55 protein-coding genes and 2 pseudogenes (1 of these 57 cut by a window edge) are annotated in these 55645 nt (G+C 70.8%); 30 read left to right on the forward strand and 27 right to left on the reverse strand.

Going from position 1 to position 55645, the window contains the following annotated elements:
• Positions 1–314 precede the first annotated feature (314 nt).
• Entirely contained in the window at positions 315–932 is a 618-nt protein-coding gene (locus tag BIV24_RS05685; protein WP_071365042.1) for a TetR/AcrR family transcriptional regulator, read from the forward strand.
• Positions 933–966: 34 nt separating this feature from the next.
• Here the strand turns inward: BIV24_RS05685 and BIV24_RS05690 are convergent, their stop codons facing one another.
• A complete protein-coding gene (locus tag BIV24_RS05690) occupies positions 967–2061 on the reverse strand; it encodes a PP2C family protein-serine/threonine phosphatase (RefSeq protein ID WP_245766678.1) in 1095 nt (364 codons plus the stop codon).
• Between the two features lie 385 nt (positions 2062–2446).
• Between BIV24_RS05690 and BIV24_RS05695 the strand changes: the two genes are divergently transcribed.
• Both BIV24_RS05695 and BIV24_RS05700 read left to right on the forward strand, forming a co-directional pair.
• Positions 2447–3406 (forward strand): threonine/serine dehydratase family protein, encoded by a 960-nt coding sequence (locus BIV24_RS05695; RefSeq protein ID WP_071365044.1) that lies wholly within the window; start codon positions 2447–2449, stop codon positions 3404–3406.
• Between the two features lie 199 nt (positions 3407–3605).
• Positions 3606–3893, forward strand: coding sequence for a hypothetical protein (locus BIV24_RS05700; RefSeq protein WP_143064563.1), 288 nt, complete (start codon positions 3606–3608; stop codon positions 3891–3893).
• Between the two features lie 41 nt (positions 3894–3934).
• Here the strand turns inward: BIV24_RS05700 and BIV24_RS05705 are convergent, their stop codons facing one another.
• The 4 genes from BIV24_RS05705 to BIV24_RS05720 form a co-directional block, all read right to left on the reverse strand.
• Positions 3935–4918: an aldo/keto reductase gene (locus tag BIV24_RS05705; RefSeq protein WP_071365046.1), complete on the reverse strand. Its 984-nt coding sequence runs from the start codon at positions 4916–4918 to the stop codon at positions 3935–3937.
• A 210-nt stretch (positions 4919–5128) separates the two neighbouring features.
• Entirely contained in the window at positions 5129–5521 is a 393-nt protein-coding gene (locus BIV24_RS05710; RefSeq protein ID WP_071365047.1) for a hypothetical protein, read from the reverse strand.
• A gap of 295 nt (positions 5522–5816) precedes the next feature.
• On the reverse strand, positions 5817–8174 hold the full coding sequence (locus tag BIV24_RS05715; RefSeq protein ID WP_071365048.1) for a glycoside hydrolase family 65 protein: 2358 nt from the start codon (positions 8172–8174) through the stop codon (positions 5817–5819).
• Complete coding sequence (locus BIV24_RS05720) at positions 8171–8908, reverse strand: HAD family hydrolase (RefSeq protein ID WP_071365049.1); 738 nt, start codon at positions 8906–8908, stop codon at positions 8171–8173. The genes BIV24_RS05715 and BIV24_RS05720 overlap by 4 nt, the downstream gene beginning before the upstream one ends.
• Positions 8909–9154: 246 nt before the next feature.
• On the opposite strand from BIV24_RS05720, the gene BIV24_RS05725 reads away from it, so the two are divergent.
• From BIV24_RS05725 to BIV24_RS05740, 4 genes are all read left to right on the forward strand, one after another.
• On the forward strand, positions 9155–9808 hold the full coding sequence (locus BIV24_RS05725; RefSeq protein ID WP_071365050.1) for a nucleoside/nucleotide kinase family protein: 654 nt from the start codon (positions 9155–9157) through the stop codon (positions 9806–9808).
• A gap of 115 nt (positions 9809–9923) precedes the next feature.
• Positions 9924–11099: a permease gene (locus BIV24_RS05730; RefSeq protein WP_071365051.1), complete on the forward strand. Its 1176-nt coding sequence runs from the start codon at positions 9924–9926 to the stop codon at positions 11097–11099.
• A gap of 125 nt (positions 11100–11224) precedes the next feature.
• Positions 11225–11797 carry a MarR family winged helix-turn-helix transcriptional regulator gene (locus tag BIV24_RS05735; RefSeq protein WP_071365052.1) on the forward strand — a complete coding sequence of 191 codons (573 nt, stop codon included), beginning with the start codon at positions 11225–11227 and terminating at the stop codon, positions 11795–11797.
• A 288-nt stretch (positions 11798–12085) separates the two neighbouring features.
• The gene (locus BIV24_RS05740; protein WP_071365053.1) at positions 12086–13264 is read left to right on the forward strand and encodes a Cmx/CmrA family chloramphenicol efflux MFS transporter; all 1179 of its coding nucleotides are present in this window, start codon (positions 12086–12088) and stop codon (positions 13262–13264) included.
• A gap of 27 nt (positions 13265–13291) precedes the next feature.
• On the opposite strand, the gene BIV24_RS05745 is transcribed toward BIV24_RS05740, so the two are convergent.
• Complete coding sequence (locus tag BIV24_RS05745) at positions 13292–13477, reverse strand: hypothetical protein (RefSeq protein ID WP_071365054.1); 186 nt, start codon at positions 13475–13477, stop codon at positions 13292–13294.
• A 573-nt stretch (positions 13478–14050) separates the two neighbouring features.
• Here BIV24_RS05745 and BIV24_RS05750 point away from each other — a divergent pair.
• Complete coding sequence (locus BIV24_RS05750) at positions 14051–15250, forward strand: Gfo/Idh/MocA family protein (RefSeq protein WP_071365055.1); 1200 nt, start codon at positions 14051–14053, stop codon at positions 15248–15250.
• Between the two features lie 49 nt (positions 15251–15299).
• Here the strand turns inward: BIV24_RS05750 and BIV24_RS05755 are convergent, their stop codons facing one another.
• From BIV24_RS05755 to BIV24_RS05765, 3 genes are all read right to left on the reverse strand, one after another.
• Positions 15300–15995: a L,D-transpeptidase family protein gene (locus BIV24_RS05755; protein WP_071365056.1), complete on the reverse strand. Its 696-nt coding sequence runs from the start codon at positions 15993–15995 to the stop codon at positions 15300–15302.
• Between the two features lie 259 nt (positions 15996–16254).
• The gene (locus tag BIV24_RS05760) at positions 16255–17634 is read right to left on the reverse strand and encodes a sensor histidine kinase (RefSeq protein WP_071365057.1); all 1380 of its coding nucleotides are present in this window, start codon (positions 17632–17634) and stop codon (positions 16255–16257) included.
• Between the two features lie 4 nt (positions 17635–17638).
• Positions 17639–18316, reverse strand: a complete 678-nt coding sequence (locus tag BIV24_RS05765; RefSeq protein WP_071365058.1) for a response regulator transcription factor — start codon at positions 18314–18316, stop codon at positions 17639–17641.
• A 227-nt stretch (positions 18317–18543) separates the two neighbouring features.
• Between BIV24_RS05765 and BIV24_RS05770 the strand changes: the two genes are divergently transcribed.
• Positions 18544–18768 (forward strand): hypothetical protein, encoded by a 225-nt coding sequence (locus BIV24_RS05770; RefSeq protein ID WP_071365059.1) that lies wholly within the window; start codon positions 18544–18546, stop codon positions 18766–18768.
• A gap of 143 nt (positions 18769–18911) precedes the next feature.
• Here the strand turns inward: BIV24_RS05770 and BIV24_RS05775 are convergent, their stop codons facing one another.
• Together BIV24_RS05775 and BIV24_RS05780 are read right to left on the reverse strand one after the other, a co-directional pair.
• A complete protein-coding gene (locus BIV24_RS05775; protein ID WP_071365060.1) occupies positions 18912–20045 on the reverse strand; it encodes a glycosyltransferase family 4 protein in 1134 nt (377 codons plus the stop codon).
• Positions 20042–22942 carry a bifunctional glycosyltransferase/CDP-glycerol:glycerophosphate glycerophosphotransferase gene (locus tag BIV24_RS05780; RefSeq protein WP_079168035.1) on the reverse strand — a complete coding sequence of 967 codons (2901 nt, stop codon included), beginning with the start codon at positions 22940–22942 and terminating at the stop codon, positions 20042–20044. Before BIV24_RS05780 ends, BIV24_RS05775 begins: the two co-directional genes overlap by 4 nt.
• Positions 22943–23300: 358 nt before the next feature.
• Between BIV24_RS05780 and BIV24_RS05785 the strand changes: the two are divergent.
• Both BIV24_RS05785 and BIV24_RS05790 read left to right on the forward strand, forming a co-directional pair.
• Positions 23301–23974 (forward strand): annotated as a pseudogene (locus BIV24_RS05785) (maltokinase N-terminal cap-like domain-containing protein).
• Between the two features lie 222 nt (positions 23975–24196).
• Positions 24197–24673 carry a hypothetical protein gene (locus BIV24_RS05790; protein ID WP_071365062.1) on the forward strand — a complete coding sequence of 159 codons (477 nt, stop codon included), beginning with the start codon at positions 24197–24199 and terminating at the stop codon, positions 24671–24673.
• A 19-nt stretch (positions 24674–24692) separates the two neighbouring features.
• Here BIV24_RS05790 and BIV24_RS35055 read toward each other — a convergent pair whose 3' ends face one another.
• The 5 genes from BIV24_RS35055 to map form a co-directional block, all read right to left on the reverse strand.
• Entirely contained in the window at positions 24693–26234 is a 1542-nt protein-coding gene (locus BIV24_RS35055) for a site-specific integrase (RefSeq protein WP_071365063.1), read from the reverse strand.
• Positions 26231–26566, reverse strand: coding sequence for a helix-turn-helix domain-containing protein (locus tag BIV24_RS05800; RefSeq protein WP_071365064.1), 336 nt, complete (start codon positions 26564–26566; stop codon positions 26231–26233). Before BIV24_RS05800 ends, BIV24_RS35055 begins: the two co-directional genes overlap by 4 nt.
• Positions 26563–27687, reverse strand: coding sequence for a tyrosine-type recombinase/integrase (locus BIV24_RS05805; RefSeq protein ID WP_245766679.1), 1125 nt, complete (start codon positions 27685–27687; stop codon positions 26563–26565). The genes BIV24_RS05800 and BIV24_RS05805 overlap by 4 nt, the downstream gene beginning before the upstream one ends.
• Positions 27688–27851: 164 nt before the next feature.
• Positions 27852–28145 (reverse strand): hypothetical protein, encoded by a 294-nt coding sequence (locus BIV24_RS05810; RefSeq protein ID WP_071365066.1) that lies wholly within the window; start codon positions 28143–28145, stop codon positions 27852–27854.
• A gap of 84 nt (positions 28146–28229) precedes the next feature.
• Positions 28230–29012, reverse strand: a complete 783-nt coding sequence (map, locus tag BIV24_RS05815) for a type I methionyl aminopeptidase (protein ID WP_071365067.1) — start codon at positions 29010–29012, stop codon at positions 28230–28232.
• Between the two features lie 65 nt (positions 29013–29077).
• On the opposite strand from map, the gene BIV24_RS05820 reads away from it, so the two are divergent.
• The 5 genes from BIV24_RS05820 to BIV24_RS05840 all read left to right on the forward strand — a co-directional run bounded on the left by BIV24_RS05820 (position 29078) and on the right by BIV24_RS05840 (position 32953).
• Complete coding sequence (locus BIV24_RS05820; RefSeq protein ID WP_071365068.1) at positions 29078–29383, forward strand: helix-turn-helix transcriptional regulator; 306 nt, start codon at positions 29078–29080, stop codon at positions 29381–29383.
• 181 nt (positions 29384–29564) lie between these two features.
• The gene (locus BIV24_RS05825; protein WP_218149286.1) at positions 29565–29813 is read left to right on the forward strand and encodes a serine integrase family protein; all 249 of its coding nucleotides are present in this window, start codon (positions 29565–29567) and stop codon (positions 29811–29813) included.
• Positions 29814–29856: 43 nt separating this feature from the next.
• Positions 29857–30414, forward strand: a complete 558-nt coding sequence (locus tag BIV24_RS05830; protein ID WP_071365069.1) for a serine/threonine-protein kinase — start codon at positions 29857–29859, stop codon at positions 30412–30414.
• A gap of 40 nt (positions 30415–30454) precedes the next feature.
• Positions 30455–30664 (forward strand): hypothetical protein, encoded by a 210-nt coding sequence (locus tag BIV24_RS05835; protein ID WP_245766685.1) that lies wholly within the window; start codon positions 30455–30457, stop codon positions 30662–30664.
• A 303-nt stretch (positions 30665–30967) separates the two neighbouring features.
• Entirely contained in the window at positions 30968–32953 is a 1986-nt protein-coding gene (locus BIV24_RS05840; RefSeq protein ID WP_079168036.1) for a glycosyltransferase family 39 protein, read from the forward strand.
• A 6-nt stretch (positions 32954–32959) separates the two neighbouring features.
• On the opposite strand, the gene BIV24_RS05845 is transcribed toward BIV24_RS05840, so the two are convergent.
• The 5 genes and pseudogenes from BIV24_RS05845 to BIV24_RS05865 form a co-directional block, all read right to left on the reverse strand.
• Positions 32960–33769: an SDR family NAD(P)-dependent oxidoreductase gene (locus tag BIV24_RS05845; protein WP_071365152.1), complete on the reverse strand. Its 810-nt coding sequence runs from the start codon at positions 33767–33769 to the stop codon at positions 32960–32962.
• A gap of 354 nt (positions 33770–34123) precedes the next feature.
• Positions 34124–34852 carry a DUF4232 domain-containing protein gene (locus tag BIV24_RS05850; protein WP_071365071.1) on the reverse strand — a complete coding sequence of 243 codons (729 nt, stop codon included), beginning with the start codon at positions 34850–34852 and terminating at the stop codon, positions 34124–34126.
• Positions 34853–35009: 157 nt separating this feature from the next.
• Positions 35010–35486 (reverse strand): annotated as a pseudogene (locus BIV24_RS05855) (SDR family oxidoreductase).
• Positions 35487–35585: 99 nt separating this feature from the next.
• A complete protein-coding gene (locus tag BIV24_RS05860) occupies positions 35586–36215 on the reverse strand; it encodes an MBL fold metallo-hydrolase (RefSeq protein WP_071365072.1) in 630 nt (209 codons plus the stop codon).
• On the reverse strand, positions 36215–37303 hold the full coding sequence (locus tag BIV24_RS05865) for an S-(hydroxymethyl)mycothiol dehydrogenase (protein WP_071365073.1): 1089 nt from the start codon (positions 37301–37303) through the stop codon (positions 36215–36217). The genes BIV24_RS05860 and BIV24_RS05865 overlap by 1 nt, the downstream gene beginning before the upstream one ends.
• 210 nt (positions 37304–37513) lie before the next feature.
• Between BIV24_RS05865 and BIV24_RS33805 the strand changes: the two genes are divergently transcribed.
• Positions 37514–37786 (forward strand): hypothetical protein, encoded by a 273-nt coding sequence (locus BIV24_RS33805; RefSeq protein WP_143064564.1) that lies wholly within the window; start codon positions 37514–37516, stop codon positions 37784–37786.
• Here the strand turns inward: BIV24_RS33805 and BIV24_RS05870 are convergent.
• Entirely contained in the window at positions 37755–38024 is a 270-nt protein-coding gene (locus BIV24_RS05870; protein ID WP_071365074.1) for a hypothetical protein, read from the reverse strand. The genes BIV24_RS33805 and BIV24_RS05870 overlap by 32 nt on opposite strands.
• Before the next feature lie 356 nt (positions 38025–38380).
• Here BIV24_RS05870 and BIV24_RS05875 point away from each other — a divergent pair, with 356 nt between their 5' ends.
• Genes BIV24_RS05875 through BIV24_RS05905 form a run of 7 tightly spaced genes read left to right on the forward strand, consistent with a single transcriptional unit; the run spans position 38381 to position 45827 of the window.
• Positions 38381–38851, forward strand: coding sequence for a (2Fe-2S)-binding protein (locus BIV24_RS05875; RefSeq protein ID WP_071365075.1), 471 nt, complete (start codon positions 38381–38383; stop codon positions 38849–38851).
• Complete coding sequence (locus BIV24_RS05880; RefSeq protein ID WP_071365076.1) at positions 38848–41208, forward strand: xanthine dehydrogenase family protein molybdopterin-binding subunit; 2361 nt, start codon at positions 38848–38850, stop codon at positions 41206–41208. Before BIV24_RS05875 ends, BIV24_RS05880 begins: the two co-directional genes overlap by 4 nt.
• On the forward strand, positions 41205–42062 hold the full coding sequence (locus BIV24_RS05885) for an FAD binding domain-containing protein (protein WP_071365077.1): 858 nt from the start codon (positions 41205–41207) through the stop codon (positions 42060–42062). The genes BIV24_RS05880 and BIV24_RS05885 overlap by 4 nt, the downstream gene beginning before the upstream one ends.
• Before the next feature lie 4 nt (positions 42063–42066).
• A complete protein-coding gene (locus BIV24_RS05890; RefSeq protein ID WP_071365078.1) occupies positions 42067–42942 on the forward strand; it encodes an AAA family ATPase in 876 nt (291 codons plus the stop codon).
• Between the two features lies 1 nt (position 42943).
• Positions 42944–44059 carry a vWA domain-containing protein gene (locus BIV24_RS05895; protein WP_071365079.1) on the forward strand — a complete coding sequence of 372 codons (1116 nt, stop codon included), beginning with the start codon at positions 42944–42946 and terminating at the stop codon, positions 44057–44059.
• A 15-nt stretch (positions 44060–44074) separates the two neighbouring features.
• Positions 44075–45187 (forward strand): XdhC family protein, encoded by a 1113-nt coding sequence (locus BIV24_RS05900; RefSeq protein WP_071365080.1) that lies wholly within the window; start codon positions 44075–44077, stop codon positions 45185–45187.
• 10 nt (positions 45188–45197) lie between these two features.
• Entirely contained in the window at positions 45198–45827 is a 630-nt protein-coding gene (locus BIV24_RS05905) for an SRPBCC family protein (protein WP_071365081.1), read from the forward strand.
• A 67-nt stretch (positions 45828–45894) separates the two neighbouring features.
• Here BIV24_RS05905 and BIV24_RS05910 read toward each other — a convergent pair whose 3' ends face one another.
• A complete protein-coding gene (locus tag BIV24_RS05910) occupies positions 45895–48336 on the reverse strand; it encodes a SpoIIE family protein phosphatase (RefSeq protein ID WP_071365082.1) in 2442 nt (813 codons plus the stop codon).
• Positions 48337–48686: 350 nt separating this feature from the next.
• Entirely contained in the window at positions 48687–49169 is a 483-nt protein-coding gene (locus BIV24_RS05915) for a VOC family protein (protein ID WP_071365083.1), read from the reverse strand.
• Between the two features lie 120 nt (positions 49170–49289).
• Here BIV24_RS05915 and BIV24_RS05920 point away from each other — a divergent pair, with 120 nt between their 5' ends.
• The 3 genes from BIV24_RS05920 (at position 49290) to BIV24_RS05930 (ending at position 51841) form a co-directional block, all read left to right on the forward strand.
• Positions 49290–50489: an epoxide hydrolase family protein gene (locus BIV24_RS05920; RefSeq protein WP_071365084.1), complete on the forward strand. Its 1200-nt coding sequence runs from the start codon at positions 49290–49292 to the stop codon at positions 50487–50489.
• 109 nt (positions 50490–50598) lie between these two features.
• The gene (locus BIV24_RS05925; RefSeq protein WP_071365085.1) at positions 50599–51237 is read left to right on the forward strand and encodes a ClpP family protease; all 639 of its coding nucleotides are present in this window, start codon (positions 50599–50601) and stop codon (positions 51235–51237) included.
• Between the two features lies 1 nt (position 51238).
• A complete protein-coding gene (locus BIV24_RS05930; protein ID WP_071365086.1) occupies positions 51239–51841 on the forward strand; it encodes a ClpP family protease in 603 nt (200 codons plus the stop codon).
• 36 nt (positions 51842–51877) lie between these two features.
• Here BIV24_RS05930 and BIV24_RS05935 read toward each other — a convergent pair whose 3' ends face one another.
• The gene (locus BIV24_RS05935; protein WP_071365087.1) at positions 51878–52315 is read right to left on the reverse strand and encodes a helix-turn-helix domain-containing protein; all 438 of its coding nucleotides are present in this window, start codon (positions 52313–52315) and stop codon (positions 51878–51880) included.
• 277 nt (positions 52316–52592) lie between these two features.
• Between BIV24_RS05935 and BIV24_RS35955 the strand changes: the two genes are divergently transcribed.
• Positions 52593–52718: a hypothetical protein gene (locus BIV24_RS35955; protein WP_281247699.1), complete on the forward strand. Its 126-nt coding sequence runs from the start codon at positions 52593–52595 to the stop codon at positions 52716–52718.
• Here BIV24_RS35955 and BIV24_RS05940 read toward each other — a convergent pair.
• Positions 52712–53233: a DinB family protein gene (locus BIV24_RS05940; protein ID WP_079168037.1), complete on the reverse strand. Its 522-nt coding sequence runs from the start codon at positions 53231–53233 to the stop codon at positions 52712–52714. The genes BIV24_RS35955 and BIV24_RS05940 overlap by 7 nt on opposite strands.
• A 160-nt stretch (positions 53234–53393) precedes the next feature.
• Between BIV24_RS05940 and BIV24_RS05945 the strand changes: the two genes are divergently transcribed.
• Positions 53394–54737, forward strand: coding sequence for a streptophobe family protein (locus BIV24_RS05945; protein ID WP_071365088.1), 1344 nt, complete (start codon positions 53394–53396; stop codon positions 54735–54737).
• Here BIV24_RS05945 and BIV24_RS05950 read toward each other — a convergent pair.
• Positions 54709–55119: a hypothetical protein gene (locus BIV24_RS05950; RefSeq protein ID WP_071365089.1), complete on the reverse strand. Its 411-nt coding sequence runs from the start codon at positions 55117–55119 to the stop codon at positions 54709–54711. The genes BIV24_RS05945 and BIV24_RS05950 overlap by 29 nt on opposite strands.
• A gap of 379 nt (positions 55120–55498) precedes the next feature.
• On the opposite strand from BIV24_RS05950, the gene BIV24_RS05955 reads away from it, so the two are divergent.
• A protein-coding gene (locus BIV24_RS05955; RefSeq protein WP_071365090.1) for a nuclear transport factor 2 family protein crosses the window boundary here: on the forward strand, positions 55499–55645 show its beginning. 240 nt of this gene lie beyond the right edge of the window; the window shows 147 of its 387 coding nt (coding positions 1–147); its start codon is at positions 55499–55501; the stop codon falls past the right edge of the window.

A 55645-nucleotide genomic window follows, 5' to 3' on the forward strand; every position in this document is an offset into this window, starting at 1 on the left:
CTGGGGCTGGGGCTGGGGCTGGAACCAAGACTCGGACTCACGCGGCGCTGGGACCGGCGAGGGCTCCTGCCATCCGTACGCCTCAGCAGAATCCGGACCGTGCGGCGGCGGGGGATCCAACTGCCCGTCAGATCTCGGGGGTTCGGCTTCGTACGGCATCCTGCGGCCTCGTTCGTCGCTGTGCTGTGGCGGGAGAAATCTCACACATCCTGGCCGGACAGGACAGTCAAGTCCATGAGCAGTGTCATACCGGGTCTTCGAACTTGAGCGGTGCATCTCGTTAGGCGCGCTGACTGTTCGTCACTGCGTGTGATGTGCATGGCGGGACTGGCCCCTGGACGCAGGCGCCACGCCGCCGCCGGTCCGACGCCCGGCGCAGCATCGACGCCATCCTCAACGCGGCCCGGGTCGTGCTCGGCGAGCGGCCCGCCGCGAGCATGGAGGACATCGCCGCCACGGCCGGCGTCACGCGCCAGACCGTCTACGCGCACTTCCCTTCACGCGACGCCCTGGTCGCCGCCCTCGTCGAGGCCGCGGCCGCCGAATTCGCCGCCCTGCTTGACGACGCAGGCCTCGACACCGCCCCGCCCGCCGACGCGCTGGCCCAGTTCCTCGGCGCCGGCTGGCGATTCCTCGACCGCTATCCCATGCTGCTGAACGCCACCGCGGCCCGGATCCCGCGACCCGACAACGACCCCCATGACTTCGCGCCCCCACGGCTCGAACGGCTCATTCGGCGAGGCCAGCACACGGGCGACGTCGACCCGTCACTCCCCGCGGACTGGCTCGCCGCCGTCATTTTCGGGCTCCAGCACACGGCCGTGGCACAAGTCGCAACCGGGCGCCTCACCGCCCACGAGGCAGAGGCGCTGTGCCTGGAAAGCACACTGCGCCTCTGCGGCGGGGAGGCACGTCGCCCGAATCCGGCCTGATCCGAAAAAGACCCCTGGGGCGTACGGTCCCGGGCTACCCGTGGGTCTCGCCGGCGAGGCGGCACGCGGCGAGGGCGGCGGTGTCGTCGTCGAGGCTCCCGCCGCTGAAGGCGAGCAGGTCCTCGTGCAGGTGGTCGAGCAGTTCCCGGGGCGGGAGGGTGGCCCAACGCTGTACGCGGTCGATGAGCGGGTAGAAGACTCCGGCGCGGTCGCGTGTCTCTGTCACGCCGTCGGTGTAGAGCAGCAGTTGGTCGCCGGGATGGAAGGGCACCACGTCCACGTGGTAATGGTCCCCGACCAGAAAGCCGAGGTTGATCGGCGGGGAGGGATCGTCCGCATGCAGCTCGATGACCCCGCCGCGGCCGAGGAGCAGGGGCGGTGGATGGCCGCAGTTGACGAGGCGGGCCACGGGTTCCTCGTCGGAAATCTCGGCGAACACGGCGGTGACGAAGCGCTCCTCGCTCCCCGACAGTTGCTCGGCCCTGCGGCGCATGCTTCGCTCGACGCGGCGGGCCACCCCGGTCAGATCCGGCTCGTCGTGCGCGACCTCACGGAAGGCGCCGAGCATCGTCGCGGCCGTCTCCACCGCGACCAGGCCCTTGCCCCGGACGTCGCCGATGAGCAGGCGGACTCCGTGCGCGGTGGGCATCGCCTCGAACAGGTCGCCGCCGATGCGTGCCTCCGCGGCGGCGGCCAGGTAAAGGGTTTCGATGGAGACCTGGCCGAGGCGGTGGGGTACCGGGCGCAGCAGCACACGCTGCGCGGTCTCGGCCACGGAGCGCACGGTGGCGAGGGTGCGTTCCCGGCGTGTCCGGTGGGCGGCCAGGACCGTGCCGAGGACACCGACCAAGGCGGTGGCGATGTAGGAGGCCACGTAGTGGCGATCCCACAGGTACACCCCGGAGCGGCCCGCACAGCAGGTAGTGCCGGCCAGGACACCTTCGAGTACGACGGCGAAGACCGTGGTGGCGGCGACCATGGCGGGGCCGTGGGCGAAGGCGGCGATCACGGGGAGGGCGATGAGCAGATAACTCACCGGCCACTGCACGGGGGTGATCGGTTCGAGCACCAGAATCACCGCGGCATAAACGGCCGGCAGCCAGCGCATCCACAGGGGCGGGGCGGGCACGTGCAGGCCGCCTGTGCTGTCCGCCTGCGCCGGACGACGGCCTTCGGCTGTGCGGCGACCAGGCCACCTCACGGCTCGCTCCGGTGGTACTGACGCATCCGCTCACACGGCCTGAACACGAGAACTCCCGGCAGGGCTTGATCAAGACAACCGGCCTGATGCGGCTCACCCGCTCGACCCGACCACCACTCCGATCGGGCATGTCAGGATCTTCGGGATAAATCCTACGGCGCCGAGATCACCTGTGAGGAATCCGAGCCGCATGGGGCCGGACATCATCCGTGTCGGGTCGGGGACTCCCGTGACCGCCCGGCGCATGCCAGGGTGGGAGACAGCGCGACAGCGGCGTCGTGGCCGGATGGAACTGTCATGGGAGGCAGAGGCATTGATCGGGATCTCGGACGTACGCGCGGCCAGGGAGCAGATCGCCCCGCACATCGTGCGCACGCCCACGGTGGAAAGCCCCGGGCTCACCGCATTGCTCGGCGTTCCGGTGACCACCAAGCTGGAGTTGCTGCAGCGTACCGGGTCCTTCAAGGCACGCGGCGCGACGGCTCGGCTCCTCGCGCTCGACGAGGCGGAGCGGGCGGCGGGCGTGGTGGCCGTCAGCGGCGGCAACCATGGGATCGCGCTCGCGGTCATGGCCGCCGCGCTGGACGTGAAGGCGACGGTGGTGATGCCGCGGTCCGCACCCGCGCGGTCCATCGCGATCGTCGAGTCGACGGGCGCGTCTCTGCGGCTGACGGACGGGATGGGCGAGGCGTTCGCGCTGACGGAGCGGTTGCGGGACGAGGGGCTGACCCTGGTGCACCCGTTCGACGATCCGACGGTGATCGCCGGGCAGGGCACGGTCGGCCTCGAACTCGCCGAGGACGCGGGCGCACTGACGGACGTGCTGGTGAGCATCGGAGGCGGCGGACTGATCGCGGGCGTGGCGGCGGCGCTGCACGCCCAGCGGCCAGGGGTACGTGTCTGGGGCGTGGAGACAGAGGGTGCCGAGGCCATGTCCCGGGCGCTGGCGGCGGGTGGGCCGGTGCCCGTGGAGCTGTCGTCGGTCGTGACCACGCTCAGCGCGCCTACCGTCTCCCGGCTGACGTACGAGCATGTGTCGGCCCTGGTCACCGAGGTCCTGGTGGTGCCGGACGCGGAGGCGGTCCGGGGCAGCCTCGAACTCGCCGAGCACGCCAAGCTGTGGACCGAGCCGGCCGCGGGCTGTCTGCTGCCCGCAGCCCGGCAGGTACTGGAGCGGGTGGGCGACGGGGCCCGGCTGGGGCTGGTGGTATGTGGCGGCAACGCGTCCGTGGCGGACGTCATGGCGTGGGCCGAGCGGTACGGGCTGGGGTGAGCGAGGGTGGGACGCTGCCGGGGCCTTCCCTGTCCGCCATATCAGAGTGAAGGTCTCACCTGGTCAGCAGGTCTCTCCACAACGGCTTCAGCAGGTGGGATGCGCGGTGTCAGTGCGCTCGGCGAGAATGCGGGGTAAAGATCATCTAGTCCTCGCGGTGGATGACCGCCCACCCGTGTCCCGGAAAGGCCGACCGATCATGACGCGCCCTCGGCTCAGTGCCCGTGCTGCCGAAGTGCTGCGCCTGATCATGGATCAGCGTGTGCCGGTATTCCTCGTCGTGCATGCCAACGGGCGGCGTCGGTACGGCTATTGGCAGTCCGACGGCAGCCTCATGGCGCTGCCCTCCGACGAGTGCGACGCGTTGCACGCGGCCGGGCGGATCGTGCTCGGCGATCCCATGGTCGACCGGGCCAAGACAACCTACCGGGTGCGGGCCGCCACGCGCGGGACGTCCCGCGCGGCACGCTCCGCCCTGACGGCCTGACCGGTCGGAGACATCCCTCCGACCGGTCTCCCGACGAGTGCCTACCAGCGACCCTCTACCTGGTCCTTGATCTGCCGGTCGTACAGGTCCTGGATCGCGTCGAGCGTGTCCTGCGAGAGCCGGGGCAGCCTCGCGACCTCCGCGTTGGCGCGGGCCTGGTCCGCCGAGCGGGCGCCCGGGATCACCGCGGTCACGCCGGGCTGCTGGACGATCCAGGCGAGCGCCAGCTGGGCCGGGGTGAAGCCCTCCGGGGCGAGCTCGCCGAACTCGGCCGCCGCCTCCACGCCCGTCGCGAAGTCGACGCCGGAGAAGGTCTCACCCTGGTCGAAGGCCTCACCGTGACGGTTGAACGAGCGGTGGTCGTTCGCGGCGAAGACCGTGTCCTTGGTGTACTTGCCCGTCAGCAGGCCGGAGGCCAGCGGCACCCGGGCGATGATGCCCACGCCCGCCTCCCGCGCGGCCGGGAGGACGTGCCGCAGCGGCTTCATACGGAAGGGGTTGAGGATGATCTGCACGCTGGCCACGTTCGGGCGGGCGATCGCCGCCAGCGCCTCGTCGCACGTCTCGACGCTCACGCCGTACGCGGCGATCCGGTCCTCCTCGACCAGCGTGTCCAGGGCGTCGTACACCTCGCCGGAGGAGTAGACGGGCGTCGGCGGGCAGTGCAGCTGCACCAGATCGATACGGTCGACGCCGAGGTTGCGCCGGGAACGGTCGTTCCAGACGCGGAAGTTGTCCAGGACGTAGTTCTCCGGGATCTGGTCGACGCGGCGGCCCATCTTGGTCGCCACCAGCACATGCAGATCGGGCCTGCCGAGCAGGAAGGCGGCGATGGTCTGCTCGCTGCGCCCGTCACCGTACACATCGGCGGTGTCGAAGAAGGTCACTCCCGACTCGGCCGCCGCCTCCAGCACCTCATGGGCGTCCTTGTCGTCGACGTCGCCCCAATCCGCGCCCAGCTGCCAGGTGCCGAGGCCGATCACCGACGCGTGCTGCCCCGACCTGCGGAATTCTCGCTCTTCCATGCGGCCAGTCTTTCATCCCCACCGGTCGGCGCACGGAACGCCCCATCGTGTGTGCCGCACCCGGGGCATGCGCGCACCGGTCGGCGGCATGCCGTGACCACGGCCGGAACGGGTGTGCCGCGCGTCAGCCGGCCGCCGCGTATCGCTCCGCGGGGACCGGGTGGCCACTGATCCTGCGACCGTGCGAACACCGGCGCCCGGATATGAGCCTCAGGCCGTCTCGCGGCTCTCCAGCCGCAGCTCGATGTCGACCTCCTGATCGCCCGCGACCACGCCCAACTGGTGGACGACGAACGTCTCGTCCAGAACGCGACGCAGGCATTCCACCGCGCGGGGCTCGCCCTGAAGTTCGGCCGTCACCGGACCCGACAGGTGCGGCGGCTGCCCCGTCGTCCTCCCGGGCTTACCGAGGGTGGCGGATGTGTCGAACGTGCCGGTCCACATCGTGGGCCGGCCACCCTCGGCCTCGTGCGGTGCGTCCTCGGCGGCGCGGTCCGAGCCGAATCTGCGGCACAGTTCGGCGAACAGGCTTCCGGCGTCCGCCGCCGAGCAGCCGCTGATCACCACCTCGACCTGTGGTACGTGCGGAAGGGGCGAGTTCACGGCCGCTCCTCTCGTTCGATGGCCGACGCGAGTGCACACGCCGACGCCCCCCATGCACGACGGTACGGCCGATGCGGCGCGCCCGCCTGTCGGAGCCGACGCCGCGATGTCGATCTCCGAAACCGCCGGGTCGGCGTCGTCCGTGCGCGATGGCCGAGGATGTGGTCCGGTGTCCTGGCCGAGCAGTCCCGCGCGGGCATGTGCGATCACGCGGGCAGCGACCCCGGAGGCACGTGCTGCCGCTCACCGTGCCGATCGCACGGTGAGCAGCGCAGCATGCGGGCCCCGCCTCCCCTCAGCTCTCCGGGGCGTCCAGGTGGTTCGGACGCCGGTGCAGGGGCTGGTCCGGAGCCGGGCGCGGCTCGAGGAGGGGGACGGTGCGGGTGTGCGGCTTGTCCGCGTCGAGGGTGAGCGGGACATCGTGGTGGTGGACCGTCAGCGGATCGCCGTTCAGCAGCGTGTACGTGGCCTCCGCCCGGCCGATCTCCACCCGCAGCCGGCGGCCCCGTAGCTCCAGCGTGAAGGCGAGCCGGCCGAACTGCTCGGGCAGTCGCGGTGCGAAGTCGATCCGCGCCCCGTGGTGGCGCATGCCGCCGAAGCCCGCGACGAGCGCCATCCACGCTCCGGCAAGGGACGCGATGTGCAGGCCGTCGCGTGTGTTGTGCTCGAGATCCTCCAGATCCATCAGCGCGGCCTCGTGCAGATAGTCGTAGGCGAGCCGCAGATGGCCCGCCTCGGCGGCGATGACCGCCTGGCAGCACGCGGACAGGGACGAGTCACGGACGGTGAGCGGCTCGTAGTAGGCGAAGTTGCGCGCCTTGTGCTCCGCGTCGAAGAAGGTGCTGCACGTGCACATCGCCAGAACCAGGTCCGCCTGCTTGATCACCTGCTTGCGGTACAGGTCGAAGTACGGGAAGTGCAGCAGGAGCGGGTACTGGTCGGGGCGGGTCGCGGCGAAGTCCCAGCGCTGGTAGCGGGTGAACCCGGCGTGCTGTTCGTGTACGCGCAGTTCGTGGTTGTAGGGGACGTACATCGCCTCGGCGGCATCGCGCCAGGCCGTGCTCTCCTCCTCGTCGACGCCCAGTTCCTCGCCCCGGAGCGGATGGCGTTCGACGGCGTCCGCGGCCGCGCGGAGGTTCGCGCGCGCCATCAGGTTGGTGTACGTGTTGTCGTCGGCGACCGCGCTGTACTCGTCCGGTCCCGTCACTCCGTCGATGTGGAACGTGCCGTGGTGGTCGTGGTGGCCGAGCGACCGCCACAGCCGCGCCGTCTCCACCAGCAGCTCGACGCCGGTGTCGCGTTCGAAACGCTCGTCGCCGGTGGCGGACGTGTAGCGGACGACGGCGTCGGCGATGTCGGCGTTCACATGGAACGCGGCGGTGCCGGCCGGCCAGTACGCCGACCCCTCCGAGCCCTCGATGGTCCGCCATGGGAACGCCGCGCCGCGCAAACCGAGTTGGACGGCCCTGTCCCGGGCGGCGGGCAGTGTGTTCTGCCGCCACCGCAATGCCTCCGCGACCGCGCCGGGCGAGGTGTAGGTGAGCAGCGGCAGCACGAACGTCTCGGTGTCCCAGAAGGCATGACCGTCGTAGCCGGAGCCGGTCAGACCCTTGGCGGGGATCGCCCGCTGTTCGGCGCGCGCCCCGGCCTGCAGGACGTGGAAGAGCGCGAAGCGGACCGCCTGCTGGATCTTCTCGTCGCCGTCCACCTCGACGTCCGACCGCGCCCAGAAGTCGTCCAGATAGGCCCGCTGTTCGGCGACGAGACCGGACCAGCCCACGCTTGTGGCGGCGGCCAGCGCCGCGTCCACCTGGTCGCTGACCGCGGGCAGAGAACGCGTGCCGGACCAGCCGTAGGAGACGAACTTCTCCACCCTCAGCCGCTCGCCCGGGGCGAGCACGGTGGCGACGGTGAGGCGGGCGAGGTCGTCGGTCGCCTCGCTCTCGGTCGTGGTCGGCTCGGGGCCGCTGACGACATGGTCGGCGGCCGCGCCCACCCGCAGACCGCTCCTGCGCGTGCGGTGCACCAGTCGCAGCCGACCGTCCTTCGCGAAGTGCTCCTCCGCCTCCAGCGGCGACTCGAGGACGACCGCGGCACGGGGATCGCCGTCGTGGTCCGGGAGTTGCTCGTTCGCCACCAGCTCGGACTGCACCACGATGCGGGCCGGTGCGCCGACGGCCTCGACCTCGTAGGCGACGGCGGCGATCGCACGCTGGGTGAAGGAGACGAGACGCCTGGAGCGCACCCGGACCGTCGTGCCGGCCGGTGAGGTCCACTCGCAGGTCCGGGTGAGCAGTCCGGCGCGCAGATCGAGGACGCGTTCGTGGGAGCGCAGCAGGCCGTAGCGCAGATCGAAGGGCTCGTCGTCCACGAGTAACCGGATGATCTTGCCGTTGGTGACGTTGATGACGGTCTGCCCGGACTCCGGATAGCCGTATCCGGCCTCCGCGTAGGGCAGCGGATGGACCTCGTGGACGCCGTTGAGATAGGAGCCCGGCAGTCCGTGCGGCTCGCCCTCGTCGAGGTTGCCGCGCCATCCAACATGGCCGTTGGACAGCGCGAACACGGACTCGCTCTGCGGGAGGACATCGAGGTGCAGGCCCCGCTCGCGCAATGCCCAGGGCTCGACGGCGTACGACGTGTGCGTGATCACGGCCGCTCCCCCAGTTCCGCGAGGTCCGGTACGACGACGTCGGCTCCGTGGGCGCGCAGGGCGTCCGCCTGGCCGACCCGGTCCACGCCGACGACGTACCCGAAGTGGCCCGAGCGCCCGGCGTCCATCCCCGCGAGCGCGTCCTCGAAGACGGCGGCGGCCTTCGCCTCGACACCGAGGTCGAGGGCGGCGGCGAGGAAGGTGTCCGGGTGCGGCTTGCCGGGCAGGTGCCGCTGCGCCGCGACGACTCCGTCGATCGTCACGTCGAAGAGGTGTTCGGCGCGGATGGACCGCAGGACGTCGCGGCAGTTGGCACTGGAGGAGACGACGGCCGTGCGCAGCCCGGCGGCGCGCACCGCCTCGACGTACCGGATCGTGCCGTCGTACGCCTCGACGCCGTGGGTGCGGATCAACTCGAGGAGCAGGGTGTTCTTGCGGTTGCCGAGACCGTGGACGGTCTGCCGACCGGGCGGGTCGTCGGGATCGCCCTCGGGCAGACGGATGCTGCGGGAGGCGAGGAAGGTGCGGACGCCGTCGGCGCGGGGGCGCCCGTCGACGTACTCCTCGTAGTCGGCGTCGCCGAAGGGGCGGTAGCTGTCCCCGTCCCGCCGGCGCAGAAAGTCGTCGAACGTCTGCTTCCACGCGGCCGCGTGGACGACGGCGGTCTTGGTGATGACCCCGTCGAGGTCGAAGAGGCAGGCCTGGATGCCGTCCGGAAGACCGAGCTCTGTCATAGGAGCCACCTTCCCCCATGAACGCCGCGCAGAGGACGACAAGCGCCATATTGCACCGTCCCGCTGACGTCCCCGCGGCCCCCGTCGGCTCAGGTGCGCCTCCTCATCGGCGGTGGTGGTGGTGCCCGAGGCCTGTCCGCGGATCTCGCGATCCGGCACAACCTCTGCTCCAATAGCGACGACCGGGCACGCCACGCGACGCGCGCGGTTCACCGTCCACCACCTGGCAGCGAGCGGCGTACACCGATGACCTTCGACGACCTCCTGAAGCGGGCTGCGGCCCTGGCGCGCCCCGGCCGCCGCGCGATTCTCGGCATCACCGGAAGCCCAGGAGCGGGCAAGACGACGCTCGCCGAGCATGTGGTGCGCAAGCTGAACGACGACGGGCCGCCGTGGGTGGCGCACGTGCCCATGGACGGCTTCCACCTGGCCGACGCCGAACTCGACCGTCTGGGCCGCCGGGACCGCAAGGGCGCACCCGACACGTTCGACGCGGCCGGGTACGCGGCGCTGCTGCGGCGACTGCGCGCGGAGGAGAACGGCGAGATCGTGTACGCGCCGGGCTTCGAGCGGGTCCTCGAGCAGCCGCTCGCGGGGGCGCTCCCGGTACCCCCGACGGCCCGGCTGGTGGTGACGGAGGGCAACTACCTGCTGCTGGAGACGGGCGCCTGGGCCCGGGTCCGCCCGCAGTTGGACGAGGTGTGGTTCTGCGAGATCGACGAAGCGGAGCGCGTCCGCCGACTCGTCGCCCGCCACGAGGAGTTCGGCAAGGACCACGCCACGGCGGTCGCGTGGGTGCTGGGCACGGACCAGCGCAACGCGGACCTGGTCACCACGACGCGGGACCGGGCGGATGTCGTGGTGCCGAACACGGCGCTGCCGGCACCGCCGGTGCCCTGATCCGGCGCGGCACCACCCGACGTCCGCTGAGCCGGATATCGCGCCACATCGGTCGATTCATACCCCCTAGGGGTACAGTGGTCCCGTTTCGGACCACCGAGGGGAAGGGCGTCCCATGTGGCACGCGCTCGGGCACGCGCTCTCCATCACCGGGTCGATGACCTGGGAGATCACCTGGGCACTGATCCTCGGGTTCACCCTCTCCGCCGTGGTGCAGGCGGTGGTGCGCCGGTCGACGGTCGTCCGGCTGCTGGGTGACGACCGGCCTCGTACGCTCGCCCTGGCCGCCGGACTCGGTGCCGCGTCGTCCTCGTGCTCGTACGCGGCGGTCGCCCTGGCGCGCTCCTTGTTCCGCAAGGGCGCCGACTTCACCGCGGCGATGGCGTTCGAGATCGCCTCGACCAATCTCGTCATCGAACTCGGCGTGATCCTGGCCCTGTTGATGGGATGGCAGTTCACCGTCGCGGAGTTCGTCGGTGGACCGGTGATAATCGTGGTCCTCGCCGTTCTCTTCCGCCTCCTGCTGCGCGAGCGGATGCTGCGCCAGGCCCGTGAACAGGCCGACCGCGCTCTGGCCGGGTCCATGGAGGGGCATGCGGCGATGGACATGTCGGTGGGCGGCAGGGGTGGCTTCGTCCACCGGCTGTCCACCCGTGCGGGTCTCACGTCCGTCTCGCACATCTTCGTCATGGAGTGGGCGGCGATCCTGCGCGACCTGGTGGGCGGTCTGCTGATCGCGGGCGCCATCGCCGCATGGGTGCCGGACGACTTCTGGCGGACGTTCTTCCTGGCCGACCATCCGCTCGCGGCCAGGGTGATCGGGCCGCTCATCGGACCGCTCGTGGCGATCGCGACCTTCGTGTGCTCGATCGGCAACGTGCCGCTGGCGGTAGTGCTGTGGAAGGGCGGCATCAGCTTCGGCGGCGTGATCGCCTTCATCTACGCGGACCTGCTGATCCTGCCGATCCTGAACATCTACCGGAAGTACTACGGAGCGCGCATGGCCGCGTTCCTCCTCGGCACCTTCTACGTGGCGATGGTGGTCGCCGGTTACATCGTCGAGTTCGTCTTCGGTGGTCTGGGACTGGTCCCCGACCAGGCACGGGCCAGGCTTCCCGAGGAGGGCATCACCTGGAACTACACGACCTGGCTCAACATCGCGTTCCTGCTGCTGGCCGCGGCCCTGCTCGTACGCTTCCTGCGCACCGGCGGCGCCGCCATGCTGCGGATGATGGGCGGAGCGCCCGAGCGGGGGGAGCACCCGGGGGCTCATACGGGCCACCACCACTGATCCGCCACCACGGACCACGGCCATCCCCCGCACACGCGCCGCGCGATCTCCGTACAATTTGATGCCGAACGACCGAGCGGACGGACGAGCCGTCCGATTCCGGCGAGCAGACCCAAGGAGCACCCGTGCCCGGCCAGCGATCCATCACCGAGGCCGAGAAACTCGCCGCGGCCAAGCTCGGCGGCTTCCCGATCCGCCGGGACCAGATGGCTGCCGTGGCCAATATCTACCGGGCCGCGTCGGCGGTGCGGCAGCATCTGGAGAACTCCGTGCTGCGGGGGTCGGATCTGACCTGGACGGCGTTCGTCGTCCTGTGGGTGGTCTGGGTGTGGGGCGAGTCGGAGACCCGGCATGTGGCGGAGGAGGCGGGGATCTCCAAGGGAACCCTCACGGGCGTGGCACGCACACTGGAGTCCCGGGGGCTGGTGAAACGCGCCGGGCACCCCTCCGACGGCAGGCTGGTCCTGCTCAGCCTCACCGACGAGGGGGAGGAACTGATGCAGCGGGTCTTCCCGGCCTTCAACGAGGAAGAGGCCTTCGTCACAGGGCAGTTGAGCGATGCCGATTGCCGCGGCCTGGCCGAGGGGCTGCGCAGTGTCGTACTCCAGGTCGAGGAGCACGGCGAGGAACGCCGCCGCGCTCTGCTGGGCGGCGCCGAGCCCCCGCCGCGCCGCAGCGGCCGCCGCCCCAGGGCGTGACGCGGGCGAGGAGCCGCAGTGTGTTGCCGGGCATGACGTGGGTGGTGCAGGCCAACGCGGGGGAAACCGGGGTGCTTCGACAGGCACCGGCCGGGTAATGTGCGGGCCATGTCGAGCCCTGAGTCGGACACGGTGGGGGCTTTCGGTCACGCCGTCAGCCCCCTGAACCACTGAGTTCGCAGTTCTGCCGTCCCGCCGCGTTCCGCGGCCGGACGAGTGCGCCCTTGGGTGCTGACCGCGGTGACGAGATGTCTCCCCTCACGCTTCTCTTCACCCCGGAGTCACTCGATGCCTCTCCCGCTGTACCTGCTCGCCATGGCGATCTTCGCCATGGGGACCTCTGAATTCATGCTCGCCGGCCTCTTGCCGGACATCGCCTCGGACCTCGACGTGACCGTCGGGACAGCAGGCATGCTCACCTCGGCCTTCGCGATCGGAATGATCGTCGGCGCCCCGCTCATGGCCGGGCTTGCCCGCACCTGGCCGAGTCGGTCCAGCCTCCTCGGGTTCGTCCTCATGTTCTTGGCCGCCCACGCCATGGGGGCTGTCACCGGCAGCTTCCCTGTCCTGCTCGCGACCCGGGCGGTCGCCGTGCTCGCGAACGCGGGGTTCCTCGCTGTAGCCCTGACGACCGCGGCCGCGATGGTCTCGCCCGACAGGAAGGGACGTGCGCTCGCCGTGCTGCTGTCGGGCACGACGGTGGCCACGATCGCCGGGGTCCCAGCAGGATCGGTACTCGGCACGGTGCTCGGCTGGCGGGCCACGTTCTGGGCCGTCGCCGTACTCTGCCTGCCCGCGGCGATCGGCATCCTCATGGGAATCCCCACACGCCCGGTACGGGAAGGCGCGGCTGACGGACCGGCCTTGCGGTCAGAGCTCGCGCAGCTCAGGAGTCCGCGGTTGATCCTGGTCATGCTGGTCGGCGCGCTGGTGAACGCGGCGACCTTCGGAAGCTTCACCTTCCTCGCCCCGGTCGTGACCGACGCCGCCGGGCTGGGGAAGCTGTGGATCTCTGTCGTTCTGGTGCTCTTCGGCGCCGGCTCCTTCGTGGGTGTCACCGTCGCCGGCCGGCTCTGCGACCATCACCCCGGCCTGGTCATCGCAGCCGGCGGTCCGCTCCTGCTCATCGGCTGGCCGGCGCTGGCCGTGCTGGCGCAAAAGCCGGCCGCTCTGCTCTTCCTCGTGTTCCTGCAAGGCGCGCTGTCGTTCGCGCTGGGCAGCACGCTGATCACCCGGGTCCTGTACGAGGCGGCTGGAGCCCCCACGATGGCCGGCTCGTACGCGACCGCCGCACTCAACGTCGGCGCGGCCGTCGGACCCCTCATCGCCGCGACCACCCTCGGCACGGCGGTCGGGGACCTCGGGCCGCTCTGGGCAAGCGGACTTCTCGTCGCGATCGCGCTGCTCGTCGCGTTCCCGCTCCGCGCTGCGATCGCCGTCGGCCGGGACGACGAACTGCTCCGGTGACGCACGGCGCGTGGGCCGAGCGGGCGCTCACGCCGCTTCCGTGTCCTTCGGGGAGGCCGCGGCCCATTCCATGACGAGTCGCTGGTACTCCCGCCGCTCCTCGGCGTTCAGCGATCCGCCGCTCCGGAACCACAAGGCCCGGATCTCCTCGTTGACCTCGTCGGCGGAACGTTCCGCTGCGGGTTCAGGAGTGGTGGACATGCCGTGAAGCATACGGGGCTTGGTGTGAAGGCGTCGTGAGCAATCAGGCGCCTTCCGGCATTCCGGACCGTGAAGCTGATCACTCATGGTCGCAGGGCCGTTGACGCCTCAACGGCTAGTGCCGCGGCAGGCAACGTTTGCCCGTTGAGGAGCGGCGTCGTGGGGGCACCTCCCGCTCTGGGGGTCCCCCCGCTCGAGCGGAGTCGAGAGTGGGGGAGAAGCCGAGAGTGGGGGAGCGTGCTCTGGGGGTCCCCCCTGCTCGAAGAGCTTGGGGGAGTGCCGGCCGGAAGCCCTCGTACTGGACGTACTTGGGCTTTCGGTCGGCGCGGCGAGTGGGGGTACCCCCTGCTCGAAGAGCTTGGGGGAGGCGTGCCGGGCGTCGCGACGGGGCAAACGTTGCCTGTTGCGGCACTAGACGGCGCTGCCACGTTCGGAGGTGAGCGTGTCGCGGCGAGTTCGGCGCAGGAGTCTTGACGCAGGGATTCCTCCGCCTCAAAGGTAACGGCGGAGCGCCCGTGAACGGCCGCGACAAGACCACATCAGCCAGATCCATCCGGTCCTCTCCCAGCGAAGGGCACACACCCGATGACGTTCTCGCTCGGCATCGTCGGCGCCGGCCAGTTCTCCGGCCAGTTCGCCAAGTTGTTCCTGGCCCACCCCGGCGTCGGCGACGTGTATGTCACCGACCTGCTCCCCGAACGGGCCGAGCACCTCGCCGCCGCCGAGGGCCTCACCGGCACGTTCCCCTCGTACGAGGCCATGCTGGAGTCGAAGGCCGTCGACGCGGTCGCGATCTTCACCCAGCGCTGGACGCATGGTCCCCTGGTGATCCAGGGGTTGAACGCCGGCAAACACGTGTACTCCGCCGTTCCGATGGCGATCAACACGGAGGAGATCACGGCGATCATCGGCGCGGTCAAGGCGACCGGGCTGACGTACATGATGGGCGAGACCAGTCAGTACAACCCGGCGACGGTGCACGCCCGCAACCGTATCGCCGAGGGCGCCTTCGGGCGGCTCTTCTACGCCGAGGGCGACTACGTCCACGACATGGACCTCGGGTTCTACGAGGCGTACCAGTACAGCGGCGGCGCCAACTGGAAAGCGACGGCCAGCTATCCCCCGCTGCTCTACCCGACCCACTCGGTGGGCGGTGTGCTCGGCGCCTGGCGGACGCACGCGGTGAGTGTGTCCGCGATCGGGGTGCGCGACGAGCGCGGGGACGGCGTGTTCGACAAGGGGATCAGCCAGTTCGACAACGACTTCTCCAACGCCACCGCCCTGTTCGAGGTGGCGGGCGGCGGCTCGTTCCGCACCAACGAGTTCCGCCGGGTCGGCTACCCCTCGCACATCCGGGAGTCGCGTTTCCGGTTCTTCGGTACGGAGGCGAGCATGGAGCAGCTCGCCACGGCGGCGCTGTGGCAGGACAAGAACGGGGTGAAGGACATCTCGGAGCTGCTGGAACCCAAGCCCACCATGTCTCCTGACGATGCGTCACTGGCGCACATCGCGCCGGAGCTGCGGGCCGCCTTCACCTCGGGTTCGGCTCCGGTGCACGACCGGTCGCGACTGCCAAGGGAGTTCGACACCCTGCACAACGGGCACGAGGGAAGCCATCACTTCCTGGTGGACGACTTCGTGACGGCGGTGGGCACCCGCACCCTGCCGTCGGTGAACGCCTGGGTCGCGGCCCGCTACACCCTGCCGGGGATCATCGCGCACGAGTCGGCACTGAAGGGTGGAGTCCGCCTGGACATCCCGGACTTCGGGGATGCACCCGCTTGACTCCGCGATCGGTCCGGCCGTTGACGGCAACGGCCGGACCGTCCGCGTGTCAGGTGCCGGGCTTGCGGCCGTACACGAACACGTCGTCGCCGTTCTTCAGCAGCGACCAGTACTTCTTGGCGTCGGTCTTGGTCATGTTGACGCAGCCGTGCGACCCCGGCGGGTTCCACACACTGACGCCGACCGAGTGGAAGGCCTGCCCGCCGTCGAAGAACTGACTGTAGGGCATGGGAGTGTCGTACAGGCTGGACACGTGGTTGATGTCCCGCCAGTAGATCTTCTTCAGTCCGGTACGGGTCACGAAGCCCTTGCGGCCGGTACGGACCGGGACGGGGCCGTAGACGAGACGGTTGCCGTCCTGGATCCAGCTGAGCTGGAGCGTGAGGTTGACGCAGGCGATGCGGCCCTTGTTGACGGGGCACTTCCCGTCCTTGTTGGGCTTGTTCCCCACGGCCTTCTGCTTGTTCATCAGGTCCATCACGCCCCAGGTGGCGGGGCCCGCGTAGCCGGCGGCCGGGGTGATGCGGTGCTTGTTCTGGAAGGCCTGGATCGCCTTGCAGTCGGCCGAGGACTGCTTGCCGTCAACTGGCCGGCCGAGGAACTTCTCCACCTGCTTCTGATACGGACCGGTCTGTGTGGTGCAACTCGCGGCTTGTGCGGGCGCGGCACCGAGCGCGACAGTGAGCGGAGCGGTCAGGGCGATGATCCCGAGCGCGACGGCTCCCCGTCTACGTATGTCCCCCATGGGCAGGCCTTTCGTCTTTTGTCCGGCGGCTACCGTACACGGCGTGTTTCTTGCTGATTAGACCGCCCCCGGAGCCCATGGGTTGTGGTGCGCTGCACACTGCGACGAAACGGTGACATTCCGTTCCGCGTAGCTGGTCCGCCTGCTGTTTGCGGCCGTACGCGAGGAGGCTGCCGAAGGCCCGGTCGAGGTCGGTGGCGCGGCCGGATGCCGTCGAAGTCGGCGCCGAAGCGGGCTGCGGTCCGGCTGACCGCCCGGGTCAGAGGTCGGTCGCCGGGATGCGGACCACGATGCGGGCACCCGGATGGTGGTCCTCGATGTGAATGTGGCCGTTGTGGGCCGTGATGACCTCGTGGGCGATCGCCAGCCCCAGGCCGCTTCCGCCGGTGTCCCGGGCGCGGGCGCCGTCCAGGCGGGTGAAGCGCTCGAAGACGCGGCGCCGGTCGGCCTCCGGGATGCCGGGGCCGTCGTCGGCGACGACCAGGGTCGCGGTGCCGTCGCGTACGCCGAGGCTCACAACGATCCGGTCGACGGCGTACCGGATGGCGTTGTCCAGCAGATTGCGCACGACCCGGGCCAGAGCCTCCCCGTCTCCGTACACACGGGCGGCGCTGACGGCGTGCTGGTCGACGAGGAGGGAGGTGCTCAGGCGGACGCGAAACACCTCGTGGAAGACGATCTCGTCCAGGTCCACGGGGCGTTTGCGCAGCCGGGGCCGGGCGTCGAGGCGGGCCAGTCGTACAAGGTCGTCGACGAGCCGGGACAGCCGCTCGCTCTCCTCGATCAGGGCCGGACCCCGTGTGCTCCAGTCCGCGGAGCCCGGGTGCCGCACGGCCACTTCCAACTGCGTGTGCAGGCTGCTCAGGGGGCTGCGCAGCTCATGGGCGGCGTCGGCGACGAACTCCCGCTGGCGTTGTGTCGAGGCGTCCAGCCGGGCGAGCAGATCGTTGAGGGTCCGCGCCAGCCGGCCGAGGGCGTCGTCGGCGGGCGGTACGTCCAGTCGGCGGCCGAGGTCGGAGACCGTGATCTCGGCGGCCTGGGAGCGCAGGGCCTCCACGGGGCGCAGGGCCCGCCCGGTCAGCAGCCAGACCACGCCGGTGAGCACGGTGGCGGCCAGCGGTACGCCAATGGCCAGGGCTCCGGTGAGCATGGCCAGGTTGTGCTCCACGGCCTCGGTGGGCACGGCGACGTACACGGTCATCGGGTCCCTGTCGGGTCCGGCGGCGATCCCCACCGCACGCCATGTGTCGTCCCCGGTCAGGGGCAGGCCGTGCACGCTGTGGGCCTGCGGCGCGCTGGAGGAGGTCGCCGGAGGGAAGGCGAAGAGCGCGGGTTTGCCCGCCAGATTCGCCGAACTGGACCGCACGATGTGTCTGGCGTCGATGACCTGCACCGCGGTGACGCCCTTGCTGGAGGCGGGCAGGGTGTGGGGAAGTCTTCCGGTTTCGATGTTCGCGGCGATGACCTGGGCCTTGTCGAACGCGGTCTGGTCCAGTCCGCCGATCAGACTCATGCGCAGCCAGACGCCCAGCAGCAACGAGGCGCCGACCAGGGCAGCCGTGATCATCAGGGCCGCCGCGGCGGTCAGTCTGAGACGCAGGGAGCGCCGGGCCCACCACGCGGGGACGGGAATACGCACCGGCTCACCTCCCGGTGCCACGCAATCGGTAGCCGGCGCCACGGACGGTCTCGATCGTCCGGCGGCCGAACGGGGCGTCGATCTTGCGCCGCACATAGCCGACGTAGACCTCGACGATGTTGGTGTCGCCGTCGAAGTTCTCCTCCCAGACGTGCTCGAGGATGTCCGTCTTGCTGACCACCTCGTCGGGATGCCGGAGCAGGAACTCCAGGAGCGTGAACTCCCGTGCGGTCAGGGTGATCTCCTGGCCCCCGCGATGGCAGCGGCGTCGTGCCGGGTCCAGATCGAGGTCACCGGCCGTGAGCACCGCGGGCCGGGCGGGGGCCCCGCGGCGCAGCAGCGCCCGCAGATGGGCGACCAGTACGACATAGGAGAACGGCTTGCTCAGGTAGTCGTCGGCGCCGAGGTCGAGGGCGTCCGCCTCGTCGTACTCGCCATCCTTCGCGGTGAGGATGAGAACGGGTGTCCAGACGCTGGCGGCCCGCAGTCGCTTGAGGACCTCGTATCCGGACATGCGCGGCAGCATGAGGTCCAGCACGATCGCGTCGTGCGACTCATGGACCGCGCTCCACAGCCCGTCGACTCCGTCGTAGGCGACATCGGCGACGAAGCCCTCCTCGGCGAGCCCTCGGGCGATCGCCGCGGCGAGTCCCCGTTCGTCCTCGATCACCAGCACTCGCATGAGCGGCCTCCCTTCCACCCTACGAAGAGATGGTGAGGGCCGCGCGACGAGCACGCCTGGTGGCGGCGGGCCTACGTGTGGTCCCCGGCTGGATGGCCGGCCGCCGTCGGCGCCACCCCTCTCAGCCTCCTCTCAGCCGGCCTCAGCCTCCTCTCAGCGCCCCTGTCACACCTTGGGGTCATCGAGATGAAGCAGGGCTTGCGTGCCCGCCAGAAGGGAGAGTCACGATGACGAGCGTCCGACGCAGGGTCGCCCTGATCGCCGGCACGATGCTGCTGGCCGGAGCAGCGAGCAGTGGTGTCGCGATGGCGAGCGCCCCTCCGGCGGTGCACACCGCCGTTCAGGCGTCCGTGGAGCACGGGGGCCACGGCCACGGCCACGGCCACGGCCACGGTCACGGTCACGGCCACGACTTCCGCGGCCACGGCTTCCGCGGCCACGGAAGGTACTGACTGCCACTGACCGACGACCGGGTGCCGGCTCGTGCCTGGGAAACGACCGGGTGCCGGCTCGTGCCTGGGAAACGACCGGGTGTCGGCTCGTGCCTGGGAGGCACGGACCGGCACCCGAGCGCGATCCCCGGGGGCGCCGCCCGTCAGCGCTCCAGGAAGTCGAAGAGTTCCTCCCAGCGGCGTGTGATCACGTCGGGGGCGAAACGCAGCACGTTCTCCCGGGCCCGCTCCCCCATCGCGTCGCGCAGGTTCTCGTCGGCCATCAACCGCACGAGATGGCATGCGAGTTCGGAGACGTCGCCGTGCCGGGCCAGGAGCCCGTCCTCGCCGTTCCTGACGATCTCGCGCACGCCGGGCGAGCAGTCGAACGCGACACACGGCACGCCGCAGGCCATCGCCTCCAGCAGGACGAGCGGAAATCCCTCGCCACGGGAGGACTGGACGAACACGGACGACCGCCCAAGGGCCCCGATCACGTTGTCGGTCTGCCCCGCCCACTCCACCGAGTCGTCCAGACCGAGGTCGGTGCACTGCCGGCGCAGCGCCGCCTCATGTTCGCCGGCACCGTAGACACGCAGGATCCAGCCCGGTTGCCGCGGCGCGGCCTCGGCCCAGACGTCCAGCAGCAGGTCGACGCCCTTCGCGTGACTGAGCCGGCCGATGCTGGCCACCACCTTCTCCGTGCGCGGTGAGGGGGCGCTGGGCGTCACGGGCAGCGGATTGGGCAGGAACCCGACGTTGTTGAGTCCCTCCCCCGTCCAGAGGTCGGCGTCCTCCTGGGTGAGGACCAGCAGCCGGTCCACGTCCCTGTAGTACCTGCGCACGCGCCCGAAGCGCGAGGAGCGGCGGGATGCCGCGAACGACTCGTGGCTCATGCCGATGACCGGGTGCCCGGCGGTGTCCGCGAGCGCCACCCACTCCATCGCCCACACCTGGGTCACGATGATCACGGCGCCGGGCCGCGCGGCCCGGAACACCGAGGACAGGCGCTCCGCGGCGGCGCGCCTGTCCGCCTCCTGGATGCGGGCGGCCGGATGGAGCCGGCCGAGCGGGAAGTGGGGCCTGTGGCGGCCCGGAGGTCGCCGCTCGTACAAGGTCAGTGTCTCGTACGGTGGGCGCGCTCCGAGGTCCATCGGTACCTCGGGCGGGGCGATGCCGATGATCCGGACCCGGTGGCCGCGCTCGGACAGCAGCCGGGCCATCTGTTCCTGCCAGCGGCCCACGCCGCCGAGTTCGTTGACCTCGTTGGCGACGAAGAAGATCTCACGCTGCGTCATCGGGCCTCTCCCGCAGGGCCGAAGAAACGGTCCACGATGCGAGCCGCCGCGTCCCCGCGGTCGTACTCGCCGTACTTGTCCACGAACTCCTTGAGCCGCGCCTCGTACCGGGCGCCCACGGTGCGCAGGTCGGACAGCGCGGCGAAGAGTTCGTCCTCGGTGTGGGCGACCGGGCCAGGGGCCTCGGCGAGGAGGTCGAAGTACGTGCCGCGTGTGTCCTGGGAGTACTCCTCCCAGTCGTGGGCGTAGAACACCAGGGGCCGGCGCAGCAACGCATAGTCGAACATCACCGACGAGTAGTCGGTGATCAGGGCGTCGGACAGCAGGAGGAGCGGCGTGATGTCCCCTTCGCCCGTCACGTCGATCACCCGGCCCGCCACCGACGGCGGGAGGGCGACCTGGTTCAGATAATGGGAGCGGACCAGCAGCGTGTACTGGTCCCCGAAGCGGTCGGCGAAGCGCTCGACGTCGAAGGGGAACGCGAAGGCCCGCAGCCCTCCGTCGGCGCGGGCTCGGAACGTGGGCGCGTACAGCAGCACGCGGCGGTGCGGACGGACGCCGAGGCGTTCGGCGAGCCGGCGCAGCGCCGGGTCGGGCGTCTGGGGGGCGCGGGCCGCCCGTACCAGGGCGTCGTTGCGGGGATAGCCGATCCGTAGGAGTTTCTCCTCAGGGATGCGGTAGGCGCGGGCGAGGGTGCGGACATCGTGTTCGCTGCGGACCACGAAATGGTCGAAGCGGTCCAGTGCCTCCTGGTAGGAGAGCTGGGCCTGCTCGGACATCACCCGCTGGGCGGGCTGGTCGAAGCCCATCTTCTTGAGTGCCGTACCGTGCCAGGTCTGGATGTAGGTGGTCTCGGGCCGCTTGGCCAGCCTGAGCGGGAATCCCTGGTTGTCGATCCAGAACTCGGCCCGGGCCAGCGCCCGGAGGTAGCGCCAGGACCAGCGGCGGACGAGTTCCGCGTCCTTCGGGAAGCCGGTGGGCCTCGCCCCCGCGTAGGACCAGATGGCGGTGACGGGCACTCGGTGGCGCCTGAGTTCCTCGTAGACGGCGCGGGGGCTGTCGCTGTACTGCTTGCCGAGGTGGCTCTCGAAGACGACGGTGCCCTTGCGGACCGGGAGCAGTTGCAGCATGCGGTGGTAGACCTGCACTTTGCGCGACCCGGAGGTCAGCTCCCTGCGGACGGCCCTCAGTCCCCGGTAGGCGTGCTTGGCGGCCCTGGCGGCGGGCCCGTGCAGATTGCGGTCCACGAGGGCGCGCCCGCGCAGCGCCGCCGTACCGTGCTGGGCGAGCCGGAAGGCCAGGTGGCCTTTGGCGGAGACCTGCGGTTCGAGCCGGTCCGCCACGAACCGGCTCAGCCGGGGGCGCACCGGCACGGAGCCGGCGTTCTCCAGGTCCACGTTGCCCACCGTGAGCCGGGTCGTGGTCCGCTTCCCGTCCGCCGTCAGGTACAGCCGTACGTCCCACACTTCGTCCAGAACGCCCACCGGCCGCAGCCGACGCGCCAGCGGGACGGCTGCCTGCCAGGTGATGGCATCACCCTCGTGACGTACGGTCCGTACGGGGAAGCGGAAGGTCTGCAGGCTGCGACGGCGGGCCCGGAACTCCAGTTCGGCGGCGAGGTGGGCGTCCGCGGCAATGGTGTGCAGCGGATTGACCACCGCGCCTTGAAGGAGCACCTCGTCGCCGTGCACGGCGTACCCGGTGAGCAGGTTGCGCAGGAACATCCGGTCCAGTGGTCTGCCGTGGTACCCGAGGCCGGTGACGTCCATGATGCCGCGTGCCGTCGGATCGCCCAGGTCCCCGTCGCACCAGTAGATGCGGCCGTCCCGCTCGACGAGCGGCGCGGAGATCTTCTTCCGGTTGATCAGCGTGTCCACGGCCGGCATCAGATGGACCCAGTCCTCCCGCATCAGCAGGTAGGCGCAGATGGCGTGCACCGGGTCCAGACGGTCGTACGCCGCCTGGGGGAAGTCCTGGATGTAGCCGCGGGCCAGCTCCGCGAAGCGGTGGCGGTAGACGTCGTCGAGGAACGGCAGGTCGCGCAGGTAGAGGACGAGATCGTGCTTGAGGAACTTGATGTCCTTGCACAGCTTGAGCTCGCCGAGGCCGCGCCGGTTCAGCAGGGCGTCGATGCGGCGGTGGATCTCCAGCCGGTCGGTGAAGTTGTTGATCTCATGGCGCCGGTTGCTGATCGACTTGGCCGTGGTCTTCTCGGCCACGTTCCAGAAGTAGACCGTGTGGGGGATCAGGGTGATCCGCCCCGCCGCGAGATACGCCTCGGCGGAGAACAGCAGGTCCTCGTAGTGGATGCCCCGGGGGAAGGTGAGCCCGTTCTCGACGAGGAACGCACGCCGGTAGCACTTGTTGGTGGACAGGGTGTCGAAGACGAAGAGATCCGGCAGCTCGGCGATGGACTCGACGGTCCTCGTCGCCCGGTAGAGCCACGGGTACCAGGGAATCCGCTTCTCGTGTCTGCTGTCGGTGTGGACCCGGACGCACCGTCCCGAGACCAGGTCGGCGCCGGTGCGGTCGGCTGCCTCCAGCAGATTGCGGCACGCGTTGGACTCCAGGGTGTCGTCGCTGTCCAGGAACATGACGTAGCGTCCGCGGGCCACGGCCATGCCCTGGTTACGGGGTTCTCCGCAGCCACCGCTGTTCTCGGGCAGCCGGATCGCCCGTACGCGTCCGGGATGGGCGGCGGCGAGCGACGTGGCGACGCCATAGGACCCGTCGGTCGAACAGTCGTCCGCGATGATCACTTCCACGCGGCGCAGCGTCTGGTCGAGCACGGAGCGCACGGCTGCCGGGAGGCGCTGGGCATCGTTGTAGACGATGACGACCACGCTGATGTCCGGCCCCGCCACGCCTGACTCGGGGGTAACGATCGACACGGCCACCTCTCGTCTCGGGTTCCGACACTCCGGGCGGCGGCCTTGTCATCGCCGCTGCTCCCGGAGCACGCGAACGCATCCCGCGGACAGGGGTGCACGCCCCGATTCCACGACGGGCGCGGACCTGACGACTCATAGGATTGCGTGGGGCGGCGAGGGCGGTGCCCCTCCGCCCTTCCACGCTACGTGACGGCGCCTCGGTCAACGCCATCTCCGACACGCGCCGGTCGGGTATCGTCCGCGCCGCGCGCACGGCGGTGCCGGCCGCAGCGGGAGGGAGTCCTGTTCGCCGTACCGCGGCACCGGCCGCGCGAGCGTGAGCGCACAGCGGGAATCCGCCTTCGACGGTATGCGTTGACACGGCATGGCGATCATTCACAGGACCACCCTGGCCCCCACCAAGCTGGAGCACCTCACCTCCTGGCTTCCCCGGCAGCCCTGGTATCTCGGCGGTGCGGACCGGCAGCCGGTGCTGTCCAAGGGCGGCGGGTTCCGGCTGGACGACCCCGAGGGCGAGGTCGGTATCGAGTTCCTCGTGGCCACCGACGAGTCCGGCGACCGGCCGGTGTCGTACCACGTACCGCTCAGTTACCGGGGCGCGCCCCTCGAGGGTGCCGAACAGGCCCTCATCGGCATCTCCGAACACGGCGTGCTGGGAGGGCGGTGGATCTACGACGGAACCCACGACCCGGTGCTGGCGACCCAGTTGCTGGCCTGCTGCAGGGCCGCGCCGAACCACAGGCGCAGAGCCTGACGGACACTCCCGACCCGACCGTCACCGACCACTTCTCCGGCACCGGGGTCCCGACCGGCATCGTCCCCGCGGCCGTCGCCCACGGTCCCGACGGAACCCGTCTCACCGTGGACCCCGCCGGATCCGCGTCCGCCCGGCGGCCGGCCGTCCACGTGACGCGCGTCCTGGAACCCGGCGGCACCGCCCCGGCAGGCGCCTCGGGCCACGTCATCGCGGGCTGGCGCTCCCCGGACGGCACAGAGCACCACTCCGTGTTCGCCGTCCTCCACGACGCCGGGTCCTGACCCACACAGCCGGCCCAGGTCCCGGCTCACGACGTCCGGCCCGTCCCGGGCGTGATACTGGCGGGCTCGCGTATTCAACTGTCGCGGGTCCCCCTGCAAGACGAGCCCACTGATCACGGTCGGTGACAGTGGGCTACCCCCGGTTTCGCTTGGGCACTCAGGCAGGCCGTCCGCAGCGGCGAGAGACGGGGCCGTCAGAAGTGGGCACTACCGTGTGCGGCTATGGCTGACATCTTTGAGCTCATGCTCACGCTGGATCTGCGCGACGAGTTGTCTGAGGACGAGCTCGCCGAGCTCCGATGGCACCTCGGGCTCGGCCCCAAACCGGAGATCCTCCACATCGTGACCGAGTTTCCTTTTTGGGACGAGGACGATGACGGCGTACTCGTCGTCGAGGACCATCCTCAGCCTCTTCTGGCTCGCCACGGCGAGGCGTTCAAGGTGGATGGCGCACTCGTCTCCGTTCTTCTGCGTAGAAAGGACACCTGGTGCGGTGCGTGGGCTCTGACCAGTCGGCAGGAGATTCACCCCGACCAGTTCGACCTCACAGGTGAGCTGCTCAGTTGGCTCGCGACCAAGGCCGGCGACTGTCATCGACGCTTCGACGGCAGTGTGGATCTGGGGTGGACCCGGTTCTACGAGTCGCGCCAGGCAGAGCCGCTGGTTGTGCGTGATGGCGTCGTCATCTGGCCGTCGTAGTACCGGTGGGCTCTCGTGTTCAGCTTTCGCCGGTCCCCCGAGGACTCCAGCCTGCTGGTGACCGGGTGCGATCGCCGGCGGCGTATCGGCTCCAGGTCCCACCGGTCTCTCTGAGGAGGCGGCTGGTGGTCTTGTCGTGGTAGCCGAGGGCGTCCGCGACGACGGGGGCGGGCAGTTCGAGGAGCTGCTGTCGGATGGCGGCGCCGCGGGCGGCGGCAACCGGGATGCCGATCTCGCGCAGGAGCGCAGAGAGGTGGTCGGGACGGGCTGGCTGGCCGGCCCGGCGTCCGGGGAAGAGCCAGCGGGATGCCTGGTTGGTGGCGGTGTTCATGTTGTCGCGGTCCGCGATGTATGTCAGCAGCAGGGCTGCGACTGGTGTGGGGACGGGTGAGGCGGGCTCCCCGAGCCGCAGAAGCGTGGTCTCTCCGTCGTGGAGCACGTCGTCGACTGTCAACTGGACGATCCGGGTGAGGGGCTGCGCGTAGAGGAGGACGATGACGGCGGCGACACGGAGGCGCATCGGTGGGTCTGGGTCGGTCAGCAGTCGGCCGAGGGCGTCCAGGCGTTCGTCCTCGCTCAGGGCGGGTCGCCGGGAGGCTCTCTGCGCGGGGATGGAGAGGGCGCGTGGGCATCGGCGGCTCTGCATAGCCCAGTTGAGGAAGGGCCTCAGGCAGGTGCGGCGGTGTTCGGTGTTCTCGGCGAACCAAGCGTCGATGTCGAGCTGGCCGCAGGATGCGAGGCTGCTGTTCCGGGTGCTGAGCCATTGTAGGAAGGCCGTCGCGTGCTTGATCTGCTCGGCTGCGAAGCGGCGGACGCTCGGTGTGATCCGGCTTCGATTGGCTCGTTCCCGTAGTCGGGGAAGGACGTGCCATGTCGCGAAGAGCCTGATCGTCTTGACGTGTTCAGGGTCTGCGATGCCGGCCAGGTGGCCGGGCAGCCATCGCTGGTAGGAGCAGATGTACTTGTTGACGGCGGGCAGGGCTCCGCTGGTCATCAGGAGTTCTTCCAGATGGGCCGCCGCCCGCCAGGGCTGGAGTTCGTGGAAGGCGTCATGGGTCAGGGGGATGTGTCCGCGGGCGAGCCGCCGCAGCATCTGGGAGGCGTTTCCGGGATGGTTGCGGCGCATCGCCAGCCAGGCGAGGCCGCTCCTGGGCTCGGCCATGGCCACCAGCAGATCGAAGAAGGGCGTCAGCGTGGGCCGGACGCGGCCGGTGCCGTCGTCCAGGAGGGCGGTCAGCCGGTCGGTGAGCGTGCAGCGTTCGCAGAGCCGTCCGCCCAGTAGCTTGCCCTCGAAGCCGCAACGCGAGCAGTCGAAGGTCTGGGAGAAGCCGGCACAGGTCGTGCAGATCGCGGAGTTGTCGACGGGGTGACGTCCGGGCAGGGCGCGGTCCTGGGCGCATCCTGGGCAGGTGCCTCGTGTTCGCACCGCGCGGTCCGAGCAGGTCCGGCAGACGTATCCGTCCGGCCAGGTGCCGGCCTTGTGTCTGCGCTGGCCGCAGCGGCAGCACTCGGCCATGAACCAGCGTTCGTACTGCTCGTCGGTGGCGTAGGGGCGGCTCATGCGTCGGGCAGGATGCGGGCCGCTCGGGGCCGGAGCTTCGCGACGTTGTCGAGCGGGGTGGGCAGGTCGCCGGTGGCGGTCTTGCGGACGCCGGCGTTCTCAGCGGTGGTGTTCACCAGGTCGGCCGGGGTGCAGGAGAGGATGTCGCAGAGCGCGGACAGGACCTGCAGCGACAGCCGTTCCGGGGTCCCAGAGACCAGGCGGTGGACCTGGGAGGCGGACAGAGCGATGCCGCGTTCGCGCAGCAGCGGCACCAGTTCGGTCGCGGTGAAGATGTGGCGCTGGGCCATCAGCTCACGCAACCGCCAGGTGTAGCCGACCTTGCGCTTCATGCCTGCCTCCCGTTCTGGGCCTGGAGGGCGGCGCTGACGGTGGCGTCCAGGTGCCGGCGCAGGGTGCGGGTGCGGAAGTCCGAGGAGACGCAGGTGTAGATGGACGTGGTGCTGGCGTGCTCGTGGCCGACCTGTTCCTGGACGAAGCGAGGGTCCCAGCCGTCCTCGATCAGGTGGGTGACGTAGGACCTTCGGAAGGAGTGGTAGTCCAGCCCGTCGTCCAGGCCCAGGGCCTTGCGGTAGGCGATGAAGCGGGAGTTGATGCGCTGGCAGCCGATCCGAAGCCCGCGTTCGGAGGGCCAGGCCGCGGGGTTGCCGTCGGCACCCAGCAGCGGGCGGACCTCGGTGAACCACTCGTCCAGGACGTCGGGGGTCCAGCCGAACACGGTCAGCACGCCGCGACGCTTGGGCGGTGAGCCCTTCTTAGCCTTGCCGAACCGGACCTGGCAGCGGCCGAACTCGCCGTACTCGGCGCCGTGCGGGTTGCGACCGAAGTCGGCGGCGTCGAGCATCCGCGTCTCGTTGCGCCGCAGCCCGTATGCGTAGGCGGTCTTGAACAGGGTGGCGTCACGGAACGCCGGCAACCAGCCCTTGCGGCCGAAGGCCCTGATCCGGGCGACCTCGTCGTCGCAGTGCTCGAAGAACGCGTGCAGCTCGGCCTTGGTGAACGCCCGCTTCTTCGCGTCGGCCTCGTTGTCCTGGACGTGCACCGCAGTGTTCCACTCGTGAACGACCTGAACCGGGTGGGTGCCGAACCGTTCCTCGCACGTAGCCGCCCAGTCGTAGAGCGGGTCGGTGACGAAGTGGCAGAACGCCCGGACCGCCTCCGAGTAGGAGCGGATCGTGGAACGGCGCAGGTCCCGCAGAGAGCGCAGGTCACCGAGCCACTCGTCGACCATCGCCGGCGTCCAGTGCCACGGGTAGGTGTTCACGTACGCGGCGAACGCCTTGACCGTGTTCTCCCGGCCCTCCACCGTCGTCCGGGCCAGATTCCGCGCGAGCTGCTGGTTGGCGAACCCGGTCAGCATCGCGGTGAAGACCTGTTCTTCCGGCCGCAGCAGCGCGACTCCGTCCACCAGGTGCAGCCGTGCCGCACCTGGGATCGTCCCGTTGAACCCCACCGGTCCACCACCCTCCGTCATTCGCGTCGTATGCGAGAAAACCGCATCTGATGCGAGTCGACGGACAAACCGCTGGTCAGTCAGCCGGACGAGTGACACCAGCTGGCGTCGCCCTCACGTCCGTCGCTACCGTCGCCACCAGCAGACTGGGCCAACTTCCATGGTCAGCACGCTGGTAGGCGCCGTTGGCCACGACGATTCGCGAACCGTCGCGAGTTCGCATCGGATGCAATTGGCGGCACTTGTTCCGGCTCGACGCCCTCGGCGACCACGCCGCCGTGGTTGCCGCGCACGGAGACCCACAGCCAGTCGGCTCCGCCGGTCACCTCAGTCATCAGCAGGCGGCGGACCTGGAGCCACCGCTGGAGCGCGACCCGGGTCGCGCGGCGCAGCGGGTAGACCTGGACGGACACCGGCGTGTCTGGGCGGGCGTTCTGCGGCCGCCGGGTGATGCGCACCTCGTCCAGGGCGGGGGAGAAGTCCTCCAGGCGCAGCGCGCACAGCTCGCCCCGGCCCGCTGGGCCACTCGTTACAGCGCCCTCTTATGGTCGTGCCTGCGTGGGCAGGGTGAGAATTTCGGCTCCGTTGTCGGTGATGGCGATGGTGTGCTCGCTGTGCGCGGTCCGGCAGCCTGTCGCGCTGCGCAGCGTCCAACCGTCGGCGTCGGTGACGAGTGTGGCAGTGTCGGCCATGACCCAGGGCTCCAGGGCGAGCAGCAGTCCGGGGCGCAGCTTGTATCCGCGGCCTGGCCGTCCGGTGTTCGCGATGTGGGGGTCCTGGTGCATGGTCGAGCCGATGCCGTGGCCTCCGAACTCGATGTTGATCGGGTAGCCCGCTTCACTGAGGACCGTGCCGATGGCGTGGGAGAGATCACCGATGCGCGCCCCAGGCTTGGCGGCGGCGATGCCGGCGGCGAGCGCACGTTCGGTCGTCTCGATCATCGCAACGCTCTCCGCCGGCCTGGCCTTGCCCACCAGAAAGCTGATCGCGGCGTCCGCGGCCACCCCGCCCCTGGCTACAGCGAGGTCGAGAGTCAGCAGATCCCCGTCTGCCAGCGTGTAGTTGTGAGGCCGCCCGTGGAGCACTCCGTCGTTGACGGCCGTGCAGATGTAGTGCCCGAACGGGCCGCGCCCGAAGGAAGGTGCGTAGTCGACGTAGCAGGACTGCGCTCCCGCCTCGGTGATCATCTCTTTGGCCCACTGGTCGATGTCCAGCAGGTTCGTCCCGACCGTGCTGCGCTGCTTCAGCGTGTGCAGGATGTTTCCGACCAGGGCGCCGGTGTCTCTCGCCCGCTCAAGCCGCGCGGAGTTCAGGATCTCAATCATGGGGGACCTCTCATGTGCGTCCAATAACTATCCCGGTCTAACTGTACCGGCATTAGAATGGGGTCATGGTCAGGTTGCCGCTCACCCCCGCCGAGGTAGAACGCGGACAGCGCCTTGGCGCCCTGCTCCGCCGAGCCCGGGGCTGCCGCTCGATGCTGGACGTGGCGCTCGCTTCGCGCATCTCGCCGGAAACCTTGCGGAAGATCGAATCCGGCCGTGTGGCCACCCCCGCCTTCCCGACCATCGCAGCGATCGCCGACACCCTCGGCCTGTCTCTCGACGACGTCTGGGCCGAGATCAACCGGGCGGAGCGAACCGTCGAGGATCAGTCGGTCCTGCCTGTCGCACGGCGTCCATCGCTGGTTTCGTAACACCCACCCACATCAAGTACGCATAAATGAGCGAAAAAACGGGTCACAACCCTTTCTGAGCCAGCGAGCTTGTCCGTGGCCTCGTCAAGATCACCGGTGCCGAGCTACCGGCGAACGGCCTATCGAGGCAAAGCAGGACAGCGCACAGGCTGGTGGTGAAGCCGTCCAGGCCGACGAGGGCATGGGCCGCATCGCCTTCCTCCTGCTCGCCCTGTTCGCCGAGATGGAACGCACCTTCACCGCCGAGCGAGCCGCCCACGCCCGCGTCGTGGCCGAAGCCGCCGGCCGCCGCATCGGCCGCCCAATGGCCCACCCTGACGACAAAATCGAGTACGCACGCCTACTGAAGGAGCAGGGCTCCGGCTACGGCGAGATCAGCACCAGGACCGGCATCCCGAAGACCTCCCTGCACCACTACCTTCAAGGGTGAGTGTTGTGGTGCAGGGGCATGCCAGAGTCAACGGGGGTGGGCGGTGGAGCGCGGGGAGCTGATCGCGGGCCGGTACGAGCTGGTCAAGCGGCTCGGCCGGGGCGGTATGGGCGACGTGTGGGCCGGGCGGGACCGCACCCTGCATCGCGACGTGGCGATCAAACTACTCGTTCTCGACGGTGCAGCCCATGAGGACCTGCCCAGACGGTTCGAGCGCGAGGCGGTGGCCGCCGCGCAGATCAACCATCCGAACGTGGTCGCCCTGCACGACCGTGGCGTTCACGAGGACCTGCTGTTCCTGGTCATGGAGAGGGTCGCGGGCGCAACGCTCACTGAGTACATCCGTAGCGACGGACCGATGGCTCCTTCCCACGCACTGGCAATCGCCGAAGAGATCTGCGCGGCGCTGATCGCCGCCCATCAAGCTGGTGTCGTCCATTACGACATCAAGCCGCACAACGTGATGCTCACCCCCGGCCGCCAGGTGAAAGTCGTCGATTTCGGGATCGCCGGGTTCCTCCAGACCGCTTTCACGCTGGCTGGGTCCTCGCAGCTGACGCCAGCAGGAACCCCTGAGTACGGCGCGCGAGCGGGGGTTTGACGCGCTGGACCCAAAATGGAGCGGGGGACGCCCCAAGACGATCAGTGACACGGTGCGCGAGAGCATCTGCCTGATCGCCCGGACGTCCCCCGCCGACTGGAAGATCACCGCCTTCTCCACGTGGAGCCTGAGCAAGCTCGCCGACCACCTCGTCAAGCAGAAGGTGGTGGCGGTCTGGACGAAGACCGCCGACGACATCCTCGACACCCTGGCCGCATACTGCACACGAATTAACGACTCAGGACACTAGCCGAACCCCAGCAAGATCAATCTCAGCGGCACTTTCTGTACGCCAACTACTCACACCCGCGTCCGCTCCGGCAGACGGGCCGCGCGTCTGTTACCGCGCCCGCAACCGCCCGGTCACCCGCATACCGTCCACGCGACACGCTCCGGACGGATGCGCGCACGTTCTTACCGAGGTCCTGTACGCATCACGCAACGATGCCCCGGAACGCCTACTTCCTCGTAGTCGGATTATCAGGTTGCCCGTTCCGCGGAGCCGGACCGGCGCGACGGTGAACCGACCGCGGAAGTCCTGGAAGGCCCATCCATGCTCAGCACTCGTTCCGAGCACACCGCAGCGCCCGACGCCGAACCGGCGACCGCGACCGCCGTGCTCCGCCCCCGCGACGGAGGGGGCCCACCCGGGGAGGAACCGAGTGCACCGCGCCCGGCGTACGAACTCCCGATCCTGCTGTCCCTCGCCGCACTCGCGGCCGTGCTCTTCACATGGGGCATCGACCACAGCGTCTACCACGTGTTCTACGCCAGCGCCGTACGCAGCATGACCGACAACCCGGTCGCGTTCTTCTTCGGCTCGTTCGACCCGGGCAACTCCATCACCCTCGACAAGCTGCCCGGATTCCTGTGGCCCCAGGCCCTGTCCGCGATGGTGTTCGGCTTTCACCCCTGGGCGTTGGTGCTGCCCCAGGCGATCGAAGGCGTGGCCTGCGTCCTCCTCCTTCATCTGCTCGTACGCCGCTGGGCCGGCGTCGTGGCGGGGCTGCTGGCCGCCGCGTTCCTGACGCTCACTCCGGTCACCGTGGGGCTCGGCCGGTCGATCGTGGAGGACGCGCCGTTCGTCCTGCTGCTGCTCCTGGCCGCCGAGGCCACCGGGCGGGCCGTCGCATGCGCCCGGTTGCGGACACTGCTGCTGGCCGGGGTCTGGGTGGGGCTGGCTTTCCAGTGCAAGATGCTGGAGGCCTGGGCGGTGCTGCCGGCACTGGCCGTCACCTATCTGGTGGCCGCGCCGACCACCCTGCGACGCAGGGTGAAGCATGTCGCGCTGGCCGGTGCGGTGACCCTGGCGGTGTCGGTGTCGTGGATGGCCGTCGCGACGGTGATCCCGGCGGGGTCGCGCCCCTATATCGACGGCACCACGGACAACTCGGCCTACAGCATGATCGTGGGGTACAACTTCCTGACCCGGTTTCACGCGGTCAGCGTCGACGCGGCCGGTACGGGCAGCGTCGACGCCGTCGGGACCGCACACCCCGCGGCTGGTCCGGGCCCGCACATGGGCGACGGAGTGCTCAAGATGTTCAGTCCGGGGCTGGCCACGCAGACGGGATGGCTGTACCCGCTGGCCACGCTCGGCCTCGTCTGGGGACTGGGGGCCCTGTGGCGCCGCCGCGCCGCCCGCACCGACCCGGCGATCGCCGGGTACCTGATGTGGGGAGTGTGGCTGGCCACGTTCTTCGCCGCGTTCAGTTTTGGCAGCGTCACCGGGCACACGTACTACATGGGCGTCGTCGCGGTGGCCCTCGCCGCGCTGAGCGGTGCCGGGCTGGTGCGGGCCTGGCGAGCGTGCCGGGCCGGCGGCCGAGATGCCTGGGTACTGCAGGCGGTGACCGCCGTGAACGTCGTCTGGTGCGCGGTTCTGACGCTGCGCTATCCCCACTTCTTCGGATGGCTGGCTCCCGCCGCCGCCGCCCTCGGCGTCGTGTGTCTGGCGCTCGTGGGCCTGGGCCGCACCCGGGTGACGCACCGGCCGCGGATCGTCACGGCCGGGCTCGCGGCCGGGCTCGCCGCGCTTCTCCTCATCCCGGCCGTGTGGTCGGCCTCGGCGCTGTCGCCGCACTACAACCAGGCCGGAGGCATGGCCAGGGTCGGCCCGACCAGCCGTCCGAGCGGCGGCGGACCGTCACGTCTCACGCCGGGCGACCGGAAGTTCCTCGCCTACCTCACGGCACACCGAGACGGAGCGAAGTACCTTGTCGCGTTGCCCGGATGGAGCGATGCCGCGCCCTACATCCTCGCGGCCAACGCGTCCGTACTCCCCATGGGCGGCTTCACCGGGCAGGTTCCGTACCCCACGCTGGACCGGCTCCGCCAACTGATCGACTCCGGCCGGTTGCACTACGTGGAGCTCCGGCGGCCCCGTACGCACGAGTGGCACCGGACGGCCGTCCCTGCTTCCGCCGCCGCGACAGCACGCTGGGTCACCTCGCACTGCACGCGCGTGCCGGCGGCGGCTTACGGCTCCGGCGCCGCTTTGCCACCGCTGTACCGGTGTGACGCGGAAGCCGAGCGCTGAAGGGTGCTACGGCGCCTGAGGGCCGTCGTCGGGCTGCCGCAACGACTTCCGGAATCCCATGTTCACGGCGAGCAGGCCGCCGTCGACACGAAGCGTCGTGCCCGTGATCCACGCGGCGTCCGCGGAGGCGAGGAACGCGACGGCCGCCGCGATGTCCTCCGGCTCGCCGACCCGGCCCAGCGGATACAGTCCGCCCACCGCGGCGAGGTCTGCGTCGCGGCCCTCCCACGCGGTGGTGCGGACCGTGCCGGGCGCCACGAGGTTGACCCGGACCCCGCGGGCTGCCGCATGCCCGGCAAGAGTGCGGGTGAGGGATTCAAGTCCCGCCTTCGCGGCGCTGTAGGCGTGGTTACCGAAGTCCTGGATGCCGTTCACGGACCCGATGTTGACGATGGCACCACGCTCGGAGGCCACCAGGTGCGGAAGTGCCGCGCGACTGCAGCGGTACGCCCCGGTCAGGGTGAGATCGATGTCGCGCGCCCATACCTCGTCCGGTTCGTCCTCGAAGAGCGGGACGTCGGGGGTGCAGCCGTAGGCGTTGTTGACGAGCACGTCCAGCGTGCCGAAGGCGTCCACCGCGCGGGCGACGGCCGCCTCCACGGATGCCCGGTCCGCGACGTCGCACCGGAACTCCTCGGCCTGCGCGCCCTCTTCCCGCATCGCGTCCGCGGTCTTCTGTGCCTCCGTCAGGTCGGCGTCGGTGACGAGCACGCGGGCGCCCTCCTGCGCGAACCGCCGGGCGGTGGCGGCGCCGATGCCGCGCGCCGCACCCGTGATCAGGACTCCGTATCCCTCGAATCGCCTCATGTGATCCATGGCGCCGACGCTACCGGGGTTCGTTCGCAGTGCATCGGGCTTCAGCCCGATGGTGAAGCGAGTCCAGAATCCTCGGACTTCAGAGGTCGCCAGGGCGCTGTCCATCAGCGGCCTCCGGCCGCGGGGGCCCCGGGATCGGACCACGGACGCGATCCGTGTCGCTGCCCCGGGGTCGAGTACGCCGGGGACCAGTGCGCCGGGGACCGTTCGGGGCGTGCGGCCGAGCGGGCTCACCTCTGCTCAGTCCACAGGAACGGTGCACTGCCTTCTCTGGAGAGCCGGGGCCCGGTTGTCCAGCGGCAGGACGAACCCCCCTCTGCCTCAGGGCCGGCAGCGAGGTGCCCTGGTAGGGCGTCAGGCGCCGGTGCCCGGGCTGAAGACCGTCAGGAACACGGAGGAGGAGTTGCCGGACACGGGTACCTTGCCGCCCGCCCACGTCACCTTCAGGGAGTCTCTCTCATCCGGCGGGGTGATGAGGATCGCCGCGGGCGTGGCGGTCCCGGCGCCGCTGACCTGGGGGTTGGAGAACGTCAGTCCGGCCCAGGCGCTCCTGCCCGGGGCCAGCGTGATCTTCGTGGGGCTGTTGGAGACGCGCTTGGGATCCGGTCCCAGCTGCTTGCCGGAGGCGTCCACGAAGGCGGCGCCCGGGTAGCCGACGATCGTGCAGGTGCGTCCCGAGTGGTTGGTCAGCACGAGCGGGAAGTTCTCCTGTCCGGCCCCCGGGTTGTTGGCGCCGACGGAGGCGCGCAGCTCGGAGGTGTGGCAGCGGCTGCTGGTGGCGCGGGTCCCGGAGGAGGCCGTGGGCGGGGCCGTGGACGACGCGGAGCCGGAGCTGCCCGGCGTGGCAGGGGTGCCGGCCGTGAGCGTCGCCTTGTTGTCGCCGCTCGACCGGTCGCCCGAGGCGGGCCGGGCCGTCCCATGCGGCTTCTGGGGGGTGCTGCTCGGGCCGTTGCCGTCGCCGCAGGCGGTGAGCAGGCTCAGGGCGGCGACCGCGCCCAGCGCCGCCGCCATGTGTCGTGCCGAGAGGAAGGGGGCCGTGCTGTCGGGGTCCGGGCCCGCTGTGCCTCGCCGGAAGGTCACCATGTCCACGCTCCTTGAAACTCACCGCCCGCTCCGGGCGCCGGCGAACGGTGCCGTGTGCCACGTCTTCCCGGTCCGATGCGCGCTCACTCGAAAAAGTTCGGGCGTTGCCCCCCGCGCAGTCGTTCTGCCGGGTCCCGGCGGAGCCTCACGGGTCCGGTCAGCGGTATCCCGTCACGTCCGCCGGCTTGCCCGCGTCCTGGACCTCGGTGAGATAGCGCCAGGCGTCGGGGCGGCTGCCGTCGCGGTCCCTGAACCCGTACGCCTGGGCGAGCTGTCCACTGGAGAGGGACGCGCCGTTCCAGCGGGACACCTCGGGGTCGGCGGCCAGCGCGGCGACGGCCCGGGATGTCAAGGCGCCCCTGTTCGTCGTCGATGCGGTCCACGAGGGCACGTACCTCGGCCGGGACGAGGTGGTCGGTGGGTACGGGGATGCCGTGGCCGCCCGCCGCGGTCACCAGTTCGGCGGTGTCCTCAATGGTCTCGGGCCGTCGTATTCCGAGCGCCGCTCGCGTGTGCTGCGCCCGGTGGCGTAGACGGTGGCCCCGGCGGCGCCCAGTTCCACGGCGATCCCCCGTCCCGCGCCCCGTGTCGCCACGGCGACCAGTGCGACCTTGCCTTCCAAGGGTCCCGGCATGTCCGACCTCCGCGTTCGTTGCTTCCTCGACGTCGAGGATGCTGTCGCGGAAGTCGGACACCTTCTGTCGCCTTTTCGCGGGCGATCAGACGTGCCGGGTCAGTGGCCGCGTGCGATCCACTCGTCGAGGTGGGGTGCCTCGGCGCCGATGGTGGTCGTCTCGCCGTGGCCGGTGCGGACCACCGTCTCGGGCGGGAGGGTCAGCAGCCGGTCGCGGATCGACTCGATGATCGTCGGGAAGTGGGAGTACGAGCGTCCGGTGGCCCCCGGGCCGCCGCGGAAGAGCGTGTCGCCGGTGAAGACCGTGCCGAGGCCCGGGTCGTAAAGGCAGACCGCTCCGAGGGCGTGGCCCGGGGTGTGCAGGACGGTCAGGTCGGCGCCGGCCGTCTCGATGACCTGGCCGTCGTCGAGCCAGTGGTCGGGGAGGCGGTCGGGGTGCGTCATCCTCCACAGCGGCAGGTCGTCGGGGTGGAGCCAGATCGCCGCCCCGGTCCGCTCGGCGAGGGCGGGCGCGGCGTCGATGTGGTCGTTGTGGGCGTGCGTGCACACGATGGCGCGCAGCCGCCGGTCGCCCACCGCCGCGGCGATCGCGTCCGCGTCGTGGGCGGCGTCGATGACGATGGCCTCGTGGTCGTCGCCGACGATCCACACGTTGTTGTCGACGTCCCAGGTGCCGCCGTCGAGGGAGAAGGTGCCGGAGGTGACCAGGAGGTCGATGCGCGTGGTCATCACAGCACCACCACGGACCGCAGCACGTCGCCCTGGTGCATCCGCTCGAAGGCGTTCTCGACCTCGTCGAGGGCGATGGTCTCGGTGACGAACTTCTGCAGGTCCAGACGGCCCTGGAGGTGCAGGTCGATCAGCATCGGGAAGTCGCGGGAGGGCAGGCAGTCGCCGTACCAGGACGACTTCAGCGCGCCGCCGCGCCCGAAGACGTCGAGGAGCGGCAGCTCCAGCTTCATCTCGGGGGTGGGCACGCCCACCAGGACGACGGTGCCGGCCAAGTCGCGGGCGTAGAAGGCCTGCTTGTACGTCTCCGGGCGGCCGACCGCATCGATGACGACATCGGCGCCGAAGCCGCCGGTCAGCTCGCGGATCGCCTCGACGGGGTCAGTCTCCTTGGAGTTGACCGTGTGCGTCGCGCCCATCTCCCGGGCGGTCTGAAGCTTGCGGTCGTCGAGGTCCACCGCGATGACCTTCGCGGCGCCCGCCAGGTGGGACCCGGCGATCGCCGCGTCGCCGACACCGCCGCAGCCGATGACCGCGACCGAGTCTCCCCGGCCGACGTTCCCGGTGTTGATGGCGGCGCCGATGCCCGCCATCACCCCGCAGCCGAGGAGGCCCGCCACCGCCGGGGAGACGGACGGGTCGACCTTGGTGCACTGTCCGGCCGCGACCAGGGTCTTCTCCGCGAAGGCGCCGATGCCCAGGGCCGGGGAGAGTTCCTGTCCGGTGGCGGCGAGGGTCATCTTCTGCTTGGCGTTGTGCGTGTCGAAGCAGTACCAGGGGCGGCCGCGCAGACAGGCACGGCACCGACCGCACACCGCACGCCAGTTGAGGATCACGAAGTCACCGGGGGCGACGTCCGTGACGCCCTCGCCGACCGACTCGACGATCCCGGCTGCCTCGTGGCCGAGCAGGAACGGGAAGTCGTCGCTGATGCCGCCCTGCTTGTAGTGCAGGTCGGTGTGGCACACCCCGCAGGCCTGAATCTGCACCACAGCCTCCCCGGGACCCGGATCCGGTACGACGATCGTCTCGACCCGTACCGGCTCGTTCTTGCCAGGGGCGATCACGCCGCGCACTTCCTGCGCCATGATGCTGCTGCCTTCCGTCGGTGGTGCGGGCGCCTCACGCGCCCGGTGCGGGCCACGGCGGCCCACTCCCATGATCATCGCGCGACCAGGACGTCTTGTGCACTCCCCCCGCGCCCCGGAAGCGAGATCGGCCGGGTGTGCCGCTCTGCGGACGCCGGTAAGCGCTCGACCCATCACTCCCGAAGCGGCATTTTAACCTTTAACAACTGCATGCTGCGCAGGCCGGCGGGCGAACCCCTCCACCTCTCCTCACCGCTGCGCACCGTACGAGCCGAACGCGTCACCTTTGTACGGGAGTTGACGGCAATCGACCGCGTGCTACACGAACACGCACGGGACATCGGCGGACTCGCCCACCCCATGGGTGCGCCGGCCGTGGCCGCCGACCTCAGCAGCCGCCCATGCAAAACGCTCGGCCGGGAAACCCTGGCCGAGCGCCTCGCTCATGGCCTCAGTGCCGACCGACCGGAAGCCGTCCTGTGACAGGCTCGACGATGTCGGTGGCCTGGTGCAGCTGGCCCGCGATCTGGCCGGACGGCCGCGGCATCTCGTTCTGGTGCTCCGGCGGGATGCCGGTGCGGGACAGCGAGTCGAGCAGGGTGACCGGGTTCCCCACGTCACGGGCCGCCCCGGCGGGGGCGGCGGCGGCCAGCGGCGCGGCAAGGCCTGTGACACCCACGGCGAGACTGACAGCAGCGACAATGCGTCGTGTTGAGATCATGCCCTCAGCAACGCCACCGGGCCGCCTGCAGTCACGGGACCCGCTCCGCGCTCACCCGCGAGGGGCACGGCGCCGGCCGACTTCCGAGCCGGCCGCGGCAACACGCCCCGACCGCACCTGGGGTTGTGAACTGCTGCGGCTTGCACGCTCGTCCCTGAAGTGGAAATAGGAGTTCTGGTACCGAATGCGTGACCTGTCCGGGCGGGTGCTCGTTGACTGCGCTGACAGGGGCACGGCAACGCATGAACGCTCAACCGATCCTGTCGCGCCACTCGCCGCGTCCCGACGCCCGGCCCTACAGTGACGCACGTCACGTAAACTGACTGCACCCCTCACCTGGCTCTCTGGGAGGGCACATGACCCGTATTTCGGTGAAGGTGGACGGCACCACGTACGAGGACGAGGTCGAGCCGCGCCTCCTCCTGGTCCACTATCTGCGGGACCGTCTGGGTCTCACGGGAACCCCCGTCGGCTGCGACACCTCCAACTGCGGCGCCTGCACAGTCGATCTCGACGGGGAGACCGTCAAGAGCTGCTCGGTGCTCGCCGTCCAGGCCGACGGGAGCGCAGTGACCACCATCCAGGGGCTCGCCCAGGGCGGCGAGTGGCATCCGCTGCAGAAGGCGTTCCACGAACGGCACGCGTTGCAGTGCGGCTACTGCACACCCGGCATGATCATGGCGGCCCGGGATCTGCTCCGCGAGAACCCCGTCCCGACCCCGGACGAGGTGCGGCACGCTCTGGAGGGCAACCTCTGCCGGTGCACCGGTTACCAGAACATCGTCCGCGCCGTCCTGGCCGCCTCCGGGCAGGAGGTCGCATCATGACCGGGGCCACCGAGCGGGAGGTCGGCCGGGCCCGGCTGCGCAAGGAGGACGCCCGGCTCGTCACCGGGCAGACCACCTGGACCGACAACATCCAGGTGACCGGGCTGCTGCACCTCGCGATCCTGCGCAGCCCCATGGCCCATGCCCGCGTCGACCGGGTCGACGTCTCCCCGGCGCTCGAACGTCCCGGTGTCGTCGCGGCGTTCAGCGGGCGCGACCTCGCCGAGGGGCTGGGGTCGCTCCCGTGCGCCTGGCCGGTGACCGAGGACATCGTGCTGCCCGACCATCCGCCGCTCGCCGTGGACGAGGTGCGCTACGCGGGGGATCCCGTGGCGGTCGTCGTGGCCCGCGACCGGTACGCGGCCGCCGACGCACTGGAGGCGATCGAGGTCGACTACACGCCGCTTCCGCCGGTGCTCGACCTGGAGGCCTCGCTCGCCGAGGACGCCCCGCTGGTCCACGCCGACAAGGGCACCAACCGCTGCTACGTCTGGCCGCTGGCCACCGGAGAGGACTACGCGAGCGTGAAGGAGCGCGCCGACGTCGTCCTCAAGCGGCGCTATCTGCAACAGCGTCTGATCCCCAACGCGATGGAGCCACGCGCCGTCGTGGTCACCCCGCTGCCCGCCTCCGGCGAGTACACCGTCTACTCGGCCACGCAGATCCCGCACATCCTGCGGATCATGCTCGCCATGGTCACCGGTGTCCCCGAGCACAAGCTGCGCGTGATCGCCCCCGACGTGGGCGGCGGCTTCGGCTCCAAACTCCAGGTGTACGGCGAGGAGGCCATCGCCCTCACCGTGGCGCGCCGCCTGGGACGCCCCGTGAAGTGGACCGAGTCCCGCTCCGAGGGCTATCTCGCCACCCACCACGGCCGGGGCATGATCCAGGACGTCGAGATCGCGGCGACCCGCGAGGGGAAGTTGCTCGGGCTGAAGGTGGACCTGCTGGCCGACATGGGCGCGTACCTGATGCTCGTCACCCCCGGCGTCCCGATCCTCGGCGCGTTCATGTACCCGGGGATCTACAAGATGGACGCCTACGATTTCACCTGCACCGGCGTGTTCACGACCCGCACGCCGACCGACGCCTACCGGGGCGCGGGGCGCCCGGAGGCGACGTACGCCATCGAACGGATCATGGACGAGCTGGCCGTAGAACTCGACCTGGATCCCGTGGAGTTGAGGCGTCGCAACTGGATCCGGCACGAGGAGTTCCCCTACCCGTCGGTGGCGGGTCTGACCTACGACAGCGGCAACTACGAGGCGGCGACGGACAAGGCGCTCGCGCTGTTCGGGTACGACGACCTGCGCGCCGAGCAGCAGAAACGCAACGAACGCGGCGACACGGTGCGGCTCGGCATCGGGGTGTCGACGTACACGGAGATGTGCGGGCTCGCCCCGAGCCGTGTCCTGGGCGACCTGCGGTACGGGGCCGGCGGCTGGGAGGCGGCGAGCATCCGCATGCTGCCCACCGGCAAGGTCGAGGTGGTCACCGGTACCAGCCCGCACGGGCAGGGGCATGTGACGTCCTGGAGCCAGATCGCCGCCGACGTACTGGGCGTGTCGTTCGACGACGTGGAGGTCGTGCACGGCGACACGAAGGCGGCACCGCAGGGCATGGACACCTACGGGTCGCGGTCGCTGGTCGTCGGCGGGGCGGCCGTGCACCAGGCCGCGGTGAAGGTGGTGGCCAAGGCCCGGAAGGTCGCTGCGCACCTGCTGGAGGCCAGTGAGGACGACCTGGAGTTCGCGGGCGGGGTGTTCTCGGTCAAGGGCTCGCCCGAGGCACGCACCACGATCCAGGAGATCGCCCTCGCGACGTTCTCCTCGCACGACCTGCCCGACGGCATGGAGCCCACCATCAACGCCGAGCACGTCATGGACCCGGAGAACTTCTCCTATCCGCACGGCACCCATCTGTGCGCGGTCGAGGTGGACACGGAGACCGGGCGGACGACGATCCGGTCGTATGTGTGCGTCGACGACGTCGGCCGGGTCGTCAATCCGCTGATCGTCGAGGGACAGGTGCACGGCGGCATCGCCCAGGGCATCGCGCAGGCCCTGTACGAGGAGGCGGTGTACGACGACGAGGGCAACCTTGTGTCGGGCACCATGGCCGACTACCTCGTGCCGTCGGCCGTGGACCTGCCCGACTTCGTGACGGACCGCACCGAGACGCCCGCCACCTCCAACCCGCTGGGCGCCAAGGGCGTCGGCGAGGCCGGGACCATCGCCGCCACGCCGGCGGTCGTGAACGCGATCGTCGACGCGCTGCGTCCACTGGGCGTCACCGAGGTGGCGATGCCCTGTACACCCGGGCGGGTCTGGCAGGCCCTGAAGGAGGCATCGGCATGATTCCCCCGGCATTCGAATACGCGCGACCGACGAGCGTCGACGAAGCGGTGCGGACGCTCGCCGAGGCGGGCGACGAAGCGAAGGTGCTGGCCGGCGGGCAGAGCCTGCTGCCGCTGCTGCGCCTCAGGCTCGCCTTCCCCGAACTCGTCGTGGACGTCGGCCGGATCCCCGGACTGAGCGGGGTGCGCGAGGACGGCGACACCCTGGTGATCGGCGCGCTGACCACGCACCACGACGTCATCCGGGATCCGCTGGTGGGCCGGTACACGGGGCTGCTCGCGGCGGCCACGCGCACGGTCGCCGACCCGGCCGTACGGCATCGCGGCACCCTCGGGGGCTCGCTCGCACACGCCGATCCGGCCGGTGATCTGCCGGCGGTGGCACTCGCCCTGGACGCCGAGCTGGTCGCGGTGGGACCGCAGGGGCGGCGGACCATCGCGGCCCGGGAGTTCTTCGTCGACTACCTGCAGACCGCGCTGCGGCCCGACGAACTGCTCGTGGAGGTGCGGGTCCCGAAGAGGTACGGCTGGGGCTTCCACTACGAGAAGTTCAACCGGGTCGCCCAGGCCTGGGCAGTGGTCGGCGTGGCGGCGCTCGTACGGCGCGACAACGGGCACATCGCCGAGGCACGGATCGGGCTGACCAACATGGGCGCGACACCGCTGCGGGCCGCGGCGTCCGAGGCGGCACTCGCCGGGGCCCCGGCGGCGGCGGACGCCGTCGCCCGGGCCGCCGCGTCGGCGGCCGAGGGCACCCGCCCCTCCTCGGACCCGTCGGGCACGCCCGAGTACCGCGCCCATCTCGCCCGGGTGCTCACCCGGCGGGCGGTGCTGGCCGCGGCCGGAGGGGAGTGACGGCTTGAAAGGGCCCGAAGAGGTACGGGAACGCCTGGAGAAGACGGGGTACCTCGTCGACGAAGGGCTGGCCGTCGCCTGCTTCCTGGCGCTCAGGCTGCACCGGCCGGTCTTCTGCGAGGGCGACGCGGGCGTGGGCAAGACCGCGCTCGCGTCCGCCCTCGCCGAGGCGCTCGGCGCCCCGCTGATCCGGCTGCAGTGCTACGAGGGCATCGACGCCTCCCAGGCCCTGTACGACTGGGACTTCCCGCGTCAACTGCTGCATCTGCGGGCGGCGGAGGCGGCCGGGGTCAGGGATCCGGACCGGCTGGAGGGCGAACTGTACGACCGCCGGTTCCTCATCGCCCGCCCGCTGCTGAAGGCCCTGGAGACACATCCCTGTGTGCTGCTGGTGGACGAGATCGACCGCGCCGACGACGAGTTCGAGGCGTTCCTGCTGGAGCTGCTGTCGGAGTTCTCGGTCACCATTCCCGAACTGGGCACGCTGCGCGCCGAGGTGCCGCCCATAGTGGTACTGACATCGAACCGCACGCGGGAGGTGCACGACGCGCTCAAGCGCCGCTGCCTCTACCACTGGTTCGACCATCCCGGCTTCGCGCGGGAACTCGCCATCGTCCGGCGGAGGCTGCCGCAGGTGGCGGCCCGGCTGACCGAGCAGGTCACCGCCCTGGTGCAGGCGCTGCGCGCCGAGGACCTGGTGAAGCCGCCGGGTGTCGCGGAGACGATCGACTGGGCCCAGGCGCTGGACGCCCTGGGCGCCACTGAGGTGGACGCGGAGCTGGCGGTGGCCACGCTGGGGTCGGTGCTGAAGTACCGGGAGGACATGGAGCGTGCACGTGGGCTCGACCTGTCGGCGATCCTCGCGGCGCGCGGGGTGTGACATGGACGTCGACCCGCCCGCCGTGCTCGTCGGGTTCGCCCGCGCCCTGCGCGCGGCGGGCGTCGACGCCGGACCGGACCGCGTCCAGGTCTTCCTGCGCGCGCTCGACGCGCTGCGGCCCGGGGTCCGCTGCGACGTGTACTGGGCGGGACGGCTCACGCTGTGCGCGGGCCTGGACGACCTGGAGCGCTACGAGCGCGTCTTCGCCGCCTACTTCGAGGGCGCCCCGGTCCACGGCAACGGCCGGGTCGTGCCGCCGCGCCTGCGGGCGGCCGTCCGGGACCTGGGCCCCGCCCCGGGGACGGCCACCCGGGCCGAGAACGCCCTGGCGACTCCCGCACTGGCCAGCCGCACCGAGGTCCTGCGCCACCGTGACTTCGCCGGGCTGTCCGCGGCCGAGCGGCAGCAACTGCGGCGGCTGCTGACGGCGTTCACGCTGCGCGGCGAGGTACGGCGTACGGCGCGGCGCCATCCGGCCCGGCGCGGGAACGTCGATCCGCGGCGCACCGTACGGGAGATGCTGCGACGCGGCGGCGAGCCCGCGCGCCCGCGGCGGCACGCCCGCACCGACCGGCCCCGGCGTGTCGTTCTGCTGGTGGACGTCAGCGGCTCCATGTCCCCGTACGCGGACGCGCTGCTGCGCTTCGCGCACGCGGCCGTGCGCGGCGGCCGGACCGAGGTGTTCACCATCGGCACCCGGCTGACCAGGGTGACCCGCGAGCTGGCGCACCGGGATCCCGAGGCGGCCCTGGCGGCGGTCGCGGAGGCTGTGCCCGACTGGCGCGGGGGCACCCGGCTCGGCGAACTGCTGCGCGCCTTCCTCGACCGGTGGGGGCAGCGGGGCATGGCGCGCGGCGCTGTCGTGGTGGTGCTGTCGGACGGCTGGGAGCGCGGCGATCCGGCCCTGCTCGCGGGTCAGATGCGCCGGCTGCACCGGCTTGCGCACCGGGTCGTCTGGGCCAATCCGCGCAAGGCGCGCCCCGGTTACGCGCCGCTGGCCGCCGGCATGGCGGCGGCGCTGCCGAGTGTGGACGCGTTCGTCGAGGGGCACAGCCTGGCCGCGCTGGAGCGTCTTGCGGCGGTGGTACGAGGCGAGTCGAGAGGAGCACAGCCGTGACCGAGGGAGCCCGAGATGCGTGAGATCCTCCCGGCGCTGCGCCAGTGGTACGCGGCGGGTGCCCCGTTCGGGCTGGCCACCGTCGTCGCGGTCAGCCGCAGCGCGCCGCGCGGTCCGGGGGCGGCGATGGCCGTCGGTCCCGGTGACGAGGTGGTGGGCAGCGTCTCCGGCGGCTGTGTGGAGGGCGCGGTGTTCGAACTCGCCCAGGAGGTCGTGGAGTCGGGCGAGGCCCGCCTTGCGACCTTCGGATACAGCGACGAGGACGCGTTCGCGGTGGGGCTCACCTGCGGGGGCGAGATCACGCTGCTGGTGCGCCGGGTGACGCCCGGGGAGGACGTCTCGTTCGGAGCGGTGGCCGATTCGGTGGCCGACGGGCGTCCGGTGACCGTGGCGACGGTGATCGACGGTCCCGCGCCCCGCGGGGCCTCGCTCGCCGTGTGGCCCGAGGAGGTGTCGGGATCGCTCGGCTCCACGGGTCTGGACGTGGCGGTCACCGCCGACGCGCGCGGTGAACTCGCGCTGGGCGCCACCGGGCAGCGGCACTACGGCCCGCACGGCGAGCGGCGCGAGGACGTCGTCACCGTGTTCCTGCACTCCTTCGCGCCGCCTCCGCGGATGCTGGTCTTCGGCGCCATCGACTACGCGGCGGCGGTCGCCCGGATCGGCGACTTCCTCGGCTACCGGGTCACGGTGTGCGACGCCCGCCCGGTCTTCGCCACCCCGAAACGCTTCCCCGAGGGCGTGGAGGTGGTGGTGGACTGGCCGCACCGCTATCTACGGGGCACCGTCACCGACGAGCGCACGGTGATCTGCGTACTGACCCACGATCCGAAGTTCGACGTCCCTCTGCTGGAGGAAGCGCTGCGCCGGCCGGCCGCGTACATCGGGGCGATGGGCAGCCGCCGCACCCACGACGACCGGATGCAGCGGCTGTGCGAGGCCGGGCTGTCGGAGCCGGAACTCGCCCGGCTGCGCTCGCCGATCGGCCTGGACCTCGGGGCACGGACGCCCGAGGAGGTCGCGGTGTCCGTCGCCGCCGAGATCGTGTCGCTGCGGTGGGGCGGCAGCGGGGCTCCGCTGACGGCGACGGCGGGGGCGATCCACCTGTCCGGTCCTGAATCGCTCTGAGGAGGAAACAGTGGAGTTGCACCACGAGTTCACGGTCCCGGTCCCCGTCGAGGAGGCTTGGCGGACGCTGCTCGACATCGAGCGGATCGCACCGTGCATGCCGGGCGCGACGGTCGACGAGTACGACGGCAAGACCGTGACCGGGTCGGTGAAGGTGAAGGTCGGCCCGGTCACGGTCACCTACCGGGGCACCGCGGTGTTCGAAGAGCAGGACGAGGCGGTGCACCGGATGGTGCTGACCGCCAACGGCAAGGAGACCCGGGGGCAGGGCACCGCGCGGGCCACGGTGACGGGCACCCTCGCACCCCTGGACGGCGGTGGTACGACCGTCTCGGTACGCACCGATCTGACCGTGACGGGCCGTCCGGCGCAGTTCGGTCGTGGTGTGCTGGCGGAGGTCGGCGACAAGCTGGTCGGTCAGTTCGCGGACTGTCTGGCGCAGCGGCTGGACGAGCAGGCTGCGTCGGCACGGGCCGAGCCCGCGACGGCCGCCGCCGGCCGGGCCGCGCCCGCCGAGTCCATCGATCTGCTGCGCACCGCGGGCGCTCCGGTGGCCAAGCGGCTCGCGGGCCCGGTTGCGGCAGTGGTGGCGGCGGCCGCTGTGGTGTACCTCGTCGTTCGCCGTTACCGGCGTGCCTGAGCCGTTCGGGCGGGCCGGCCCTGGCGGGTGGGCAGCCGTGCCAGGGCGGCCGGCGCAGGCACCGGCGTCAGGTGGCCGCCGGATCCAGGATCACGTCTGCCCATACCTGTTTGCCGCCGCTGACCGGGAGTGCTCCCCACGAGGCGGACATGGCCTCGACGAGGAGGATGCCGCGGCCGCCGGTCGCCTCCCAGCCGATGCTCGGTGGCTTGACCGGCGTCCGTGGTGAGGAGTCGGCGACCGCGATGCGCAGCCGGTGGTTGAGCAGGGTGAGGTCGAGGCGGACCCGGCCGTCGGTGTGGACGAGGGCGTTGGTGACGAGTTCGGAGACGACGAGCAGTGCCGTGTCGGGTTCCTCCCTCACGCCCCAGGCGCGCAGCGTGCGCCGGGTGAAGCGGCGGGCGTGCCGGACCGCCTCGGGGACGCGCCACACCGTCCAGCTCTCGCGCAGCGGGCGCACCGCCATGCCGTCGTAGCGCACGAGGAGGAGGGCCACGTCGTCGTTGCGGTTGGCCCCGGCGAGCAGGGCGTCCGCGACGAGCCCGAGGTGCTCGGGGTCGGCGGCGGACAGGCCGTCGGCCAGGCGTGCGAGACCGACTTCGATGTCGAGCTCGGCGGATTCGACCAGGCCGTCCGTGGTCAGGGCGACGAGGGTGCCGGGCTGCAGCCGCAGCTGGTTGATCGGGAAGTCGGCCTCGGCGATGACTCCGAGTGGCGGTCCGCCCTCCGACTCGGTGATCTCCGTGCTGCCGTCCGGGTACCTCAGTACGGGCGGCGGGTGTCCGGCGCGGACGTACCAGGCGAGGCCCTCCTCCATGTCGACGTCGACATAGCAGCAGGTGGCGAAGAGGTCTGACTCCATGTCCATGAGGAGGCGGTTGGCGTGCGAGACGACGACGTCCGGGGGGTGGCCCTCGACGGCGTAGGCGCGCAGAGCGGTGCGCATCTGGCCCATCAGGGTGGCGGCGCCGGCGCTGTGGCCCTGGACGTCGCCGATGAGGAGGGCGACGTGGTTGTCGGGCAGCGGGATCACGTCGTACCAGTCGCCGCCGAGTTCCAGGTCCGCGGTGGTGGGCAGATAGCGGGCCACGGCGGCGGCACCCGGCAGCCGGGGCAGACGGCGCGGGAGGAGGGCGCGCTGGAGCATGCCGACCAGTTCGTGCTCGGCGTCGAAGGCGCGGGCGCGCACCAACGCCTGCCCGGCCAGACCCGCCACGGCGGTGAGCAGGGCGCGTTCGTCGGGCCCGAAGTCGTGCGGGCTGTCCCAGCCGATCAGGCAGGCCCCCGCCGTGCGCCCACCCGCGGGCAGCGGCAGCACGGCGAGACCGCCGGGGCCGACCTCCGCGAGCGCGGGCTCCAGGTGTGTACCGGCGGACCGGACCGCGGCACGGCCTTCGCGCAGCGCGGCGGCGAGCGTCGGCATGGCCAGTACGGGCGCGTCGGGCCACTCCGAACGCCACTCGGCGCGCCACAGCTCGGGCCATGCCTCCGGTTCGGGCGGGTCCAGGATGGTGACGACGAGCCGGTCGGCCTCCAGCTCGGCGAGGGCGATGCGGTCGGCCTGCAGCGGTGTGCGCAGGGCCGTGACCACGGCCCGGCTGACCTCGCGGACGGTGCCCGCGGTGGAGAGGGCCGCGGCGAGCCGCTGGACGCGGGTGACGTCGCTGACGGCGGGGCGCGCCTTCGAGGCATCGGCGACCGTGCCGACGAGCCGCGCGGGGCGGCCCTCCTCCGCGGGCAGCAGGCGCCCGCGCAGCCGCAGCCATCTCGGCTCGCCGGAGGGCTGGAGGATGCGGAATTCGAGTTCCCGGTCGCCGATGGACATGTGGTCGGCCTCGACGACGGACATCAGTGAGGGCAGGTCCTCCGGCACGGTATGGGCGAGCAGGGTCTCGATGCTGCCGTCGAAGTCGTCCGGGGCGATGCCCAGCAGGTCCAGCGTCTCGTCGTCGACCTCGACGCGGCCGGAGTCCACGGCGAGGCTGAAGGCGCTGCCGGGTAGCTCACCGGTGTCGGCCGGGACCGGCTCGGGGCCGGTGACGGCGTCGGCCAGGCGCTGCAGGCACTCGCGGTCCTCGGCGTCGAAGCCGTCCGGGTTGTCGCTGACGGCGGTCAGGCATCCGCCGTTGCGCAGCGGCAGTACGCCCAGGGAGAAGTCCCCGGCAGGCAGCCGTCGGGCGTCGGCGCAGCGGCTCAGGTCCTCCGGGGTGAGCCACAGGGGCCGCTGGGAGCGGTGCACCTTGGCCGGGGGTGCTCCGCCGGAGAGGGGGTAGGTGTCGCGCAGCCCGTACAGCGCTCTCGGCACGCCGACCGACTCGGCGAGGCACAGCTGGTCGGCGTCCTCGTCCGCGGTGTAGACGGCGGCGAGGGTCGCCGCGGTGAAAACAAGCGCCTGCTCGAGGACCCGGCGCAGACGATCGCGGGGCTCGAGGCCCGCGGTGAGCGTCTTGAGGGCAAGTTCGGCTCGCAGCGTCCTCGATCTGCGTCCCGCAGCGTCCGCACTCCCCACGGTGCAATTACAGCGCTTCCGCGTCGCTCGCGCAGCCCCATCGGCCAGGCCGGCTCGTCCGGTTTTGTTCGGCTCGCCCGCCTGCCCGGGCCCATGGGGGCGATGCGGTGTTCAGGGGGCTGCGCTGGATGCCGGCCGGGGAATCCGGTCCGGGGCTCGTGCCGCGTCGCAGCCGAGCACCGGACCGGAAGGCCAGAGTCCGCGGGCCCGGGCCCCGGGCTTCGGTCTGCGGGCCCCGGGCTTCGGGCCCCGGGCTTCGGGCCCCGGGCTTCGGTCTGCGGGCCCCGGGCTTCGGGCCCCGGGCTTCGGGCCCCGGGCTTCGGGCCCCGGGCTTCGGTCTGCGGCACAGGTCAGTCGCCCGCGTACGCCTTCTCCAGGGCGGCGATGTCGAGCTTGCTCATCGAGAGCATCGCCCGGGTGGTGCGGGCCGCCTTCTCGGGGTCCGGGTCTCCGATCATCTCGATGAGCGCCTTCGGGACGACCTGCCAGGACACGCCGTACTTGTCCTTGAGCCAGCCGCACGGGCCCGGCTCGCCGCCGCCCTCGATGAGCCTGGTCCAGTAGTAGTCGGCCTCTTCCTGGTCGTCGCAGTGGATCTGGAAGGAGATGGCTTCGTTGAACGTGAACTGCGGGCCGCCGTTCAGCGCGACGAACTTGTGGCCGTTGGCCACGAAGTCGACGGTGATCACGGAGCCGGCGGCGCCCGGTCCGGCCTCGGTGTAGCGGGCGATCCGCCCGATGCTGGAATTCTTGAAGATCGAGACGTAGTGGTGCGCGGCCTCTTCGGCCTGGCCGTCGAACCAGAGACAGGTGGTGAGTCCTTCGCTGGCCATGCGTGCCTCCTGCGGGTGGGAGCTGTCCTCTGTATCGACCGATGCGCACGGCGGCACTCATCGGTCCGTGCGCGACATAATCCGAACGGCGGGTACGCTCCCCGCAATAGCATCCCGACCATGACGTCGACACCTGATCACAGCATCCGGCCGTTCCGTATCGACATCGCGCAGAGCGACCTTGACGACCTGTACGACCGTCTCGACCGCATCCGCTGGCCCGACGAGTCGCCCGCAGCGGGGTGGGCGTACGGGGTTCCCCGCGGCTATCTTCAAGAGCTCGTGCGGTACTGGCGCCACGACTACGACTGGCGGGGCGCCGAGCAGCAGTTGAACGCATGGCCGCAGTTCACGACGGAGATCGACGGGGCGCATGTCCACTTCGCCCACGTCCGCTCCCCGGAGCCGGACGCCACCCCGCTGATCATCACCCATGGCTGGCCGGGCTCGATCGTCGAGTTCCTCGATGTCGTCGGACCGCTCGCCGACCCAGCCGCCCACGGGGGCGATCCCGCCGACGCGTTCCATGTCGTGGTGCCGAGCATTCCGGGGTTCGGGCTGTCCGGGCCCACCCGGGACACCGGCTGGGAGGCGGGCCGGGTCGCCGACGCGTGGGCCCGCCTGATGGACCGGCTCGGTTACCGGCGCTTCGGCGCGCAAGGCGGCGACTGGGGGGCGGCGATCTCCCGTGAACTGGGCCGCGCCCACCCGGACCGGGTGATCGGCGTCCACCTCAACCTGCTGCCGGGCGCCCAACAAACCACCGAACCGACCGCCGAGGAAGTGGCCGCGCTGAGCCCGGAGGAGCGGGAGCACACGCTCACCTCATGGCGCCGCTGGGCCGAGTGGCAGCGCGAGGGGACGGGTTATGCCATCCTGCACTCCACCCGCCCGCAGACGCTCGGATACGCGCTCACGGATTCGCCGGTCGGCCAACTCGCCTGGATCGTAGAGAAGTTCAAGGAGTGGACGGATTCGGACGAGCTGCCCGAGGAGGCCGTCGACCGGGACCGGCTGCTCACCAACGTGATGCTGTACTGGCTGACCGGGACGGCCGGTTCCTCCGCCCGGATCTACTACGAGCGAGCGCATGCCCAGGGCCGGGCCGCCGCTCCGACGCAGCCGTCGACCGCGCCGACCGCGCTCGCCGTCTTCCCGGCCGAACTCCAGGTCCCGCTGCGGCACAAGGCGGAGCGGACCGAGAACATCGTGCGCTGGACCGAGTTCGACCGGGGTGGCCACTTCGCGGCGATGGAGGAGCCCGACCTGCTGGTCGGCGACGTCCGTGCCTTCTTCCGGCAGTTGCGCGAGAAGGGCTGAGGCCGCGCTCTGCCCAGGGCGAATCTGCCGCGGGCAGAGAATCCGCTTCCACGGGTCGTCCGGGGTCAAGAGTGGAGTCAACGGCATTCCGCCACAACGAGGAGAACCGATGACTCCACTCAGCACGCTCTCGCCCCGCGCGGAGGAGGGCGACACTCCGCCCAGCCGCTTTGACGACCACCTCGCCGCACAACTACTCGCCCAGCGAATCGTCTTCCTGGGCACGCAGGTCGACGAGGTGTCGGCCAACCGCGTCTGCGCCCAGCTTCTTCTGCTGTCGGCGGAGGACCCGCGCACCGACATCAGCCTGTACATCAACAGCCCCGGCGGGTCCGTCACCGCGGGGCTCGCCATCTACGACACCATGCGACTGATCCCCAACGACGTGTCGACGCTGGCGATGGGCTTCGCCGCCAGTATGGGCCAGTTCCTGCTCACCGTGGGGACACGCGGCAAGCGGTTCGCCCTGCCGAACGCGCGGATCATGATGCACCAGCCGTCGGCGGGCATCGGCGGCACCACCGCCGACATCGAGATCCAGGCGGAGAACCTGGAGTTCACCAAGAAGGCCATCGAGCGGATCACGGCCGAACACACCGGGCAGAGCGAGGAGACGATCACGCGCGACGGCGACCGGGACCGCTGGTTCACCGCCGAACAGGCCAGGGAGTACGGGATGGTGGACCAGGTCGTGGAGTCGCTCGCCGACGTCCGCCCGGCCGCGTCGCGCCGACGGATGGGGTTGTGACATGGGTTCGTACACGGTTCCGTACGTCGTCGAGCGGACCGCACAGGGTGAGCGGTCCTCCGACGTCTTCAGCCGACTGCTCTCCGAGCGGATCATCTTCCTCGGCACCGAGATCGACGACGGCGTCGCGAACGTCGTCATCGCGCAACTCCTGCATCTGGAGTCGGCGAACCCGGAGCAGGAGATCTCGATCTACATCAACTCGCCCGGGGGATCGTTCACTTCGCTGATGGCGATCTACGACACGATGACGTTCATCCAGGCCCCGATCTCCACGTTCTGCGTCGGGCAGGCGGCCTCGACAGCGGCGGTACTGCTGGCCGGCGGCGACCCCGGGCGGCGGTTCGTGCTCCAGCACGCCCGGGTGCTGCTCGGCCAGCCGGCCGCCGGCGGACGGCAGGGCACGGTCTCGGACCTCAGCCTTCAGGCCAAGGAGATGATCCGTATCCGCGCCCAGGTGGAGGATGTCCTCGCCCGGCACACACACCATGACGTGGCGACGCTGCGCTCCGACATGGACCGGGACAAGGTCTTCACCGCCGAGGAGGCCGTCGCCTACGGGCTCGCCGACGAGGTGCTGAGCCGGCGGCTCGCGTTCGTCTGAACCCGGCGGGCCGGGCCCCGGACGTCCGCGAGCCGGTCAGGCGGCCAGGCACAGACCGTCGTACTGCGCCGTCGGCGAGGTACGGGTACGGTCTCGGCCCACCCTGCTGCGGGTGTGCCGCACCAGCTCGTCCTGGGCGAGCGAGAGCAGGTCGGACAGGCCCAGGCCGAGGGCGTGGGCCGCGGCCGCAAGGACTTCGGACGAGGCCTCCTTGCGGCCGCGCTCCAGCTCGGACAGGTACGGCATCGAGATCCGGGCCGCCTCCGCGACGTCCTTGAGCGTGCGCTCCTGGGCGAGGCGCTCACGGCGCAGGGCATCACCGACCAGGTCGCGCCACAGAGGCTCCCTGGGGGCGGGGGTCTGTGGCGTCCGCCCCGGCTGCTGCGGGGTGCGGGTCGCCCCGCCACCGTGGGGCGGCGCGCTCTGCGGACGCAACGGAATGACGCGGGCTTCGTTCGGCGCATGATTGCTCACCCCCTCAGCCTAGGGAAACCGTGCGCCACGGGAAGGGATCGGCATTCTGCCCTCGGTGAATCCTCCGCCGCCAAGTCGACTGCGGGCGCGAGACGTTCGACGAGGTCACCGAGATGTACGACCGCGTCCGCCCGAACCGGACTGGTTCTCGCAGAACTTCAGCAAGTCCTTCTGGCTGCCGCGGTCCTGGACGGAGCTCTGCCCTGCCCGCCGGTGACGGGCGCACGCTGTGGGGGGCCCGGGAAAAGACGCCGGCGCGCGCAGCACGGAGGAAGAAGTGACCGACCGCATCCCGCTGCACCACCTCACTGATTACTCTCACCACCGGGCCCTGGCCCCGGCTGCCCGGCAGGGGCCGCCCGGCTGCGTCCGTGAACTGGTCACGCTGCGGCCCGGCTACTGACCGACGCGTCCGTCGATCCGCTCGCGCAGGAAGTCGGCGTGGCCGTTGTGCCGGGCGTACTCCTCGATCATGTGGACGATGACCTCGCGCAGGGTGATCGACTCGTCGCCATTGGTGCCGGTGATGTCGAGGCTGGGCGTCTCGGCGACGAAGCGCTCCGCGAAGGCGACCTCGGCACGCCAGGTCTCCCAGGCCTCGGCGACCACGGCCGGGTCGGGAACCGCTCCGTCGAAGTCGCCACCGGGATCGTCGTCGGTGCTGTAGTGGCGCGGCACGTCCTGACCGGCCATCACCCGCCGGAACCACTTCTGCTCGACCCCGGCCAGGTGCCGCACCAGCCCCAGCAGGGACAGGTTCGAGGGTTCCACGCTGCGGCGGGCCATGCCCTCGGCGTCCAGCCCGGCACACTTCATCTCCAGCGTGAGCCGCTGGTCGCGGAGGTAGCCGACGAGCGTGTCCCGCTCCCCCACGAAGCCGCCGTCGCTGCGCGGGTCGTCCTCGGGGTGGACGAACATGTCCCACCACCCGAAACTCCGCTCCCCTGGCACGTTCGGGCCATGATCCGCTCCGGCGATGTCCGTCATAGCACCACCATCGGCCCCGCTCCCGTCTCGCGCCAGCCGATTTCGGGCCCTCCGGCAGGCGGGGTGCGCGCGGGCTGCTTAGCGTGGCACTGTGAGTGTTCCGACCTCGCCCGACCGGGCCTTCGCCCGCACCGGCGGTCCGCCCCTCACCCCTCACGGCTGGATCCAGGCCGCCGTGACGGTGCTGACCGGACTGATCGTCATGGGCGCAGTCGCCGCGCTCGGGCTGTGGGCGGCGGGCGCGACCGGCCTCCCCGACAACGGGTTTCCCCGGGTGGTCATGGCCTCGGTCGCTGCGGCGGTGGGCGGCAGCGTGAGGCTGGCAGGAAACGCCGGTGCGCTCGCCGGCACCCGTGCGGGGCTGACGGTGATGCCACTGTCGGTGACGCTCGCCGGGGCACTGGTCATCGCGGTGGGTTTCCTGCGCCCCCTGCGGCACCGGGCCGTCGCAGGCAGGGCCGAACTGGCGGGCTGGGCCGCCCGGATCGCCGTGCTGTGGCTGCCGGCTCTCATCGGACTTGCGCTCGCGGCCCGCCAGACCTTCGCGATCCCGCTCGGCAACGAGACCATCGGCGACATCGGCAGCCTGTTCGGTATCTCCCCGCAGATCGGTTACACGACGGATCTGCCGCTCACCGTGCTGTTCGGGATGCTGTGGCTGGCGGGCGTCCTGCTCCTCGCCCTGCTGGTGTCGCGCGGGGCCCCGCTGCCGGCCCGACTGCTGCGCTTCCAGGAGTCGGTGCGCCCGGCCGCGTACGCCATGGTGGCCCTGCTGCTCACTTATGCGGCCTTGGGATGTGTCATCGCGCTGGTGGTGGCGGCGACGCGCGGGCACCCGGCCGAGACGCTGGCAGTGATTCTGCTGGGGCTGCCCAACCTGGTGTGGCTGGTGTTCACCCTCGGTCTGGGCGCCACCTGGCACGGGCGCGTGGACGGGCCGTTCGCGCTGCCCATGCCCCATCCGCTCGACGAGGTACTGCGCACGCCGGGTATCGCGACGCTGAACCTGCGCACGCTGGCCGCCCACGACGGCCGCGTGTGGTGGCTCGTGGTCGTGGGCGCCGTGCTCCTCCTCGCCGCGGCGTTCGTGATGGCGGTGCGCTCACCGGCGTGGATGCGGCCGTGGCAGCACGCCGTGCACATGGCGGTCGCGCTGGTGCTGACCGTGTTCATGATCTGTCTGCTCTGCCGGATCTCGGCGCACTACGGCCTGTCGCTCATCGGCATCGGCGACCTGGGCGGCGGACTGTCCGGCGTGCTGTTCCTGAAGCCGAACCTGTGGACCGCGCTCGGGGCGGCCGCACTGTGGGGGCTGGCCACCGGGTTCGCCGGCGGACTGCTCGCGCGAGGGGTACGCCGACGGGGCGAGGTCCGCCGAGAAGCGGTGTCCCCCGGTCCGCGCCAGGTCAGGCGGCCGGGGTGGAGAGCACGGTGACGACCCTCTGCATGCGCAGCGCGTCCACGGACTCCGCGAGCAGTTCGTACTCGGTGGTGTCGTCGCTGGTGACGAAGCGGACCAGCCGTCCAGCGGCCAACTCACCGGCGATTGCTTCCTGTTGGTCGGCGTCGCCGCACCAGGCGCGCAGGACGCTCGGCACGTCGGGGACGGTGTCGGCGACGGGGCCGATGGAGTTCGGCGGGAAGAGGGGGTTGCCCGGATCGGGGTCGAGTCGTTCGGCGATCCAGGAGGCGCGGTCACGCATCCACCACAGGGCGAGGGCGAGGGTGGGTGCGCGATAGGTCCCGAGAGGGACGCCGATGCGCCGGCCACCGCATACACCGTATGCCGTTACATGACACAGGAATTCATCGTGCACGATCGCTCCCCATAGCCGTGCCGGTGCCGCGACCGGCCCGTGGTGCCTTTCATTCGCCCGCCGTGCACGCGGGCGACCCGAACCAAAATGCGTGGTGGCACTTTTCGGCCGTGACCGAACCCCCCTGTGCATCGAGTATCGCCACTCCTGACACTCTGTCACCACGTGGTTTCAGCCAGTCTCCTGGCATATTCACGGCCGCCGCTGGCCGAAACGAGCCGCCTCTCGCGGCCGGGCGTCTGCACACTCCCTTACCTGGGAGGTAATCGACGCCCTCGGCCGCGTCCAGGCATGGTTGCGGTGTCGGCTTCCGGCGGGCGCAACCCCCCGGGTCCGGCACGTGACCAGCACATACGACCTCGATGGAGGCTGATCCGCCATGTCTGCAGTCAACGACCGCTACGAGTCCGCCGTTGCCCGCTACCTCGAGGCGTGGAACGCAGGTGACCCCGAGACGCTGACCAAGGCAGTCGCCGCCGCCTGGACCGCGGACGGCAGCTACACCGATCCGCTGGCCGACGTCAGC

The sequence above is a fragment of the Streptomyces colonosanans genome (assembly GCF_001866645.1).
Lineage (GTDB): Bacteria > Actinomycetota > Actinomycetes > Streptomycetales > Streptomycetaceae > Streptomyces > Streptomyces colonosanans.

Excerpts from the sequence above, each read along its gene's own strand:
- BIV24_RS05700 (WP_143064563.1), top strand. The coding sequence starts at position 3,606 with ATGACGCGCCCTCGGCTCAGTGCCCGTGCTGCCGAAGTGCTGCGCCTG.
- BIV24_RS05705 (WP_071365046.1), bottom strand. The coding sequence starts at position 4,918 with ATGGAAGAGCGAGAATTCCGCAGGTCGGGGCAGCACGCGTCGGTGATC.
- BIV24_RS05720 (WP_071365049.1), bottom strand. The coding sequence starts at position 8,908 with ATGACAGAGCTCGGTCTTCCGGACGGCATCCAGGCCTGCCTCTTCGAC.
- BIV24_RS05725 (WP_071365050.1), top strand. The coding sequence starts at position 9,155 with ATGACCTTCGACGACCTCCTGAAGCGGGCTGCGGCCCTGGCGCGCCCC.
- BIV24_RS05730 (WP_071365051.1), top strand. The coding sequence starts at position 9,924 with ATGTGGCACGCGCTCGGGCACGCGCTCTCCATCACCGGGTCGATGACC.
- BIV24_RS05740 (WP_071365053.1), top strand. The coding sequence starts at position 12,086 with ATGCCTCTCCCGCTGTACCTGCTCGCCATGGCGATCTTCGCCATGGGG.
- BIV24_RS05745 (WP_071365054.1), bottom strand. The coding sequence starts at position 13,477 with ATGCTTCACGGCATGTCCACCACTCCTGAACCCGCAGCGGAACGTTCC.
- BIV24_RS05750 (WP_071365055.1), top strand. The coding sequence starts at position 14,051 with ATGACGTTCTCGCTCGGCATCGTCGGCGCCGGCCAGTTCTCCGGCCAG.
- BIV24_RS05755 (WP_071365056.1), bottom strand. The coding sequence starts at position 15,995 with ATGGGGGACATACGTAGACGGGGAGCCGTCGCGCTCGGGATCATCGCC.
- BIV24_RS05765 (WP_071365058.1), bottom strand. The coding sequence starts at position 18,316 with ATGCGAGTGCTGGTGATCGAGGACGAACGGGGACTCGCCGCGGCGATC.
- BIV24_RS05770 (WP_071365059.1), top strand. The coding sequence starts at position 18,544 with ATGACGAGCGTCCGACGCAGGGTCGCCCTGATCGCCGGCACGATGCTG.
- BIV24_RS05775 (WP_071365060.1), bottom strand. The coding sequence starts at position 20,045 with ATGACGCAGCGTGAGATCTTCTTCGTCGCCAACGAGGTCAACGAACTC.
- BIV24_RS05790 (WP_071365062.1), top strand. The coding sequence starts at position 24,197 with ATGGCTGACATCTTTGAGCTCATGCTCACGCTGGATCTGCGCGACGAG.
- BIV24_RS35055 (WP_071365063.1), bottom strand. The coding sequence starts at position 26,234 with ATGAGCCGCCCCTACGCCACCGACGAGCAGTACGAACGCTGGTTCATG.
- BIV24_RS05800 (WP_071365064.1), bottom strand. The coding sequence starts at position 26,566 with ATGAAGCGCAAGGTCGGCTACACCTGGCGGTTGCGTGAGCTGATGGCC.
- map (WP_071365067.1), bottom strand. The coding sequence starts at position 29,012 with ATGATTGAGATCCTGAACTCCGCGCGGCTTGAGCGGGCGAGAGACACC.
- BIV24_RS05820 (WP_071365068.1), top strand. The coding sequence starts at position 29,078 with ATGGTCAGGTTGCCGCTCACCCCCGCCGAGGTAGAACGCGGACAGCGC.
- BIV24_RS05825 (WP_218149286.1), top strand. The coding sequence starts at position 29,565 with ATGGGCCGCATCGCCTTCCTCCTGCTCGCCCTGTTCGCCGAGATGGAA.
- BIV24_RS05840 (WP_079168036.1), top strand. The coding sequence starts at position 30,968 with ATGCTCAGCACTCGTTCCGAGCACACCGCAGCGCCCGACGCCGAACCG.
- BIV24_RS05845 (WP_071365152.1), bottom strand. The coding sequence starts at position 33,769 with ATGGATCACATGAGGCGATTCGAGGGATACGGAGTCCTGATCACGGGT.
- BIV24_RS05850 (WP_071365071.1), bottom strand. The coding sequence starts at position 34,852 with ATGGTGACCTTCCGGCGAGGCACAGCGGGCCCGGACCCCGACAGCACG.
- BIV24_RS05860 (WP_071365072.1), bottom strand. The coding sequence starts at position 36,215 with ATGACCACGCGCATCGACCTCCTGGTCACCTCCGGCACCTTCTCCCTC.
- BIV24_RS05865 (WP_071365073.1), bottom strand. The coding sequence starts at position 37,303 with ATGGCGCAGGAAGTGCGCGGCGTGATCGCCCCTGGCAAGAACGAGCCG.
- BIV24_RS33805 (WP_143064564.1), top strand. The coding sequence starts at position 37,514 with ATGCTGCGCAGGCCGGCGGGCGAACCCCTCCACCTCTCCTCACCGCTG.
- BIV24_RS05870 (WP_071365074.1), bottom strand. The coding sequence starts at position 38,024 with ATGATCTCAACACGACGCATTGTCGCTGCTGTCAGTCTCGCCGTGGGT.
- BIV24_RS05875 (WP_071365075.1), top strand. The coding sequence starts at position 38,381 with ATGACCCGTATTTCGGTGAAGGTGGACGGCACCACGTACGAGGACGAG.
- BIV24_RS05880 (WP_071365076.1), top strand. The coding sequence starts at position 38,848 with ATGACCGGGGCCACCGAGCGGGAGGTCGGCCGGGCCCGGCTGCGCAAG.
- BIV24_RS05885 (WP_071365077.1), top strand. The coding sequence starts at position 41,205 with ATGATTCCCCCGGCATTCGAATACGCGCGACCGACGAGCGTCGACGAA.
- BIV24_RS05895 (WP_071365079.1), top strand. The coding sequence starts at position 42,944 with ATGGACGTCGACCCGCCCGCCGTGCTCGTCGGGTTCGCCCGCGCCCTG.
- BIV24_RS05900 (WP_071365080.1), top strand. The coding sequence starts at position 44,075 with ATGCGTGAGATCCTCCCGGCGCTGCGCCAGTGGTACGCGGCGGGTGCC.
- BIV24_RS05915 (WP_071365083.1), bottom strand. The coding sequence starts at position 49,169 with ATGGCCAGCGAAGGACTCACCACCTGTCTCTGGTTCGACGGCCAGGCC.
- BIV24_RS05920 (WP_071365084.1), top strand. The coding sequence starts at position 49,290 with ATGACGTCGACACCTGATCACAGCATCCGGCCGTTCCGTATCGACATC.
- BIV24_RS05925 (WP_071365085.1), top strand. The coding sequence starts at position 50,599 with ATGACTCCACTCAGCACGCTCTCGCCCCGCGCGGAGGAGGGCGACACT.
- BIV24_RS05930 (WP_071365086.1), top strand. The coding sequence starts at position 51,239 with ATGGGTTCGTACACGGTTCCGTACGTCGTCGAGCGGACCGCACAGGGT.
- BIV24_RS05940 (WP_079168037.1), bottom strand. The coding sequence starts at position 53,233 with ATGTTCGTCCACCCCGAGGACGACCCGCGCAGCGACGGCGGCTTCGTG.